Here is a 57671-nt window from a genome sequence, read left to right on the forward strand (position 1 = left end):
CGATCCCCAGCTGCGGACGATCGGGGCGAAGGCGATCAGTGGAACCGTCTGGCTGAGGATGATCCAGGGGAGAAGTCCCCATTCCGCCAGCTGCCAGCGCTGCATCACCAGGGCCAGCGCCATGCCGACGACGAGGCCTACGAGCCATCCGGCCGCCGCGATCCCCAGGGTCGTGAGGGCGGCGAGGGCGACCGCCGCCCAGAGCGGCGGCGACCCGTCCTGCCGGGTGACGGGTTCTGCCAGGCGCACCACCATGTCCCAGACGTGGGGCATCGCGAGGTCGGTGGTGCGCGGGAGGACCCGCACGTCGCCGACGAGCACGCCGTTCTCGGGTGCGAGGAGCTTGTACCCCTCCCAGAGCAGGATGACGGCGGCGACCCCGACGACGCCCCAGAGCCACGCCGCGCCCCGGCGACCGCCGCGGCGCCCGCCGGGGCGCGTGGCACGGACCGACGTCGACCGGGCGGCGGCGGTGACGACGTCGGGTGCGACATCCGTTCTCGTCATCCAGCCCTCACTTCTTCGCCGCCACGTGTGCCTGCAGAGCCGGGATCACGGTCTCGCCGTACACCCGCAGGGTCTCCTCCTTGTTGTCGTGCTGGAGGTACCCCGCGAACTGGGTGACCCCGAGGGCGCGCAGCTGCTCGAGCTTGGCGATGTGCTCCTCGGCGGTGCCGAGGATGCAGAACCGCTCGACGATCTCGTCGGGCACGAAGTCGACATGGTCGTTGTCGGCCTTGCCGTGGGTGTTGTAGTCGTACCCGGTGCGACCGGCGATGTAGTCGGTCAGGGCGTCGGGGACGGCGCCGTGCTGGCCGTATTTCGCGACGATGTCGGCGACGTGATTGCCGACCATGCCCCCGAACCACCGGCACTGCTCGCGCATGTGGGCGCGGTCGGTGCCTATGTACATGGGCGCTGCCACGCAGAACGCGATGCTGTCGGGGTCGCGACCGGCGGCCTCGGCGGCATCCCGCACGGTTTTGATCATCCACGCGGCGATGTCGACGTCGGCCAGTTGCAGGATGAAGCCGTCGCCGACCTCGCCCGTGAGCTTCAGCGCGAGGGGACCGTAGGCGGCGACCCAGACGTCGAGTTCCGACCCGCGGCTCCAGGGGAACTGCAGGGTCGCGCCGTTGTACTCCACCGGGCGCGAGTTCGCGAGCTCGCGGATGACGTGGATCGACTCCCGAAGCTCCTTCAGCGTCGTCGGCTTGCCGTTGGTGACCCGCACCGCCGAGTCGCCCCGGCCGATGCCGCAGATCGTGCGGTTGCCGTACATCTCGTTGAGGGTCGCGAACACCGAGGCGGTGACCGTCCAGTCGCGGGTCGCCGGGTTCGTCACGAACGGACCGACGATGACCCGCTTGGTCTCGGCGAGGATCGCCGAGTGGATCACGTACGGCTCCTGCCACAGCAGGTGCGAGTCGAAGGTCCACACGTGGCTGAACCCGTGGGCCTCGGCAAGTTTCGCCAGCTGCACCGTGCGGGCGGCGGGTGGATTGGTCTGCAGGACGACGCCGAAATCCATGGCCGTCACACCAGGTACTGGCTCAGGCCGCGACGGAGGTACTGCCCGTCGCCCTTGCTGCCGTGGTAGGTGCCGCCGTCGACGATGATCTTCCCCCGCGAGATGACGGTGTCGACGTGGCCATCGACCTCGAAACCCTCCCACGCCGAGTGATCCATGTTCATGTGGTGGCTCGCCGCCGAGATGGTGGTGTGCCCGTGCGGGTCGTAGATCACGACATCCCCGTCGGCGCCCGGCTGGATCACGCCCTTCTTGCCGTAGAGGCCGAACATCCGCGCCGGGGTCGTGGAGGTCAGCTCCACCCAGCGCTCGAGGGTGATCTTGCCGGTCACGACGCCCTGGTACATCAGATCCATGCGGTGCTCGACCGAGCCGATCCCGTTGGGGATCGCGCGGAAGTCATCCTTCCCCAGCTCCTTCTGGCCCTTCATGCAGAACGGGCAGTGATCGGTGGAGACCATCTGGATGTCGTTGGTGCGCAGGGCCTGCCACATGTGGTGCTGATGGCCCTCGCCGCGGCTCCGCAACGGCGTCGAGCACACCCATTTCGCGCCTTCGAACTGGCCCCACTCCTGGCTGAACGCACCGAGCTGCTCTTCGAGCGAGAGGTAGAGGTACTGCGGACAGGTTTCGCCGAAGACGTTCCAGCCCTGGTCTCGCGCCCAGGCCAGCTGATCGACGGCCTGCTTGGCGCTGACGTGCACGACGTACAGCGGCGCGCCGGTGAGGTTCGCGAGCATGATCGCGCGGTGGGTGGCCTCCTCCTCCATCTGCCAGGCGCGGGCGATGCCGTGGTAGTACGGCGCCTTCTTGCCCGCCTCGGCCAGCTGGGCGGCGAGCACGTCGATCGCGGGGCCGTTCTCGGCGTGCATCATCGTCAGCAGCCCCGTGTCGGCCGACTTCTGCATCGCCCGGAGGATCTGCGCGTCGTCGGAGTAGAACACCCCGGGGTAGGCCATGAAGAGCTTGAAGCTCGTCACCCCCTCGTCGATGAGGGAGTCCATCGCCCGCAGCGAATCGTCGTCGACCCCGCCGATGATCTGGTGGAAGCCGTAGTCGATCGCGCAGTTGCCGGCGGCCTTCTCGTGCCAGGCGGCCAGTCCGTCTTCGACGCGCTCGCCGTAGCGCTGCACGGCGAAGTCGATGATGCTCGTCGTCCCGCCCCAGGCCGCCGCGCGCGTCCCGGTCTCGAAGGTGTCCGAGGCCGCGGTGCCGCCGAAGGGCAGCTCCATATGCGTGTGGGCGTCGATGCCGCCGGGGATCACGTACTTGCCGGTCGCGTCGACGACGGTGTCGACGGTCGCCGCCAGGTCGGTGCCCAGCAGGTGCGAACCGGGGGCCAGCACCGCGACGATGGTCTCGCCGTCGATGAGCACATCGGCGTCGCCGCGGCCGGTCGCGGAGACGACGGTGCCTCCGGTGATGAGTGTGGTGGTCATGAAATGATCTCCTTGGTTGTTGCTGCGCGGCGCAGGCAGCGCCGACGTGCCATCCGGCTAGCGGCGGCCGCTGCACGATCCGGCGGTCGCCGACGCATGCCCCCGCGGCGGCCTCTGGCCACCGCTCCCGCCAGACCCGATGCCAGCGTCGGCGACCGCCGGATCGCTCCGCTCGGATGCGCTTGAGTGCGGTCCATGGCGTCGGGGATCAGGGGCGGGCGATCTTCGTGTAGGAGTCGGGACGACGGTCGCGATAGAACTGCCAGTCGTCGCGCATCTCGCGCACCATCTCCATGTCGAGGTCGCGCACGAGGATCTCCCCCTCGGTGCCCGAGCCCCGCTCGCCGACGAAGTTGCCCCGCGGGTCGATGACCTGGCTGGTGCCGTAGAAGTCCACGGCCAGCTCGCCGTACTCGTTGTCCTCGCGTCCCACGCGGTTCGGCTGGAGCACGAAGTACCCGTTCGCGACGGCGGCCGCAGGTCCCTCGACCTCCCAGAGCCGGTTCGACAGGCCGGGCTTGGTGGCATTTGGGTTGAAGACCATGTGCGCGTCGTTCAGGCCGAGCTCGCGCCATCCCTCCGGGAAGTGCCGGTCGTAGCAGATGTACATGCCGATCCGACCGACCGCGGAGTCGAACACCGGGTAACCGAGGTTGCCGGGGCGGAAGTAGAACTTCTCCCAGAACCGGTCGAGGTGGGGAAGGTGGTGCTTCCGGTACTTCCCGAGGATCGTGCCGTCGGCATCGACCAGCACCGCGGTGTTGTAGTACACCCCGGTCTCCGCCTCCTCGTAGATGGGGAGGACCATCACGGTGCCGAGCTCCTTCGCGACGGCGGCGAAGCGCTGCACGATCGGGCCGTCGGCGGCTTCGGCGAAGCGGTAGTACTTCTTGTCCTGCGTGATCCCGAAGTAGGGGCCGTAGAACAGCTCCTGGAAGCAGACCACCTGGGCGCCCTGCGCGGCGGCATCCCGGGCGAAGCCCTCGTGCTTGTCGAGCATCGACTCCTTGTCGCCGGTCCAGGTCGTCTGTGTGATCGCTGCGCGCACCGTCGTCATCTACGCATCTCCATCCGTGTCGTCCAGTACTTCTTCGTGCTGACGCCGACGGGGACCGGTGTCGGGACCGTCCGGTGCGTACTCACCCCGTGGACTGATCCTTCTTCCCGGACGTTTCCCGCCGGTTTCGGCCTGTGTCCGGACAGTAAAGCCTCGGCCGCGCGCCCACAAGAGGCGGTGTCCTCATCGCGGAGATACATCGGAGGACGGATGCCGCGCGGCATCCGCTCCTCTAACGTGAAACGGTGTTCCGCCCGCTCCGTCCCCTTCAGACCGCGACCGACATCGCGGTGGCGGGCGGCTTCTTCCTGGTCGTCGTCGTCTTCGAGCTGAACGCCGGGATGGGAACGACGGGATCGCCGAACGGACTGTCGGCGGTCCTCGGGGTCATCGGCTACGTGCTGCTTTTCAGCACGGCACTCGGATTCCGCCGCTTCGCACCCGGGGTGGCGCTGGGGTTGGCCTGGGCCGGAGCGCTCCTGCAGATGAGCCTCGCGCGCGGACCGAGTCTGGTCGACATCGCCGTGTTCGGCGTGCTCTACACCGCCGCCGCCTACGGGAGCACGCGGGTGTTCTGGTCGGGCTTCGCGTCGGCGCTGACGGGCGCGGTCGTCATCACGGTCTACCTCTCCCTCGGGCCACTGAGCTCGACTCCCCTCGATCTGTCGGTCCTTCCCGTGGCTGTCCTGATCCTGGGCGGAGCGACGTTCGCCCTGATGCTCGCCTGGACGACGGGGGCGCTCGTGCGCACCGCTCGGCGCGCGCGGGAGAACCGCCTCGCCCAGGAGCGGGCCGAGAAGGAGGCGCGGTCGGAGTTCGAGCGGGCGCGCATCGCACGCGACATGCACGACGTCGTGGCGCATTCGCTCGCGGTGGTCGTCGCCCAGGCCGATGGGGCGCGGTACGCCGCCGCCGCCGATCCGCAGGCGGCGACCGACGCTCTGCAGACCATCTCGTCTACGGCCCGCGCCGCGCTCGCCGATGTGCGGCTGCTCCTCACGCAGCTGCGCCACAGTCAGGGCGACGGGCCGCAGCCGAGCCTCGCCGACCTCGAGGAGCTGTGGGCGCAGGTGCGCGCCGCGGGCGTCGACCTGCGCGTCGACATCGACCCCGCCCCGCCGGGCGAGCCGCCGGCATCCGTCCAGATCGCTGTCTACCGCATCCTGCAGGAGGCGCTCACGAACGCGCTCCGCCACGGGCAGTCGGGCGGCCCCGTCGATGTGCGCCTGTCGTGGGGCGCGGAGCGTGTCGATCTCACCGTACGGAACCCCGTCGTCGCCGGGTCGTCGGCCCCGGCCCGCACGGGGCACGGGGTGATCGGCATGCGGGAGCGCACACAGCTCGCCGGCGGCGACTTCGCCGCGGCAGAGGAGTCCGGCGCGTTCGTGGTGCGTGCGTCGATCCCCGTGGAGGCCCTGGCATGACCCCCTCGTGGCTGCGCGCCTTTGCGCTGTGTACAACCGCGGGTCTTGCGGCCGGCACCCCGGGGGGCGTCACCACCGTGCGGCGTGTCGCCGCGGCGCCCCGCCGTTGCGCGCGCATCGAGGGAGGACGACGATGATCCGCGTGGTGCTGGTCGACGACCAGGCGCTCTTCCGCGCGGGGATTCGCATGGTGGTCGACTCTCAGCCCGACCTCGAGGTCGTCGGCGAGGCCGCCGACGGACGCGAGGCGCTGGCGGTGGTGCGGGCGGTGCGGCCCGACGTGGTGCTGATGGACATCCGGATGCCGGTGATGGACGGCCTCGCCGCCACCGCCGAGCTGCTGCGCGACCCCGAGCCGCCGCGCGTGGTCATGCTGACGACGTTCGACCTCGACGAGGCGGCGGCGCGGGCGATCCGCGGGGGCGCGAGCGGATTCCTGCTGAAGGACGCCGATCCGGAGTTCCTCCTGGCAGCGATCCGCACCGTCCACGCGGGGTCGGCGGTGATCGCGGCGTCGGCGACCCGTGATCTGTTCGCCCGATTCGCCGACGCCGCGCCGCGCCCCGTTCCCCCCGCCTACGGCGAGCTCACCGAGCGCGAGCGCGAGATCTTCGCCCTCGCCGCGCGGGGGCTCTCCAACGCCGAGATCGCGGCGCGGGAGTACCTCTCGGAGGCCACGGTCAAGACGCACATCAGCCGCATCCTGACCAAGCTCGCGCTGCGCGATCGCGTGCAACTGGTGGTCTTCGCTTTCGAGCACGGCCTGGCCTGAGGCCGCACCGCGTCGACACGTGGAGCGTCTCGTCTTCGCTCCTCGCTCAACGACCGGGGCGGGGCGTTATGCCCGGTCGTTGAGCGAGCGCAGCGAGTCGAAACGCCCCGCGCCCGGCCCGTCCGGCCGCCCCGCGTCATCCCTCCGATGTACACGGATCGGTCCCGCGGCCGACGCGCCCGCACCCCGGCGATTCCTAGCGTCGAGGCATGCACATCTCCTCCACCGACCTTGGCCTGGCGGCCCGGGTGCAGCAGCTGACCAAGACCTACGGCGCCGGCGACAGCGCCGTGCGCGCGCTCGACGGCGTGACGATCGGCATCCGCCGCGGCGAGTTCACCGCCATCATGGGCCCGTCCGGCTCGGGCAAGTCCACGCTCATGCACGTCATGGCGGGGCTCGACGCCCCCACCTCGGGTCGCGCGTGGCTCGGCGACACCGAGATCACGGGCCTCAGCGACCTCGATCTCACCATCCTGCGCCGCCGCCGCGTCGGGTTCGTGTTCCAGGCGTTCAACCTCGTGCCCACCCTCGACGCGCTCGGCAACATCCTGCTGCCCTTCGACCTCGACGGTCGGCGCCCGTCGGCGCTGGAGCGCGCGCGAATCGACCGCCTCGTCGAATCGCTCGGGCTCGCCGCGCGGCTCGGCCACCGCCCGCATCAGCTCTCGGGCGGCCAGCAGCAGCGCGTCGCGATCGCCCGCGCCCTGGCCACCGCCCCCGACGTGGTGTTCGCCGACGAGCCGACCGGCAACCTCGATTCCCGCAGCGGCCGCGAGGTGCTGCGCCTCCTCGCCGACGCCAGCCGCGAGCACGGCCAGTCGATCGCGATGGTCACCCACGACCCGGTCGCCGCCAGCCACGCCGACCGCGTCATCGTGCTCGGCGACGGCCGCATCGCCGCCGACAAGCCACGACAGAGCGCCGAGGAGATCTCAGCCTTTCTCCTCGCCAGCGAGCAGCAGGCCCCGGCATCCGTGCAGGTGACGGCATGAGCGCGGTCGCCCTGGCAGAGCGAACAGATCGGATGCCACGCACCGCAGCCCCGCGATGGCTGTTCCTGCGCGAGCGCGGCATGGGCGCGAGCATCCTCGTCGCGGCGATCTCGAGCGCGTTCGGTGTGCTCCTCGTGTCGGTCACCGGCTACCTCGCGGCGATCCTCCGCGCCGATCCCTACATCGGCGACAGCGGGACGCTGGCGTTCGTGCTGAGCTTCCTCACCGTCATCCTCGTCGGCGTCGCGGTCTACGTCGCCGGGATCGTCACCGCGAACACGTTCGCCACCGTCATCGCCGGGCGCACCGGGCAGATCGCCCTCATGCGCCTCATCGGCGCCTCGGCGCGCGCGCAGCGCCAGGAGGTCGCCCGGCAGGGGCTCATCGTCGGCGTCATCGGGGCGCTCGCCGGTCTCGTCGCCGGCACCGGCGTCGCCGCGCTCGGCGTGGTCGTCGGCACCGAGCTGCTCGGGCTCGACGGCGTCTCGTACGGTGTCGTCACCGGAGAACTTCTCGTGCCCGCGGCGATCGTCGCGCTCACGACGTGGGTTGCGGCGTGGGCCGGATCTCGACGGGTGCTGACCGTCACGCCCATGCAGGCGCTCGGGGGCGCCGTGGAGGCCACGCGCGAAGACGTCGTCCGTCGCACCGGACGCAATGTGGCCGCCGTCGTGCTCTTCTCGGTCGGCGGTGCACTCCTCGCCGCGGGCATCGCGCTCGGGCTGGTCACTCCGCTCGGTGTCGCCATCGCGTTCATCGGCGGCATCTTCTCCTTCACCGGCATCGCACTCGGCGCGACCCTTCTCATGCCCCCGGTGCTGCGGCTGATCGGTCGGCTCTTCGGAGGGTCGGCGACCGCGCGGCTGGCTGCCGAAAACGCACTCCGCTACCCCGAGCGGTCGAGTCGCATGGCGATCGGGGTGGTGATGGGCGTCACCCTCGTGACGATGTTCGCCGTCGCGATCGAGTCGACCAAGGCCGTGCTCACCGCGTCGGCCGGCGGCGAGCTTCCCGACGAGATGGCAGCGGTGATCGACACCTTCGCCGCGGTGATGATGGTGCTCGTCGCGATCTCGGCGGTGATCGCCGCCGTGGGCCTGGTCAACCTCCTCACCCTGGGCGTCGTGCAGCGCCGTCGCGAGCTCGGACTGCTCCGCGCCCTCGGACTCACCGCCCCCCAGGTGCGGCGGGTCGTGCTGCTCGAGGCGGCGCACCTCACCATCGCCGCGCTCGCGACGGGTCTGGTCCTGGGTGTGGTCTACGGGTGGGCGGGCGCGCAGTCGCTGCTCGGGTCGGTCCCGGGCGACCCGAGCCTTCCGCCAGGGCCGACGTTCGTCTGGCCCGCCGTGCCGCTCGTCCCGGTGCTCGTCGTGGTCGCCGCGACCGCGGTGCTCACTCTCATCGCGGCGGTGGTGCCGACGCGCCTTGCGACCCGGGTCGCGCCCGTGGAGGCGCTCGCCGAGTGACGCGCGCGGGCGGCGGGTGCGCGGGCGAGTGCGTGCGCGGGTGGGCCGGCGAGTGCGTGCGCGGGTGCGCCGGCGAGTGCGCTGCCGTGCTGGGCGGCTGCGCTGCCGTGCTCGGCGCCTGCGCGGGTGGGCTCACCGGCGGACCGGAGGAGATCGACACACCGGAGGACGCGCCGCGGCGCAGCCGCCTCCCTCGTGTCGATCTCCTTCCGTGTGTCGCCGAGCGGGCGGCCTCGTCCGCGTCAGTGCCGCATCCGCGTCGGCCGATGACGAACGTCAGTCCGCGGGCGCCTCGTCAGCGGGCGGCGCGTCGTGCGCCCACGTCGGTGCGAGCGCCCGGATGCGCGCTGCGCGCCACTGCCAGGCCGCCCACAGCCCCGGCCAGAGCACCGGCGCGGCCGCCCCGCCGATGACGAGGCGGTCGCGCCACAGGGTCTTCGCCGGGTCGCCCGGCGCGGGGGAGACCGCCATCTGGTGGTCCCAGACGTCGAGGGCCGCGAGCGGCCCGGAGATCGGGATGCCGCTGTCGCGGAAGATGCGGATCGGCCCGTCCGGGCCCTGCACCGTGCGATCGCTCGCGTGGATGATCTGCCGGCCGAGCGACACCCGGCCGCCGAGGCTCATCTCGACCCCGACCTCGGCTCCCGGCTCCCAGGCGGTCGGCAGCGCGTCGGGTTCGAGGGGCGCCAGCTGCACGAGCGGGCCGTACAGTTCCGCGACCGCGCGCGGGGAGTGCAGCGCCCGCCACGCGGCATCCGCATCGCAGTCGATGACGAGCTTCAGCATGATCCGCATGTGCCCACTCTGTCATTCCGCGCCGCCCGGCCCGCCCGTTTAGGCTGACGGAATGCCCTCGCCCTTCGATCAGTCCCGCTATCAGGTGCGTCTGGACTGGGGGCTCGACGCCCTCGCACGCCTCGCGCCCGCCGACATCGTGGTCGTCGTCGACGTGCTCCGCTTCTCCAGCACCGCGATCGACGTCGTCGACCGGGGCGAGGAGATGATGCTGGATGACACCGCCTTCGCCGTGTCACTGAACGGCGCCCGCGTCGCCGCTGCCGCCGCTGCCGCCGCCGCCGGCGCGGGCCCCGTCCCTTCCGGCCCTCACGCGGTCGAGGACGAACCCGCGGGTCCGATCGTCCTCCTCGCGGGACTGCGCAACGCCTCGGCCGTCGCCCAGGCGATCGCCGATGAGCAGGAGCGCCGCGGCCGCCGCACCTCGATCTCGATCATCCCCGCCGGCGAGCTCGGTCACGGCGGCGCCCCGCTGCGCTTCGCCGTCGAGGATCTCCTCGGCGCCGGCGCCGTGATCGACGCCCTCACCACCCGGGGGATCGACCACTCCTCGCCCGAAGCCGCCACGGCGGGGGAAGCGTTCCGCGGTCTTCGCGGCGCCGTCCGTCACCTGCTGACCGCGAGCGGGTCCGGTCAGGAACTCATCGAGAAAGACCTGCGGCCCGACGTCGTCCGCGCCGCCGAGGTCGACGCCTCAGACGCCGTGCCGATCGTGCGCGGGGACCGCATCACCCGGCTCTGACCGGCCCGGAGCGGCATCCGGTCGCGGTGTCATCGCGGCCAACCGCGTCGCGGCTGAGATCTCGCGCCGCGTCCAGGTGAACAGATGGCGACGGTCGAATCGCGGCGCGCAGGCGACGCACGACGTCGCCCGCGGCGGACGGCGATGCCGGTAGGCGGTGTGCCCGGCGGGGCACACCCCCACCCACGGCGCGAGTTCGACAGCCGTCTCGCCGTCGTGGGTGGTGCCCCCGACGTAGCCCAGCTCCCGCGCGATGCGCTTCCACTCGGCACCGTGTCCGGCGGCCGGCCCGGCGAGGGCGTGGGCGACCTCGTGCAGGAGCGTCTGGTGATTGGTGTCGTCGTCGTACCGCGCCGACAGGTAGCGCGAGACGCTGATGCGCCTGCGGCGGAAGTCGCACAGGCCCGCGCGCCGCTTGGCGTTGTCGAAGCCGAAGGTCCAGGAGGGGTCGAGGTGCCGGCGGATCAGAGCGTTCGCCCAGACGCGCACACGTTCAGGTTCTGTCATGCCGTGAGGTTAGAACGTACCTACGACACTCAGCTCGCGACCGACGTCCGCATGCGCCGCCGCTCGGAGGCGTCGATGGCCAGCAGCGTCGATTCGAGCTGCTCGTCGGGAGCGCCCGACTCCTGCCGGAGGAACAGTGCGCGCTTGAAGTCGGTGCGCGCGGCGTCGTAATCCTCGCCGTCGTAACGGGTCTTGCCGCGGTGCTGGTAGGCGAAGGCGGCGATGCCCGACCAGCCCTGGCCGTCGGCCTCCTCGGCGCAGGCGGTGAGCTCCTGGTCGGCGGCGGCGAGCTGTCCGCGCACCTGCAGCACGGTGGCGTGGAGGATCCGGGCACGCAGCAGATCCTTGCGCGTCCCCGCCATCCGGGCCACGCGCACCGACTGCTCCGAGAGCACCAGCGCGTCGTCGAGTCGATCGAGGACCTTCAGCAGCCACACCCGCTCGAGCAGGGCCGGCAGACTCCGCTGCTCGCCGATCTCATCCAGGCGCCCCTCGCAACGGACAGGGTCGACCTGCTCCCGCAGAGTGTCGGGGTCGTATCCCAGGATGTAGCTCATGATCGACTCCTTCCGCGCTCGAGGGTCCCGCGCCCACGCTCCACCAGTCTGCGCGACAGCGGTGCCGGCGTCGGCGTGGCACGCCGCAGGGCGGCATCCGGATCAGGATTCATCGTTCGAAGACGGATGCCGCGGGCTTGGGCGACGGCGTGGAGTCGGCGTCGGTCGCGATGCGCGCTCCGCGCGCGAACTCCACGACCTCCTCGCCCTCGGCCACCTTTGCGGGGTGGGGGCCTGCGGCCATCAGTCGCGGCAGCCACTGGGTGGGGAGGGGCGAGGGGGAGGCGGCGACGACGAGGTTGCCGAACCGGCGACCCTTCAGCGTCTGCACCTCGGCCAGCACGATGACGTGGGGGAGCACCTCGCGCACCGTCGCCACCTGACGACGGGCGAAGGCGAGCCCCGCGCCGTCGGCGACGTTGACCAGCAGCACGCCGCCGGGGGCGAGCAGGGCGGCGGCTTCGCGGTAGAACTCCACCGTGGTCAGGTGCGCCGGGGTCTGCGCTCCCGCATACACGTCGGAGACGAGCACGTCGACCGCGCCGACCAGGGCGCGCGGCAGTCGCGCCAGCCCGATCCGCGCATCGCCGATGCGCATCCGGATCGCCGCGCCGCGCGGAAGGGGCAGGTGCTCGCGCACGAGGTCGACGAGCGGCTGCTCGAGTTCGATGACCTGCTGGCGCGAGCCCGGCCGGGTCGCCTCGATGTAGCGCGGCACCGTCAGGGCGCCGGCGCCGAGGTGGACGGCGGTGAGGGGCTGGCCGGGAAGCTTCAGCCGGTCGATCACCGCGGCCATGCGCGACACGTACTCGAAGTGCAGATGCGTCGGGTCGTCGAGGTCCACGTGCGACTGCGGGGTGCCGTCGACGATGAGCTCCCAGCCGGTGTCGTACTCCGACGGCGCGATCGTCGCGAGCGTCCCGTCACCCAGCCGCGCCGACGGGCGCACCTGTTCGACCCGAGCGCGCGCCATGGCTCAACGCTAGTCCGCGGCATCCGTCCCCTGCGCCTGCGCCGCCGAAACAGAATCGCAACCTCACCGTGACCATCCGCACGACGGCGCGCGGGTACGGTCGAGGGATCACACTCCGTGGGCCGGTGCTGTCACACGCTTCGCTGCGCTCGCGACCCGAAAGGGATCTCAAAAGGAAGGTGCAGTACACGATGCTTCACTCAACGAGAAAGCGCCTGCTCGCCGGCGCTGCCGCCATCGCCGTCGGATCGCTGATCCTGACGGCCTGTGCGAGCCAGCGCGAGGAGGGCGGCGGAAGCGAGGAGCCGAGCGACGTCGACTCGACGTTCATCTTCGGAGCCTCCGGTGACGTGTCGAGCCTGGATCCGGCGTTCGCCAGCGACGGCGAGTCGTTCCGCGTCTCCCGGCAGATCTTCGAAGGCCTCGTGGGTGTCGAGCCCGGAACCGCCGACCCCGCGCCGCTCCTCGCGAGCAGCTGGGAGCAGTCCGAGGACGGCTTGAGCTACACCTTCACCCTCGTGGAGGGCGTGACCTTCCACGACGGCACCCCGTTCAACGCCGACGCGGTGTGCTTCAACTTCGACCGCCAGAACAACTTCACCGGCATCGCCCAGAGCGAGAGCCTGTCGTACTACTGGGGCAAGCTCATGCGCGGCTACGCCGACACGGGCACCTCGATCTACGGCGGCTGCGAGGCGGTCAGCGACACCGAGGTCACCGTCACCCTCACCGAGCCCTTCGCGGGCTTCATCCCCGCTCTGTCGCTCCCCGCGTTCGCGATGCAGAGCCCGACGGCGCTGGAGGAGTACGGCGCCGACGACGTCGGCGGCACCTCGGAGGCCCCGACCCTCAGCGAGTACGCCACGGGTCACCCGACCGGCACCGGTCCGTTCCAGTTCGAGTCGTGGGACCCGGGCAGCAGCACCACCCTCACCGCCTACGAGGACTACTGGGGCGAGCAGGGCGTGGTCGAGGAGATCATCTTCCAGGTGATCGGCGACACCACCGCGCGCCGGCAGGCGCTGGAGTCCGGCAGCATCGACGGCTACGACCTCGTCGCCCCCGCCGACCTCGGCGCACTGGAGGAGGCGGGCTTCACCCTCATCAACCGCGACCCGTTCAACGTGCTCTACCTCGGCATGAACCAGGCCGTTCCCGAGCTCGCCGACGAGCGCGTGCGTCAGGCGATCGCCCACGCGATCGACAAGGAGCAGCTCATCTCGCAGGTGCTCCCCGAGGGCACCGAGGTGGCCACGCAGTTCATGCCCGACAGTGTGATCGGGTGGAACCCCGACGTCACCACCTACGAGTACGACCCCGAGCAGGCTCAGGCGCTGCTGGCGGAGGCGGGCTTCGACGAGGCCAACCCCCTCACCATCACGTTCAACTACCCGGTGAACATCTCGCGGCCGTACATGCCCAACCCCGAGCAGATCTTCACCAACCTGCAGTCCCAGCTCGAGGCCGTCGGCATCGTGCTCAACCCGGTGTCCAACGAGTGGGGCGAGTACCTCGACCTCATCCAGGGCGGCAGCGAGCACGGCATCCACCTGCTCGGCTGGACCGGTGACTACAACGACCCCGACAACTTCGTGGGGACGTTCTTCGGCGCTCCCTCGAACGAGTGGGGCTTCGACAACGCCGAGATCTTCGACGCGTTGACCACCGGTCGCGGCCTCGCCACCGCCGAGGAGCAGGAGTCGGCCTACGCCGACGCGAACGCGCAGATCATGGAGTTCCTTCCCGGCATTCCGCTCGCCCACCCGGTGCCGACCCTCGTCTTCGACGAGCGCGTCACCTCGTACCCGGCGAGCCCCGTGCAGGACGAGGTCTACAACCTGGTCGAGCTTTCCGAGTAACGACGATCCGGATGTCGCGGCGCGGCCTGAGACGCCGCGCCGCGACATCCGCTCGTCTTCTCTCCTCCGCTCGTCGTCGAAGGCTGTCTTCTCGTGATACGCACCATCGGCAAGAGGATCCTCTTGCTCATCCCGACGCTGTTCGGGCTGTCCATCCTGCTGTTCCTCTGGGTCCGCGCCCTCCCCGGCGGCCCGGCCGTCGCGCTCCTCGGCGAGCGGGCGACCCCCGAGGCGGTTGCCGAGATCAACCGTCTCTACGGGTTCGACCGACCACTGTTCGAGCAGTACATCGTCTGGCTCGGACGGCTGCTGTCGGGCGACTTCGGCACGTCGATCCAGACCGGGCGCGCCGTCACCGAGGAGTTCTGGCGCCGCTTCCCCGCCACCCTCGAGCTCTCCAGCGCCGCGCTCCTCATCGCCGTGGGCGTCGGCATCCCCCTCGGATACTGGGCGGCCCGCCGGCACGGCAAGGCCACCGACCACCTCACGGTGGCCGCGAGCCTTCTCGGCATCACCATCCCGGTGTTCTTCCTGGCGTTCCTGCTGAAGTGGGTGTTCGCGGTGCAGCTGGGCTGGCTCCCCTCGGAGGGCCGCCAAGACCCGCGCATCGATGCGACGCACTACACGAACTTCTACATCCTCGACGGGATCATCACCGGAGAGTGGGATGCCGCGTGGGATGCGATCCTGCACCTGATCCTGCCCGCGGTGGCGCTGGCCACCATCCCGCTGGCGATCATCGTGCGGATCACCCGTGCCTCGGTGCTGGAGGTGCAGAACGCCGACTACGTCCGCACCGGCATGGCCAAGGGCGTGCCGCAGGGGACGATCCGCGGGCGGTTCATCCTGCGCAACGCCCTGCTCCCGGTCGTAACGACCGTGGGTCTGCAGACGGGACTGCTCATCTCGGGCGCGGTGCTCACCGAGACGGTGTTCGCCTTCCCCGGAATCGGTTCGTTCCTCGCCCGCGCCATCTTCACCCGTGACTTCCCGGTGCTGCAGGGCTTCATCATCTTCATCGCGATCGCGTACGCCCTGATCAACCTGATCGTGGATGTCTCGTACAGCTTCATCGACCCGAGAGTGAGGGTCCAATGACCTCGGCGATGCTTCCCCCCGCCCCCAGCGGCGGGCCGGTCGACGACACCGCGATCGATGATCGGGAGCTCCTGGGCGCGCAGGTGCGCGGCGGGTTCTGGCGCGACGTGTTCCGGCGGCTGCGCCGCAACCCCTCGGCATGGGTGGGCGCGGTCATCATCGCGCTGTTCATCCTCGTCGCCGCCCTCGCGCCCGTGCTCGCGCCGTACGGCCCCACCGACCTGCCGGGACAGCGGTACATCACCCCGACGTACATCCCGGGTCCGGGCGAGCTGCCGCAGTTCCCGCTCGGTCTCGACCGCTTCGGCGGCGATGTGCTGTCCAAGCTCATCTGGGGCGCGCAGGCGTCGCTGACGATCGGCGTGGTCTCGACCGCGTTCGGACTCCTCGGCGGCATGCTGCTCGGCCTCATTGCCGGCGCCTTCGGCGGGTGGGTGGATGTCGTCGTGATGCGCTTCGTCGACATCCTGCTCTCGGTGCCGTCGCTGCTGCTCGCGGTGTCGATCGCGGCGATCCTCGGTCAGACCCAGCTCTCGGTCATGATCGCGATCGGTGCCGCGCAGGTGCCGGTGTTCGCGCGGCTGCTGCGCGCGTCGATGCTCCAGCAGCGGTCGGCCGACTACGTGCTGTCGGCCCAGACGCTGGGACTCGGCCGCGGCAAGATCACGATGAGCCACGTGCTGCCCAACGCCATCGGCCCGGTCATCGTGCAGGGGACGCTGTCGCTCGCGACCGCGGTCATCGAGGCGGCGGCGCTGTCGTTCCTCGGTCTCGGCGGCGGGCTTCCGCAGACGGCGGAGTGGGGGCGCATGCTCACCTACGCGCAGCTCGAGCTCGCGATCGCGCCGTGGCTGGCGTTCCTGCCCGGTGCCTGCATCACGATCACCGCACTCGGGTTCACCCTGCTCGGCGAGGCGCTGCGCGAGGCGATGGATCCCCGCACCCGCGCGCGGTAGCGCCGCCGTCGCGGCGGCGCCCGTCGTCGCGTCGCTTCCCCCGTCACGTTCGGCCCTGTTTGACGCGCGCGGGGGCGGAACGTGACGGGGGAGCGGCCTGGGCTGCGGGCGTGCATCGCTTCCCCCGTCGCGTTCGGCCCTGTTTGACGCGCGCGGGGGGGGCGAAACGTGACGGGGGAGCGAGAACGCCGCCGTCGCGGCGGTGGCGCGACGAACCCCGGCGCGCGGACGCGACGGGAAGGGCCGACGCGCCGGGGTCAGACGGCGATGTCGAGCTCGTTGCCCGGGATCGATGCGAGGAGGCGCCGGGTGTACGGGTCGCGCGGGTTGGTGAAGATCTCCTCGCCCGACGCCGCCTCCACCAGGTGCCCGTCCTTCATCACGCAGACGTAATCGCTGATGAGTCGCACCACCGCGAGGTCGTGCGAGATGAAGAGGTAGCTCAGCCCGTACTCGCTCTGCAGATCGCGAAGGAGCCGCAGCACCTGGTCCTGCACGAGCACGTCCAGCGCCGAGACCGGCTCGTCGCAGACGATGAGCTCGGGAGACAGCGCGAGAGCCCGCGCGATCGCGACGCGCTGCCGCTGACCTCCGGACAGCTCCGACGGGTAGCGCCGCATCATGGAGGCCGGCAGCGCCACGTCATCCAGCAATCGCCGCACCCGCTTGGTGCGCTCGGCCGACGAGCCGCGCCGGTAGAACTCCAGCGGCTCCTCGATCAGTCGCTCGATGGTGAACATCGGATTCAGCGACGAGTAGGGGTCCTGGAAGATCGGCTGCACCTTCTGGCGGAAGTCCTTCAGCGCCCGGCCCTTGAGGGTCGACACATCGACGCCATCGAACGAGATCGTGCCGCTGGTCGGTTCGACGACCTTCAGCATCATCCGCGCGGTCGTGGTCTTCCCCGAGCCCGATTCGCCGACGATCGCGACGGTCTGCCCGCGCGGGATCGCGAACGAGACGTCCTTGACCGCGACGAAGTCCTCCTTCTGCCCCCGCACCGGGTAGGTCTTGGTCAGCCCCTCGACCTCGACGATGTGGTCGGGTGCCGTCTCGACGCCCTGTTCGCCCGGCGCAGCCGGTTCGCCCGGCGCAGCCGGCTCATTCACCACGACAGGAGCGGATGCCGCGGGCGCGGCCGGCCCGGCGGCATCCGTCTTCTCGGCCCGGCGGAAGGCCTCCGGACGCAACCGCACCGCCGCCACCGATGGCGCGGCCTTCACGAGCGCCTGGGTATAGGGCTGCTGCGGGTCCTCGAGGATCTGGCGGGCGGGGCCCTGCTCGACGATGCGACCGCGGTGCATCACGACCACGCGCGAAGCGCGCTCGGCGGCGAGGCCGAGGTCGTGGGTGATCAGCATCACCGAGGTGCCGGTCTCGCTGGTCATCCGGTCGAGCTGGTCGAGGATCGTCTTCTGCACCGTCACGTCGAGCGCGCTCGTGGGCTCGTCGGCGATGAGGAGCTTGGGGTTGCACGCCAGCCCGATCGCGATGAGGGCGCGCTGGCGCATGCCGCCCGAGAACTCGTGCGGGTACTGCTTCGCACGGGCGGCGGCGTCGGGGAGGCCCGCGGCCTCGAGGGTCTCGACGACCTTCCGATCGACGTCCTTGCGGGTCGCGAGGCCGTGCGCGAGGAGGGTCTCGGCGACCTGGGTGCCGATCTTCGCGACCGGGTTGAGGTTGGACATCGGGTCCTGCGGCACGAGGCCGATCGAGCGGCCGCGCACCTGGCGCATCACCGACTCGGGAGCCCCGACGAGATTCTCGCCCTCGAAGAGGATCGAGCCCTTCGTCACCCGGCCGTTGCCGGGGAGGAGGCCGATCACGGCCATCGCGGTCGTCGACTTCCCCGACCCCGACTCGCCGACGATGGCGAGGGTCTCGCCGGCGGCGAGGTCGATATCGACCCCTTCGACGGCGTGGACCGTCCCGTCGACGGTGCGGAACTCCACGGCCATGTCGCGGACCTGCAGCAGCGGCGTCCCTGCCGCGGGCCGCTCGGAAGATCGAGGCATCCCCCCATCCTGCCCCGGCGCGTGCACCGGCGCACTCGGGCCGGGCAGCCTTTACGCATCCGTAACGTTGTCGCGCGGCGTAGCGTGTGCACATGGGCGTGATCGACCTCAATGCCGACCTGGGGGAGACGGTCGACGGGATGCCGACGGCCGACGACGACGCGATGTTCGCCGTGATCTCCAGCGCCAGCATCGCCTGCGGCGGCCACGCGGGCGATGAGAGGTCGATGCGGGAGGCGGTGGCGCGCGCGGCGGTTCACGGTGTGGCGGTCGGAGCGCATCCGTCCTACCCCGACCGGGCGAATTTCGGCCGGGTGCCGATGGCGCTCGCGGCCGCGGATCTGCGGGCCGACGTCAGAGCGCAGCTGCGGGCGCTGTCGGCGGCGGGCGCCGACATCCGGTACGTCAAGCCGCACGGCGCGCTGTATCACGCGGTGTCCGCCGACGCGGGGTCGGCGCGGGCCGTGGCCGAGGCGGTGGCCGACCTCGCGGCGTCGCAGGGACGCGCGGTGCCCATCCTCGGGATGCCAGGGGAGATCGCCCGGGCCGCCGAAGCAGCCGGCCTGCCGTTCGTCGTCGAGGCGTTCCTCGACCGCGGGTATCTTCCCGCCGGGGGACTCGTGCCCCGGGGGCATCCCGGCGCGGTGCTCGACGACGCCGCGGCGGCCGCGGAGCGGGCGATCCGCCTGGCGCGGTCGGGCGAGGTCGTCGCCGCCGACGGGTCGGTGCTGACCGTCGCCGCGGCGTCGCTCTGCCTCCACGGGGACTCGCCGGCCGCGGTGGCGATGGGGGAGGCGGTGCGGCGCGCGTTGGATGCCGCCGGAGTGACCGTGCGGGCGCCGTGGTGAACGTGCTGCCGATGGGCGACCGCGCGATCCTCGTCGAGGTGGCGGGACTCGACGCTGTGCTCTCGCTGCACGCCCGCCTCGCCGCATCCGCCCCGGCCGGCGTCATCGACATCGTCCCCGCGGCGCGCACGGTGCTCGTCACCGTCGATCCCGCGATGCTGAGCCTGTCGCGCGCGCGGGCGTGGGTGACGGATGCCGCGGGCGAGGCCCCGCCGCGGGCGGCAGCGGCCGTCCCGGAGGTCGTGCTCGACATCCGCTATGACGGCCCCGACCTCGAGGAGACGGCAGAGCTGCTCGGAGTGTCGGCCTCGGAGCTCACGCGGCGCCACGCAGCCGCGACCTGGACCGTCGCGTTCACCGGCTTCGCACCCGGGTTCGGGTACTTGGTGGGCGAGGACTGGCCGTTCGACGTGCCTCGGCTCGATACCCCGCGCACCCGCGTGCCGGCCGGGGCGGTGGGGGTGGCGGGTGTGTTCTCGGGGGCGTATCCGCGCGAGACCCCCGGCGGGTGGCGCCTCCTCGGCACGACCGACGCGCCGCTTTTCGACCCCGCCGGAGAGAACCCTGCGCTCCTCGCGCCGGGCACGCGCGTGCGATTCCGCCCGGTCTCGGCCGCCACCGCGGCATCCGAATCCCCCGCGCCGACCGCCCTGCCGGCGTCCCCCGCCTCCCCGACCCCCGCCTCCCCGACCCCCGCCGCCCCGAGCCCCGCCCCCGGGTTGGGGCGCGACTCTCCGTTCGGGGCGGAATCGTCGCGCCCCGACCGGAAGAACGCGCCCCGAACGGAACGGGACGCGCCCGCCGTGGGAGACGAGCGCACCCTCGCGGGGGCGGAGGCGGAGGCGGCGGCGGTCGCGGGGGTGGGGGCGGGGCCGGCGAGGGGCGCGGCGGCGCTCCTCGTCGAGGCGCCGGGGTTGCTCGCCACGGTGCAGGATCTCGGCCGGCCGGGCTCCGCCGCCCTCGGGATCGCCCGCTCCGGCGCGATGGACCGCCGCGCGCTCGGCGCCGCGAACCGGCTCGTGGGAAACCCCGAAGAGGCGGCGGCGATCGAGGTCACGCTCGGCGGGTTCCGCGCTGTCGCCCTGGCCGACCTCTGGTTCGCCGTCACCGGCGGCGGCGGTCCGCTCCGGCTCGCCGGGCGCGACATCGACCCCTACGTCGCGCACCGCTGGCCCGCCGGCGCGGAGCTCGAGGTCGGGTGGATCGAGCGCGGCGCCCGCGCGATCCTCGCTCTCCGCGGCGGCGTCGATGCGCCGATCCTGCGCGGATCGCGCGCCGCGGACATCCTCTCGGGTCTCGGGCCCGCCCCCCTGGCCGCGGGCGACGTCGTGAGCGTCGGCCCCGCTCCCGTCACCCCTGTCCCACCCGCCCCCGACGCCCCGTGGGGCGCGCCCGACGGCGACGACCTCGAGGTCGACCTCGCGCCGGGGCCGCGCGCGGACTGGTTCACCGCCGACGCCCGCGCCGCCCTCTTCGATGCGACGTGGACCGTCTCGGGCGCCGCGGACCGCGTCGGCATCCGCCTCGACGGCCCGGCGCTCGCCCGCGCGCGCGGCGATGAGCTCCCGAGCGAAGGCATGGTTCCCGGGGCCCTTCAGGTGCCGCCCTCCGGCCGCCCCACGATCCTCGGGCCCGACGCCCCCGTCACCGGCGGCTACCCGGTGATCGCGGTCGTGACGGATGCGGCGCGCGACGCGCTCGCCCAGGCTCGGCCGGGCAGCCGCATCCGCTTCCGTCACGCGCGCCCGACCGACTGAGCCGCGTTCCCCCTCCGCTCACCAGCGGGCGATCAGCCGTGAGGCCTCCGCCTGCGCGTCGGCGGGCAACGCCAGCGCGAGCGCCTCGGCGAGGGTGAGCTCGGCGCCGCGGCGCTCGCCTGCGGCGACCGCGTCCGGATCGGCCGCTCGCATCGCGTCCAGCTGCGGCGTGTGCACCGTGAAGGCTTCGGCGTCGAACACGCCGATGCGGTGGCGGATCACGGCGGCCACCGCCGACAGTGCGCCTGCCCGTTCGCCGTCCCCGCGGGCCGCGGCGACGGCGCACAGCCCCTCGAGCCCGTAGGCGATCCCCTCCTCGAAGTGCAGGCGCAGCGACACGAGGAGCGTGCGCACGCACTGCGCCTCGGCCGTGTCGATCTCGCCGCGGACGAGCTGCAGGCGCGCGAGGTGGTTCCCGGCGACCGACGTCGTGAAGAGGTCACCGCCGGCAGCGGCGGCCGCGGTCGCGCGATCGAAGTGTCCGAGCGCGTCGTCGGTGTGGCCGCGAAGCCACGCCAGCCGCCCGCGGGCGACCTCGGTGATGGCCTCGGCCCAGGTGTTGCCGACATCGTGGAGCCTCTCGACCGCGGAGGTCAGCTCGCGATCGGCGGTGTCGAGGTCGGGGAGGTCGAGCTGGAGCCGCGCGGTCGCCCGTGCGGCGAGCGCCATCGCCGCGGCATCCTCGTCGCCGCTCTCCTCGAACAGCCGGATGCACTCCCCGAGCCCGGCGACGGCCTCTTCGCTCGGACGCTGCCACATCTCGCCCCACAGGGCGAAGAACCAGGCCACGGCGCGGGTGTGCTGGGTGATCGGCTTGTCCTTGCCGAGGAGCTCCAGCATCCATACCCGCACCTCGGCGAAGAAGCCCGCCACCCACCAGTAGATCAGGAGCGACCACGCGAAATCGCCGGCGTCGTCGAGCCGGTCGGTGTGGATCAGGTGGCGCACCGCCGCGCGGAGGTTCGGCAGGTCGAGCCCCAGCTCCGCGACCGCGTCCGCCTGCCCCGGTCCGCCGAGCCGAGGCGCGATGCGCGCGACCAGCTCGCGGTAGTGATCGGCATGCGCGGCGCGCACCGCGGCGGCATCCCCCCGCTCCTTCAGTCGTCCCACCGCGTATTCGCGCACCAGTGCGAGCAGCGAGAACACCGGGCGACCGTCGACGTCGACGGGTTTGACCAGTGAGGAGTCGACGAGCGCCGCGAGATTCTCCATCGCGTCGGCGCCCCAGACTCGGCCCCGCCCGATCGCTTCCACCGCGTCGAAGGTGAACCGGGTGGCGAAGACGCCGAGGTCCTCGAGCATGGCGCGCTGCGACGCCGGCAGCAGGCTCACGCTCCACTCGATGGTGGCCCGCATCGTGCGGTGCCGGTCGGGGAGGTCGCGCACCGCCGCGGTGAGCAGCGGCAGACTCTGCTCGAGCCGCTCGGCGATCCCCCGGGTGCCCAGGATCCGCACTTTCGCCGCCGCCAGTTCGATGCCCAGCGGCAGGCCCTCGAGCCGACGACAGATGTCGGCGACGTCCTGCGCGTTGGTGTCGGTGAGGGCGAAGTCGGGACTCACCGCGCTCGCGCGGTCGACGAACAGGCGGCATGCGGGGGTGCTGCGCACCCGCTCGCGGGTGGCGCGGGTCCACGAGTCGGGGACGAGCAGCCCCGAGACGTCGTAGACCTGCTCGCCGCGGATGTGGAGGACGATGCGACTGGTCACCAGGAAGGTCGCCATGGGGGAGGCGTGGGAGAGGCGCACCAGCAGCGGCGCGGCCTCGATCACCTGCTCGAAATTGTCGAGGACGACGAGCACGCGGCGACCCGACAGCGCCCGCGCGATGCGCTCCTCCAGCGGCGCCTCGCCGTTGTCGCGCACCCCGAGGGAGTAGGCGATCGTGGGCACGACGAGACCGGGTTCGAGGACGCCCTCCAGCAGAACGAAGTACACCCCGTCGGGGAAGAGGTCCTCGCTCGCGCGGGCGACCTCGATCGCCAGCCGGCTCTTGCCGACCCCGCCGGGCCCGATGAGGCTGACCACATGGGCGGTGCCGGTCAGCAGATCGCGGATCGCCGCGACATCCTCCTCCCGGCCGATGGTCGAGGTGTACGGGACGGGCACCTTCGGCGCGGCGGCCGGGACGACGTCCGAGATCTCGCGGTCGGCGAGGGGGCGAGAGGCATCGAAGCGCTCGGCGAGCAGGGTGGCCAGGTCGTCGCGGACGTGATCGCGGAGCTCGTCGACCGAGGAGAAGGAGAGGTAGGCCGCCGTGTCGTCGTCGCGGATGCGGTCGATGAGGGCGACCAGGCGCGGGTCGCGACGCTCGGAGGCGCGGATGTAGATGAGCTTCGGCATCTCGGGGGGCGCGAGGTTGTACTCGTCCTCCAGGCCCGAGACCTGCTCCTCCGGCGCCACCCACCCGTAGCTGTCGCCGTAGATCCCCACGAACACGTCGCTCTGCGCCAGATAGGAGCGGTAGAGCGCGCGGGGCGGATGCGGCCGGGCGCCGAGCTCGAACATCACCGGCGCAAGCCGCAGGCTCTCGATGGCGTCGCGCACCACGACGCGTTCGTCGGCGAGTTCGCGCAGGGTGGAGCTGACGAAGATGCGGAGACGCTGGTCGGGCGTGCGGATCACCCGCTCGTGCCCCGTCACGGTCGCGGACTCCACGAGACCCGCGGTGGCGGCGTCGCCCCCCGTCATGCAGACATCATGGCCTCACCAGGGGTTCTCCGCCAGATGCCGGGGAATGCAGGGGGTATTCACGGGGTTATACCCGAGGAACTTCAACTCGTCAAGGATCGCGCTGGACACGGCGCGTCATCCGGACTATGCTTGGTAGTTGCGCTCTTGGTTTCCCCCTGCCCTCATATGGTGGTCGGCTGTGACTGCACGCCCCCGCTTCACTGCGGTGTGCGACGTGCAGGCTTCGGGGATGACTGAGCACTCCACCTGACGACAAGGAAACGAAGCCCGATCCGGGCTCACGGAGGTTATCCCTTGGCTGCTGCGCCCAACGCATCCAATCCCACCACCACCCCGAAGAACGGCCGCGGCGCATCGCGGCTCTCGTTCGCGAAGATCTCCGACACGCTGACGGTCCCCGACCTTCTCGCGCTGCAGACCGAGTCCTTCGACTGGCTCGTCGGCAACGACGCGTGGCGGGAGCGCCTCGCCGAGGCGCAGGCCGCCGGCCGTACGGACATCGCCCTCAAGAGCGGTCTCGAGGAGATCTTCGAGGAGATCTCGCCGATCGAGGACCTGAGCGAGACCATGCAGCTCTCGTTCACCAACCCCTACCTCGAGCCCGAGAAGTACTCGATCGAGGAGTGCAAGGAGCGCGGCAAGACCTACGCCGCCCCGCTGTACGTCGAGGCCGAGTTCATGAACCACCAGACCGGTGAGATCAAGACCCAGACGGTCTTCATGGGCGACTTCCCGCTCCAGACCGACAAGGGCACGTTCATCATCAACGGCACCGAGCGTGTCGTGGTCTCCCAGCTCGTGCGCTCGCCCGGTGTCTACTTCGACAAGACCCCCGACAAGACCTCCGACAAGGACATCGTCTCGGCGCGCATCATCCCCAGCCGCGGTGCATGGCTGGAGTTCGAGATCGACAAGCGCGACCAGGTCGGCGTCCGCATCGACCGCAAGCGCAAGCAGTCGGTCACGGTGTTCCTGAAGGCCCTGGGCCTTTCCAGCGAAGACATCCTGAACGAGTTCGCCGGTTTCGACTCCATCGAGGAGACCCTCTCCAAGGACACGATCCTGTCCAAGGAAGACGCGCTCCGCGACATCTACCGCAAGCTCCGTCCGGGCGAGCAGGTCGCCGCCGAGGCCGCCCGCGCGCTGCTGGACAACTTCTACTTCAACCCCAAGCGCTACGACCTGGCGAAGGTGGGTCGCTACAAGATCAACCAGAAGCTGGGGCTGGATGCTCCGCTGTCGGACTCGGTGCTCACGGTCGACGACATCGTCGCCACCATCAAGTACCTCGTGCGCGTGCACCGCGGCGATGAGACCTTCGAGGGCGTGCGCGGCGGCAAGAACGTCGAGATCCGTCTCGACGTCGACGACATCGACAACTTCGGCAACCGTCGCATCCGCGCGGTCGGCGAGCTGATCCAGAACCAGGTCCGCACCGGTCTGTCCCGCATGGAGCGCGTCGTGCGCGAGCGCATGACCACGCAGGACATCGAGGCGATCACCCCGCAGACCCTGATCAACGTCCGCCCCGTGGTGGCGGCGATCAAGGAGTTCTTCGGCACCTCGCAGCTGTCGCAGTTCATGGACCAGAACAACCCGCTCGCGGGCCTGACCCACAAGCGTCGCCTTTCGGCGCTCGGCCCCGGCGGTCTGTCGCGTGAGCGCGCCGGCGTCGAGGTCCGTGACGTCCACCCCTCGCACTACGGCCGCATGTGCCCGATCGAGACCCCGGAAGGCCCGAACATCGGTCTGATCGGGTCGCTGGCCTCGTTCGCCCGCATCAACTCGTTCGGCTTCATCGAGACGCCGTACCGCAAGGTCACCGGCGGCAAGGTCACCGACCAGATCGACTACCTCACCGCCAGCGAGGAAAGCGACTTCATCATCGCCCAGGCCAACGCCCCGCTGAAGGCGGACGGCCACTTCCAGGAGGACCGGGTCCTCGCGCGGAAGATCGGCGGCGAGGTCGACCTCATCCCCGCCGACGAGATCGGCTACATGGACGTCTCGCCGCGCCAGATGGTGTCGGTCGCGACATCCCTCATCCCCTTCCTCGAGCACGACGACGCCAACCGCGCGCTCATGGGTGCGAACATGCAGCGCCAGGCTGTGCCGCTGCTGCGCAGCGAGTCGCCCGTGGTCGGAACCGGCATGGAGGGCTACGCCGCGGTCGACGCCGGTGACGTCGTCACCGCCGAGAAGAGCGGTGTGGTCATGGAGGTGTCGGCCGACGTCGTCACCATCCAGCTCGACGAGGGCGGTACGCAGGACTACTTCCTGCGCAAGTTCGACCGGTCCAACCAGGGCACGAGCTACAACCAGCGCGTGATCGTCTCGGCGGGCGACCGCATCGAGGCCGGCGAGGTCATCGCCGACGGCCCGGCGACCGAGAACGGCGAGCTCGCGCTCGGCAAGAACCTGCTCGTGGCGTTCATGACCTGGGAGGGTCACAACTTCGAGGACGCCATCATCCTCAGCCAGGACCTGGTGAAGGACGACACCCTCTCCTCGATCCACATCGAGGAGTACGAGGTCGACGCCCGCGACACCAAGCTCGGCAAGGAGGAGATCACCCGTGATCTCCCCAACGTCAGCCCCGACCTGCTGAAGGACCTCGACGAGCGCGGCATCATCCGCATCGGCGCCGAGGTCCGCCCCGGCGACATCCTCGTCGGCAAGGTCACGCCCAAGGGCGAGACCGAGCTCTCGGCCGAGGAGCGGCTGCTGCGCGCCATCTTCAACGAGAAGAGCCGCGAGGTGCGCGACACCTCGCTGAAGGTTCCTCACGGTGAGCAGGGCACGATCATCGCCGTCAAGGAGTTCAACGCCGAGGACGGCGATGACGAGCTCGGCTCGGGCGTGAACCGCCGCGTCGTGGTCTACATCGCCCAGAAGCGCAAGATCACCGAGGGCGACAAGCTCGCCGGCCGTCACGGCAACAAGGGCGTCATCGCCAAGATCCTGCCGGTCGAGGACATGCCGTTCCTCGCCGACGGGACGCCGGTCGACGTCGTGCTGAACCCCCTCGGCATCCCGGGTCGCATGAACTTCGGCCAGGTCCTGGAGACCCACCTCGGGTGGATCGCCAAGCAGGGCTGGAAGGTCGAAGGCACCCCGGAGTGGGCCGTGCGCCTGCCCGAGGAGGCTCGCGAGGCCGCGCCGGGCACCAAGGTCGCCACCCCCGTGTTCGACGGTGCCGCCGAGGAGGAGATCGCGGGTCTGCTCGACTCGACGAACCTCACCCGCGACGGTGTGCGCCTGATCGACTCGTCGGGCAAGACCCAGCTGTTCGACGGCCGGTCGGGTGAGCCGTTCCCGGCGCCGATCTCCGTCGGGTACATGTACATCCTGAAGCTGCACCACCTCGTGGACGACAAGATCCACGCCCGCTCCACCGGCCCCTACTCGATGATCACGCAGCAGCCGCTGGGTGGTAAGGCGCAGTTCGGCGGCCAGCGGTTCGGTGAGATGGAGGTGTGGGCACTCGAGGCCTACGGCGCCGCCTACGCGCTGCAGGAGCTCCTCACGATCAAGTCCGACGACATCCCCGGCCGCGTCAAGGCGTACGAGTCGATCGTCAAGGGCGAGAACCTGCAGGAGCCCGGCATCCCCGAGTCGTTCAAGGTGCTCATGAAGGAGATGCAGTCGCTGTGCCTGAACGTCGAGGTCCTCTCGGCCGACGGCACGGTGGTCAGCCTCCGCGATAGCACCGACGAGGCGTACCGCGCCGCTGAGGAGCTCGGCATCAACATCTCGAGCCGCTTCGAGTCGTCGTCGATCGACGAGATCTGATCCGTCGACGCCGACCGCAACCCACTTTTGACAACAGGAGAACTAGTGCTCGACGCAACAACGTTTGACGAGCTTCGCATCGGCCTCGCCACGGCCGACGACATCCGCCGCTGGTCGTTCGGCGAGGTCAAGAAGCCCGAGACCATCAACTACCGCACGCTCAAGCCCGAGAAGGACGGCCTCTTCGGAGAGCAGATCTTCGGGCCCAGCCGCGACTGGGAGTGCGCCTGCGGCAAGTACAAGCGCGTCCGCTTCAAGGGCATCGTCTGCGAGCGCTGCGGCGTGGAGGTCACCAAGTCCTCCGTCCGCCGCGAGCGGATGGGTCACATCGAGCTGGCCGCCCCCGTCACCCACATCTGGTACTTCAAAGGCGTGCCCTCACGCTTGGGCTACCTGCTCGACATGGCGCCGAAGGACCTCGAGAAGGTCATCTACTTCGCCGCCTACATGGTGATCTCCGTCGACGAGGAGGCGCGTCACCGCGACCTCGCCACCCAGGAGAACAACATCCGCCTGGAGATCAAGACGCTCGGCGACCGCCGTGACGCCAAGATCGCCGCGCGCCTGTCGAAGCTGGAGGAGGAGCTCGCCGCCCTGGAGGCGGAGGGCGCCAAGGCCGACCAGAAGAAGAAGGTCAAGGACGCCGCCGAGAAGGACATGGCGCAGGCCCGCAAGCAGGCCGACGACGCCATCGCCAAGCTCGAGCGCGTGTGGGAGGACTTCCGCACCCTCGAGGTCGGCTCGCTCAAGGGCGAGGACGAGATCTTCCAGGAGCTGCAGGACCGCTTCGGCCAGTACTTCGAGGCCCACATGGGCGCCGAGTCGATCAAGCGTCGCCTGGAGGCGTTCGACCTGGCCGCCGAGGCGGAGAGCCTGCACCTGCAGATCGCCGAGGGCAAGGGCCAGCGCAAGATCCGCGCCATCAAGCGCCTGAAGGTCGTCAACTCGTTCCTGCAGACCGGCATGAGCCCCGCCTCGATGGTGCTCGACGTCGTCCCGGTCATCCCGCCGGAGCTGCGCCCGATGGTGCAGCTGGACGGTGGCCGCTTCGCGACATCCGATCTGAACGATCTGTACCGTCGCGTGATCAACCGCAACAACCGTCTTCGTCGCCTGATCGATCTCGGCGCTCCCGAGATCATCGTCAACAACGAGAAGCGGATGCTGCAGGAGGCCGTCGACGCGCTGTTCGACAACGGCCGTCGTGGTCGCCCCGTCACCGGTACCGGCAACCGTGCGCTGAAGTCGCTGTCGGACATGCTGAAGGGCAAGCAGGGTCGGTTCCGCCAGAACCTGCTCGGAAAGCGTGTGGACTACTCGGGCCGTTCGGTCATCGTCGTGGGTCCGCAGCTGAAGCTGCACCAGTGCGGCCTTCCCAAGCAGATGGCGCTGGAGCTGTTCAAGCCGTTCGTGATCAAGCGTCTGATCGACCTCGGTCACTCGCAGAACATCAAGGCCGCCAAGCGCGCCGTCGAGCGCACCCGTCCCGAGGTCTGGGACGTGCTCGAGGAGATCATCCGCGAGCGTCCGGTGCTGCTGAACCGTGCGCCCACCCTGCACCGCCTCGGCATCCAGGCGTTCGAGCCGCAGCTCGTCGAGGGCAAGGCCATCCAGCTCCACCCGCTCGTGTGTGCGGCGTTCAACGCCGACTTCGACGGTGACCAGATGGCCGTGCACCTGCCGCTGTCGGTCGAGGCCCAGGCCGAGGCCCGCATCCTGATGCTCGCCTCGAACAACATCCTGAAGCCGTCGGACGGCCGCCCGGTGACCCTGCCCTCGCAGGACATGATCATCGGTCTGCACCACCTCACCACGGTGAAGGAGGGCGCAGCCGGTGAGGGCCGCGTGTTCGGCTCGGTCTCCGAGGCGATCCTGGCCAAGGACGAGGGCACCCTCGACCTGCAGGCCAAGGTCCGCATCCGCATCCCCGGTCTCGCCTTCCTCGAGGGCGAAGCTCCCGAGGGCTACGAGCGCCACGGCCTCGTCGACACCTCGCTCGGCCAGGCGATCTTCAACGACGCGCTGCCCAAGGGCTACCCGTTCGTGCGTGAGCAGGCCGACAAGGGCAAGCTCTCGCAGATCGTCAACAAGCTCGCCGAGGAGTACCCCAAGGTGGAGGTCGCAGCGACGCTCGACCGCATCAAGGACGCCGGCTTCTACTGGGCCACGCGTTCGGGTGTGACGGTCGCGCTCAGCGACATCCTCACCCCGCCCAACAAGGCGGAGATCGTGGGTCGCTACGAGAAGCAGGCCGCGAAGGTCCAGTCGCAGTTCGAGAAGGGTCTCACCACCGACGCCGAGCGTCGTCAGGAGCTCATCAAGATCTGGACCGAGGCGACCGACGAGGTCCAGAAGGCGATGCGCGACAACTTCCCCGACGACAACACCATCAACCGGATGGTCTCGTCGGGCGCGCGTGGCAACTGGCTGCAGATCCGGAACATCGCCGGTATGCGAGGCCTGGTGAACAACCCCAAGGGTGAGATCATCCCGCGTCCGATCATCTCCTCGTACCGCGAGGGTCTGTCGGTGGCGGAGTACTTCATCGCCACCCACGGTGCCCGTAAGGGTCTGGCCGACACGGCCCTGCGTACCGCCGACTCGGGGTACCTCACCCGGCGCCTCGTGGACGTCTCGCAGGACGTCATCATCCGCGAGGAGGACTGCGGCACGTCCAAGGGTCTGGAGCTGCCGATCGCCGCTCCCGGCTTCGACGGCACGCTCGTCAAGGACGCCAACGTGGAGAACTCCGTGTTCGCGCGGACCCTGGCGGCCGATGTCGTCAGCGCCTCCGGCGAGGTGCTCGCCGCGGCAGGGTCCGATGTCGGTGACGTGGTCATCAACGCGCTCGTCGAGGCGGGTGTCGAGACCATCAAGGTGCGCTCGGTGCTCACCTGCGACTCCGCCGTCGGTGTCTGCGCCCGCTGCTACGGCCGCTCGCTTGCCACCGGCAAGATGGTCGACATCGGCGAGGCCGTGGGCATCATCGCGGCCCAGTCGATCGGTGAGCCGGGTACCCAGCTGACGATGCGTACCTTCCACACCGGTGGGTCGGCGTCGGCGGATGACATCACGCAGGGTCTTCCCCGCGTGCAGGAGCTCTTCGAGGCACGCACCCCCAAGGGCGCGTCCCCGATCGCGGAGGCCGACGGCCGCATCACGATCGAGGAGACCGACAAGAGCAAGAAGATCATCCTCACGCCCGACTCCGGCGACGAGCCGGTGGTCTACCCGGTGCTCAAGCGCGCGACGCTGCTCGTCGAGGACGGCCAGCACGTCACGGTGGGCCAGCCCCTGCAGGTCGGCACGCTCGACCCCAAGGAGGTCATGCGCGTCATGGGAGCCCGCGAGGTGCAGAAGTACCTCGTGAACGGCGTCCAGGGCGTGTACCGCTCGCAGGGTGTGCCGATCCACGACAAGCACATCGAGGTCATCGTGCGCCAGATGCTGCGGAAGGTCACCGTGGTCGACCACGGCGACACGACGCTGCTCCCCGGCGAGCTGGTCGACCTCAAGCGCTACCAGGGCATCAACCGCGAAGCGGTCGGCTCGGGCAAGCGTCCGGCGTCGGGTCGTCCCGAGCTCATGGGTATCACCAAGGCGTCGCTCGCGACCGAGTCGTGGCTGTCGGCCGCGTCGTTCCAGGAGACCACGCGTGTTCTCACGCAGGCCGCCATGGAGGGCAAGAGCGACCCGCTGGTGGGCCTCAAGGAGAACGTCATCATCGGAAAGCTCATCCCCGCCGGCACCGGCCTTGCGAAGTACCGCAACGTCGTGGTCGAGGCGACGGAGGAGGCCAAGAGCGAGCGGTACCCCAACCGCATCTTCGCCTCGGACGGCGCCTACAGCGACGCCGACCTGAGCTACGTCGACTTCGACAGCTTCTCCACGGACGACTTCGGCACCTACAACTGAAGTCGCCTCTCTGCAGTGACGCGACGGGCCCCGGCATCGCCGGGGCCCGTCGTGTTGCCGGCGGGGGTGCTCGCTGAGACCTGGCTTCGCGTCTGACTGGGCGTGCCGCCGTGGGTGCTCGCCGAGACTACCTCCGGCGTCGACACCGAGCGTGCCGCCGTGGGTCTCGACGGGGGAGTGCGGTTTCGGATGGGCGCAGGGGGCGGATGCGGCGGCGGCGACGCCCCTGGGACGCCGCGAGCCGCCGGGTCACGCGCGGTAGGTCGTCGCGATTGCGGCGGCGCGCGGGCGGGTGCGCGCCGCGCGGCGAGCCGTCACCGGCGGCGCCGCCGTGCCGCCGTACCGTGGATCCGGAGGTGGAAGAACGTGGCGCGCATCCCGGGTCGGAGCCTGTGGCTCTCCGCCCCGGTCGGACTTCTCTGCGCGGCGGTCGTCGCAGCACTGGTGTGGCTGGCCGCCCCGATGGTCCCGACCGTGGTGACGTGGGCCGGCGACACCCTGCGGGCTGCGACCGCCCGCGCCGAGGCGGCTCCTCCCGACGACCCCCTCGCGGCGGCGCTCGCCGGTGAGGCGCCGCTGGACTGCCGCGACATCTACCCCGACGACCTCTGGCGACAACTGGCCTGGTTTCCCGGGGCGCTCCTCGCTCAGTCGGCGGTGATCCCCGAGACCGCGACGCCGCCGCTCGTCGAGGCGCTGACGCCCGACATCCGGATCTCGTGCCGGTGGCACACCCGAGACGGTGCGACCCTGCAGACCGCGCTCGCGACTGTCTCTCCCGAGGCCGTCGCCGCGGGCGAGGCGGCCCTGCGCGCCGCGGGTTACGTCTGCAGCGCGCCCGCGCCCACCCTCAGCTGCACCCTCGCGACCGACGACGCGACCGAGACCCACACATTCCGCGACGGGTGGTGGCTCGTCAGCGTCGAGCGCGGCTGGCACCCCGAGGACTACGCCGGCCGCATCGCCGCGCGCCTGTGGAGCTGACGGGCGCCGGGGTCCACCATCTCGCCTACGACTCCGGCCAGATCGTCGAGACGATCGACGAGGTGTAGCCGCTCGGCGCGAGGTTGGAGTACCAGGTGTCGATCAGCAGATCGTCGCGCCAGAACAGCGTCCGCCCGTCCATGACGGGATACTGCTCGTTCTCCCACGTCTTCTCGCACCGCGTGCCGGCGTCGGGCGTGTAGCAGGTGAACCCCTCGTCGGCGGCGAGCCGGTTGAGCAGGTCGAGCGCGGGACCGCGGTTCATCGGGACGTACGAGGTTTCCAGGAACGTGGTGTCGGCCTGCGGATAGCGCCAGAGGCACACGAGCGACCCGTCGGGCTGCGGCCCGAGCTCACCGCCGTTCGCGGGGTCGTTCAGGGGAATGCCCTCGAGCTGCGCGAGCACCCCGTCCGACAGCGGCGCCTCGCAGTCCTCGGGCACGGCAGCAGCCCCGACGACCGCGGTCGGCGTGGAGGTGGGCGATGGCGAAGGGGAATCGGATGCCACGGGTGACGGAGTCGTCCCGGCGTCGGCCGTGGGGGTGGTCACCGACCTGTCGTACCCCTCCGGCGCGCAGCCGCCGAGGGCTGTGGTCAGAAGGAGGACGGATGCCGCGGCTGCCGCGACGACCACACGGTGCGCCATGGCCCCCACTGTACGAAGGCGTCGCGCGGGCCGTCGGCAGACGCGCGGAAGGGCGGGCTCATCGGCATATTCCGATCGGGGAATGGCGCGCAGGCGCCCCGGGTCGGGCCGGATCGGCGAATCGGCACGCCGCCGCGCGGCACGCCTGCGCGGTTCCGGGCCCCGGTGCCGCTAGTTTCGCTCTGCGGGACGCCAGTCCTGCGTGAGGAGTGCGAACGATGAGTGATTCGAAGTCGTCGTACGGCGACCCCGTCGAGGAGCCCCGTCCGGCGAACGACGACGTCGTCACGCGCGCGAACCAGGGTCTCGCCGACGCCGAAGCCGCACGTGCGGCCGCCGTGCGCGAGGATGCCGACCGCGCGGCCGATCCGGCCGACCACCGTGTCGACGGTTCGCACCAGGACAGCACCGCCGACCGCGCCGTCGACGACGGCGACCACCGTGTCACCGAGGCGGCCACCCCCGCGGACGACCGGGCCTCTGCCGCCGCGAGCGAGCCGGCCCGGTGGAACGCCCCCGAGGACCGGGACAGCGCCGCCTTCCAGGACAGTGCCGACTTCCGCGACGACGCCGAGCGCGACCGTTTCGCCGCCTACGCGGCCTCCGCCGACAGCCCGGCCGACACCTCCACCGACCGCTCTGCGGCACCGGCCGCCGGAGCAGCCGCGGCGGGCGCCGCCGCGGGAGCGGGCGCCGCCGCATCCGCACGCCCCCCGGTGACCGCGAGCGAACCCGCCGCAGACCGCGGATATGACGCCCCCACCGTCGTCTCCGCCCCCCTTCCGCCGCAGCAGACCGCGGCGCCGCAGCCGATCTTCGTGCAGGCGCCCGAGGCCCCGCGGCCCCGGGGCAACCGCGCCGCCGCGGGCGCCATCGGCCTCCTCGCCGCCCTGCTGTTCGGGCTGCTCTACCTCGCGGCGTGGCTGGGCCTGGGTGCGCTCGCGGGCGACGTCACGGTCGACACCCTCGCCTCCACGACGCTGGCGGCGCTGGCCAGCTGGTCGCTGTGGATCCCCGTCATCGTCTTCTTCCTGGCGTTCTGGCTGCTCGGTGCGATCATCAACCGCGGCCGCTGGGGCGCGTGGGTGATCTTCGGGCTGCTCGTGGGGCTCGCGGCGTGGGCGGGTCACATCCTGGGCCAGCTCTTCCAGGCGCCGTTCTGGACCCTCACCGCCCGCGAGGGCGCGGAGATCACGGGCGAGCAGGTGCTGGCACCGCTGGCGATCGTGGCCTTCATCCTCGGACGCGAGCTCACGATCTGGTTCGGCGCGTGGGTGGCCTCCCGCGGAAAGCGGGTCACCGAGCTGAACGACGAGGCGCAGCGCGAGTACGAGCGCACGCTCGAGGCAGGGCCGCAGCTCGTCCGGCAGTGAGCCGGGCGCGCTGAGGCGACGTGGGCGGAACACGGCCGGCAGCCGGCAGTGACGGGGTGACGTGATCGAGCCTGTCGACGACCGCCCCCGGGTGCCCGTGCCCCCGCTCATCGCGGTGACCTTCGCGACGGTCGGGTACGTCGCTCTGATGATCTTCGGGCTCGGGATGACGAGCCTCGTCCTCGACCGCAGCGTCATCGAGGTGCAGGGTCTCGGGCCGCTCCCGGGGGTTTCGGCTGCGGCCGCGTCGACGCTCGCCGTCGCCGGCGTTCTGCTGAGCGTCATGCCGCGACCCTTCCTTCCGCAGCCCGACGCGCCGCCCCCCGCGAACGCGCCCGCCCCGCCGCGCTACTCCGTCGCGCTCTGGACCGCGGTCGGCGCATACCTCGGTTACGTCATCGTGGTGTGGATCGCCGTCGTCGCCTCGGGCGAGGAGCTGAGCACCGCCTCCACGGTGGCCGGCGGCGTCGCGGCATCCTGGTTCGGACTGGTCCTCGCCGCCGCCGGGGCCATCGCCGGGATCAGCGGCGTGGTGATGGTGCGCACCCGCGGCGACCGCCCGCAGTGGCCCTGGGAGGGGGAGGAGCGGGATGACGCATGACGCCGCCGACCCGCAGGGATACCGTGTAGGAGTGGAGCGGTCGCTCGAGACCCAGGTCAGCCAGGCGGTGGACGCCTGGCTGCGGTGGTTGCCGCGCTGGGAGCCGGCGACCCATCGGGGACGGGTGGCCCCGTGCCGACGCTGCTTCGGCTCACCCGTTCTGTCGGCGGCGGGGCTCGGCGCCGACGTCCCCCACGGGGTCCAGCACGGTCTCTCCACCCGCATCAAGACGATCGTCGACCACGCCGTCGCGGAGTACACCGCCGTGAACCTGCCGATGCTGCAGGCCGAGCTCGACCAGCAGGCCGCTCGCAACCGCGCGCGCAGCTACCGGCCCGCAGAGGGACTCGAGCCCGAGTTCGAGGGGCTCCCGCTCGACCCGGAACCGACGCCCGGCGCGCCGTTCCTGTTCACCCTGTCGGGGCTGGCCGCCCAGGCCGACTCCGATGTGCCCGAACTCCCCCCGCTGACCGAGGAGGCAAAGGCGGCGCTCCGCCAGGAGGTGGGGCTCGCCGACGACTACGCCAACATGGTCGGGCGCGAGGTCTGCACCATCCTGCTGCACCACCGCCTGCGCATTCAGGCCGGCGTCACCGAATTCGTCGAGCCCCAGATCGAGGCGATGCTCGATGAGCTCACCCGGTCGCTCGACGCCCCGTTCGACCCGAACGATCCGAATCCGCTCGGCTGACCCGCCCGCGGATCCGTGACGATCCGGGCGCTGTTCCGGAGGCTCTCCGCAGCCCTGGACGGCGGTCCAGGTGGGCTTTGTTAGCATTGCCGGGTTTCCAGCGTCGTAGCGCTGTGATCCCGCCGTCGGGCGGGTGGGATTCCGGGGAGGGGATGCGGTGACGACTCGCCTGCCCTCCGCGCCCCCGATCCTGCCGGGGCTGTCCTACATCCGCCCCCTCGGTTCCGGCGGTTTCGCCGACGTCTTCCTCTACGGGCAGGACATGCCGAGGCGCGATGTCGCGGTGAAGGTCCTCCCGAGCGACGTGGGCGACCCGGAGCTGCGGCGGATGTTCAACGCCGAAGCCGACGTCCTGGCCCACCTCTCGGCGCATCCCTCCATCGTGACCGTCTACCAGGCAGGGATTTCCGCCGACGGCCGCCCGTACATCGTGATGGAGTACTGCCCCGGGTCACTGGCCCAGCGCTACCGGATCGAGCGGATGCCGGTGGACGAGGTCCTCACGATCGGTGTGAAGATGGCCAGCGCCCTGGAGTCCGCCCACCGGGCGGGGCTCGTGCACCGTGACGTCAAGCCCAGCAACATCCTCGTCACCACCTTCGGTGCCCCCGTGCTCGCCGACTTCGGCATCTCCTCCTCCCTCGCCCGCGTGAGCGCCGGCGAGGTGCTGGCGATGTCGATCCCGTGGAGCGCGCCCGAGGTGGTGGCCGAGGAGACGGCGGGAACGATCGCCAGCGAGGTGTGGAGTCTCGGCGCGACGATCTACTCGCTGCTGGCCGGCCACAGCCCGTTCGAACGGCGCGAGAAGGGCCAGAACACCAAGGAGCTCCTGCGGCGCCGCATCGCCAAGGCCAGCTACACCCCGATCAACCGCGCCGATGTGCCCGACGCCCTCCAGGACGTGCTGGCCCGTGCGATGAGCCGGGACCCGCGCGAGAGATACGCCACCTCGCGCGAGGTCGCCGACGCGCTCCGGGAGGTGCAGGCGGGGCTCGGCCTGTCGCCGACGCCGCTGGAGGTGCCGGTGGCCGACTGGGCCGCGAGCGGCGGCATCGATCTGTCCGACGACGCCCTGCGGGGTCCCGCCCGCAGCCGCCTCGAGCGGGAGGTCACGCGCAAGCGCGCCGCGACGACGGGGGTCGCCTCGCTCCTGCGCGACGAGGACACCTCGCTGTCGTCGCCGGCCCCCGCCCCCGCGCCCCACCGCGCGCTGCCGTGGATCCTCGGCGGAGCCGGTGCCGCCGCCCTCGTGGCTGTCGTCCTCGCCGCCCTCCGCGCGGCAGGGGTGCTGTGATGGCGGCGCGGCTGGCCCGGCCCGCGCACGCCGTGCGCCCCCGTGCGGCGCGGATCCCCCGCCGCGGGCCCCTCCTCGCCCTCGTCGCCGGCGGGGTGGCCGTCGCGACCGTCGTGGTGGCGAGCATCGTCTGGCCCGGGCTCGACGCGCAGGAGACGCCGCCCGTGGACACGACGGTCTGGGCGCTGCAGACCGGCGAGGGCACCCGCTACGCGCGGGTGAACACCTCGATCCTCGAGCTCGACACCGTCCGCACCGTCTCCGATCCCAGCCAGGTGGCGCAGTCCTCCGCGGGCACGTTCCTCTTCACCGGCAGCAACAGCCGGGTGACCCGCGTCGACGAGGCCCTCCCCGTCGACCTCGACGATGAGGCGCTGCGCGAGTCGCCGGCCACCCCCGACGGAACCGTCGAGGTCGTCACGGCCGGCGAGTTCGTCGTCTACCGCACCGAGTCGGGCGTGCTCTACACCGGCACCCTCTCCGAGGGACGCACCCCGACGCGACTGGAGCCGTTCCCCTCCGACGACGAGGACGCGCCCTCCTACGCCGCCGACGCCGTCGCCCTCGACGACCGCGGCATCCTCCTCAGCTTCTCCGAGGGCGACGGGTCGGTCCTCACCTACGACATCCCGGCCTCGTCCGTGCGCTCCCGCGACGTCGTGTCGATCGACGATCCCGCCGATCCCGCGATCACCGGCGCGAGCGACACCTGGGTGCTGGTCGATCGCGAGGACGGGTCGTACCTGGTGGAGGGGACGGATGCCGCGCGGCCGGCGCCGGTCACCGGAGCCGTGGTCGCGAGTTCCCCCGACCCCGACGGCGACGCGGTCTACCTCGCCTCCGACACCGGTCTCGCCCGGATCCCGGTCGACGGCGGCGAGCCCGAGCCCGTGGTCGGCGACACCACGCTCCTCGGCACGCCGGCCCAGCCGCTCGTGCAGGACGGCGTGGTCCATGCCGCATGGCTGGCCGAGGGCGGACTCGGCGGACAGCTGTGGACCTCCGAGCGCGGCACCCTCAGTCCCCTCGACTACGCCGGACAGGAGATCTCCGACCAGCGGCGTCCCGTCTTCACCTCCAACGGCGACACCGTCATCCTGAACGAGACGCGCACCGGATGGGTGTGGACCGTCCCCGACGGGCGCCTGGTCCCCTCCAGTCAGCGATGGAGCCTCGATGACGAGGTCGTCTCGGATGCGCAGCCGAGCGAGGAGCAGCTGAGCGTCGTCATCGACCCGAAGGCCCCGATCGCCGAACCCGACGCGTTCGGGGTGCGACCGGGAGCACTTGTGAGTCTGCCGGTGCTGCTGAACGACCACGACCCGAACGAGGACGTCCTGAGCGTCGACCCCGCCTCGGTGACCGGGCTCGACCCCGGCTTCGGCACGGTCTCGATCACCGACGACGGCCAGCGCCTCGCCGTCCGCGTCGCTCCGGGAGCCAGCGGTGCCGCGAGCTTCTCGTACGCCGTGACCGACGGCACCGCCCCCGGCGGTCTGGCCTCGAGTCCCACGACGGTGACCCTCCTCGTCGCCGGGGACGACCAGAACGGCGCCCCGGTGTGGTGCGGCGTCGAGCGCTGCCTCGCCGAGTGGCCGACTCCCGAGGTCGCCCGCGGCGGCACGGTGACCGTTCCGGTGATGACCGGCTGGGTCGACCCCGACGGCGACCCGATGCTGCTGCTGTCGGCCGAGAACACCTCCGGCGTCGGCAAGGTGGCCGCCACCCCCGCGGGTGACATCGTCTACCAGCACGCCGACGACGGCAGCGGCGCCGAGCAGCTCATCGAGATCGTGGTGTCGGTTGCCGATACCCGCGGAGCGGTGGCGACGAAGTCGCTGGTCATCCGGGTCTCGCCCCAGCCGACGCTGTCGATGCAGTCGTTCGCCGTCGTCGACACCGTCGGGGCCACCACGACCGTCGACGTCGGGCCGCATGTCACCGGCACCGCCGGGACCGTGCGCCTGGACGCGGTCCGCGTGCTCGACGACGCGCGTGCGAGCGCCACGATCGTGGGCGGTTCGACCTCGTTCGACTTCCGCGCCGAGGAGCCGGGCACCTACCGCGTGGACGTGACCGTCACCGACGGAATGACCCAGGAGAACGGCACCGTGCGCGTCACGGCGCTGGCCGCCGACGCGCCGACCGAGCTCGCCACCGCGCCGGTGGTCGCCTTCGTCCGCCCGCAGCAGGACGCAACCCTCGACATCCTCGCCGCGGTGTCGAACCCCACCCGGCGCGTGCTGCTGCTCAGCGACGTGCAGGCTCAGCCCGACGCGGGGGCGTCGCTGTCGTTCGACACGCTGTCGCAGAACTACCTCCGAGTCTCGGGGTCGACCGCCGACGGCGCGCCGGGGCGGCTCGGCACCATCACCTACACCGTCACCGACGGCACCGAGAACCAGGGGTCGTCGGTGGAGGGTCAGGCCACGGTCTACCTCCTGCCCCCGGCCCCCGAGCTCGCCCCCATCGCGGTCGACGACACCGTCGTGGTGCGCGCCGGCACGCAGATCGACATCCCCGTCCTCGAGAACGACGTCGCCCCCGCCGGCGGTCGCCCGACCCTCAATCCGGCGACGGTGACCTCGCCCTCACCCGCCGCCCTGGCGTTCGGCGCGGGCGAGGTGCTGCGCTACCTCGCCCCGGATGAGCCCGGCGAGTACGCCGTGGATTACGACGTCTACACCACCGGCGCGCCGTCGCTGTCGGATCAGGCGCGGGTGACGGTGCAGGTGCTTCCCGACGACGAGAACCGCGCGCCCGCCCCCGATACCGTCGAGGGGCGCGTGCTGAGCGGTCAGTCGACGCGGATCGAATTCGACGGCTACGGCGTCGACCCCGACGGCGACACGGTGTCGCTGGACCGCATCATCGCCCAGCCCGAGTCGGGGGTCGCCACCATCTCGGCCGAGGGCGACGCCATCGTCTACACCAGCGTCTCGGGGTTCAGCGGCCAGGTCACCTTTCCGTACCGCGTGGTCGACGAGTTCGGTCAGACGGGGGAGGGCATCGCCCGCGTGGGCGTGCTCGACAGCGATGCCAACCCGAGCCCGGTGACCTTCACCGACTACGTGCAGGTGCAGGCGGGGGCGGACAGCACCATCCGCGTCAATCCCCTCTCCAACGACAGCGACCCGACCATGGGCGAGCTGACGGTCGAAGAGGTGCGTCCCGACGTGCCCGAGACGCTCGAGGACGGTTCGGACAATCCCGAGTTCGCCCGCCTCGACGAGCGGATCCGCTCCGTCGGCGAGCGTCAGGTGGTCATCGCCGCGGGCACCGAGCCCGGCACGATGTCGTTCCTGTACGACGTCTCGTCGAGTTCGGGGAACACCGGGCGAGGACTCATCGTCGTCACGGTGGTGCGAGAGAGCGTGCCGGACTACCCGGTCGTGGAGGACACCGTCCTCACCGCCGAGACCCGTGAGGACTTCGTCGACGGGGTCGACGTGCTCTCGGGCAACGTCTCGTGGTCCGGCGGCGACATCGACGATCTCGAGCTCGCCCTCTGGGGCGACCCCGGCGACGTCGCCGTGCGCGGATCGGAGATCTCGGGCCCGCTCCCCGACACCACCCGCGTGATCCCGTTCTCCGTCACCGGCGAGGGCGCCTCCGGCGAGGTGACCAGCTACGGCTTCCTCCGCGTGCCCGGCGACGCCGACCTGTCGCTGGCCCTGCGCTCCTCGGCGCGTCCCGTCGAGGTGCCCGAGCTCGAATCCGTCACCTTCGACATGGCCGACCTCGTCGCGATCCCCCGCAATGCCGACCTCGAGGTCGGCGACGACGTGCGGGCCTCCGGCGCACGGGGCGAGGCGGTCTGCACGGCCGTGGGCGATGGGCAGATCCGCTACGACGCGGGCGCCGGTGCCCCCTGGACCGACGCCTGCCAGGTGCCGGTGCGTGTGGCCGGCACCGAGGACTTCACCTACCTCGCCGTCCCGATCCTCGTCGAGGCGACCGACCCGCAGCCGGAGCTGCGGCCCGGCGCGCTGACCGTCGGTCCGGGCGAGACCGCGACATTCGACCTGCGGAACATGACCACGTGGCAGCTGCGGGAGGACTGGGACGGCATCGCCTACGCCCTGTCCTATCCCGGCGGAGCCTTCGAGGTGGCGCTGGAGGGCTCGATCGTCACCGTGACCGGTGCGGACACGGCCGTCCCGGGGCGCGAGGAGGTCGTCACGGTGTCGGCGCCGAGCCACCCGAACACTCCGCCCTCGCGGCTCATCCTCCGTGTCGGGCAGGCGCCGTCGACCCTCCCGCAGGGCGGGTCGGTGACCCAGCAGTGCACGCAGGCGGGCGGGTCGTCGTGCACCATCACGGTCATCGGCGGCCCCGGCGAGATCAACCCGCTTCCGCGGACGCCCCTCGAGGTCGTCGACGTCCGCCCGACGGGCGCGTGCGCCGGGGTGAGCTTCCAGGTGTCGTCACCGCGCACGGTGACGGCGTCGTGGGCGCCGGATGCTCCGGGGGCGACGTGTTCGGCCACGTTCTCCGTCGTCGATGCGCAGGGGCGCCGCACCGCGGGCGAGCGCGACGGCCGTCTGCTGCTCGATCTCCAGGGCTTCCCGCGTCCGCCGGCGGCGCTCGTGCAGACGGCGTTCGGCAACGAGTCGGTCACCCTTCGCGTTGACCCGGGTGACGCGCGCCTCGCCTACCCCGGACTGAGCGGCTTCCGCATCCGCTACGCCGGGCAGGTCGTCGCCGAATGCGGGCCGGGGGGCACCTGCCCGCCGATCTCGGCGCCCAACGGCGAGCGGCGGACCTATGAGGCCGTCGCGATCAACGCCGTCGGCGAGTCGCGGGGCGCGGTGCGCACCGAAGCGTGGGCGTACGACGCCCCGCCGGCGCCGAGCAACGTGCAGTGGATTCCGCTCGAGACGCGCGGCGAGGGCGGCTACATCGCCCTCCGGATCGAGGGAATCGACCCCTCGCGCACCGGGTCGCTCGAGATCACCAGCTCCACCGGCGACCGCTCGGTGGTGAATGTCGGCAGCCGCGACACCACGATCGACGTCCGCTCCTACCGGGTCGGGTCCAACGCCCCGACGCCCGTCACGGTCACCCCCTATTCGCGCTTCGACCGGCCGCCCGGGCTCGGCGGTGGCGGGGTGAACGCCGGCGCCTCGGTCACCATCAACGCCAACGGCGTGGGCGCGCCCCTCAGCCCCGCGCTCGACCTCGAGTCCGTCTCCGACGGCGACGGCAGCTCGACGATCACGGCGCGCGCGAGTGCGGGGCCGAACGGCGCAGGCTCCACCCTGCGGTTCGGGATCGTCGAGGAGGGCGACCGCTGCGTGACGAGCGACAACGGGGCCACCGCGACCTTCCCCGGCTTCGAGGACGGCGAGGAGTACGAGTTCGAGATGTGCGTCGACTCGGTCTTCCAGGGCGAGGTGTACGGCACCGCGACCGCGACCGCGACGGTCCGCGCCGCGCAGTCCGCCGCCGCTCCGACCGGGTACACCTTCGTCGTCGACGGGCGGCCCAACGTCGGGCAGAACCGCGCGGATTGGATCATCCGGGACCAGCCGACCTCGAACGCGGAGGTCCCGAACCGTAATCAGGTGCGCTTCTCGGGCCTTCCCTCGACGGTCTTCGGGCAGGACCCGCGCGTGCGCGTCTGGTACGAGCACCAGTTCTGGGGTACGCGCTCGGCCGAGGCGACCGTCACCCCGCGGGAGGGGAGCGCCCCGTGGCAGATGACCGCGTCATGGCGGGCGACCTCCTGCGTCGGCGGCAGCACACTGACCCTCGTCGGCGACTCGTCCACCGGACCGGGGGGCAACGGAGCGGCCATCACGTTCAGCCCGGCGAACCTGCGGTACTTCGGCGCTGACGGGGCAGTCATCCCTCACCCCGAGGGTTCCTTCACCGTGCCGCAAGGGGCCGTGCGGGTCTCCGGGATCACGGTGACCGTGGACTGGTCGGCCCGTGGCTGGGGCCTGCAGAACGTCACGGAGCAGTTCGATGCCCAATGCCAGCCCGGCGACGGCGGTGCCCCGCCCACCAATCCCTGATCCCACGCTCCACCGACCACCGAGGAACGACACGATGACCATCACGCAGGAGCAGGCGACCTGGTTCGCGCAGACCTTCAGCCAGCTCGCCGACAACGTCGAGCGGGCGGTGCTGGGCAAGCGCCACGTCGTCGAGCTGGTGCTGACGGCGATGCTCAGCGACGGTCACGTGCTCCTCGAAGACGTCCCCGGCACGGGGAAGACCTCGCTCGCCCGCGCGATGGCGCAGTCGGTGCAGGGCACCAACACCCGCATCCAGTTCACCCCCGACCTGCTGCCGGGAGACATCACCGGCATCTCGGTCTACGACCAGAAGAGCGGCACCTTCGAGTTCCACGCCGGGCCGATCTTCGCCAACATCGTCCTGGCCGACGAGATCAACCGCGCGAGCCCCAAGACCCAGGCCGCGCTCCTGGAGGTCATGGAGGAGGGCCGGGTCACCGTCGACGGCGTGAGCCGCCAGGTGGGCGTTCCCTTCCTCGTGCTCGCCACGCAGAACCCGGTCGAGCAGGCCGGTACCTACCGGCTTCCCGAGGCGCAGCTCGACCGCTTCCTCATGCGGACCTCGCTCGGCTACCCCGACCATGCCGCGACCGTGCGGATCCTCGACGGCGCCGCGGTCGCCACCTCCGATCTGCCGGCGGTCATCACCCCGCAGGCCCTCGTCGGGATGGCCGATCTCGCGGCGAACGTCTACGTCGATGCGCTCGTGCTCGACTACATCGCGCGCCTCGTCGACGGCACCCGCTCGGCCGACGAGGTCCGGCTCGGCGTGAGCATCCGCGGCGCCCTCGCCCTCACCCGCGCGACCCGGACCCGCGCCGCCTCGCAGGGGCGCACCTACGCCACCCCCGACGACGTCAAAGCCCTCGCCGTCGCGGTGCTCTCGCACCGCCTCATCCTCCAGCCCGAGGCGGAGTTCGACGGCGTGACGCCCGAGGCCGTCGTCGGCCAGGTGCTGCTGGACGTCGCGCCCCCGACCCGTCGCGAAGCGACCGTCTGAGGCGCCCCCTCGAACCCATGAGCGCCACCGAGTCCCGCGTGACCCGCACCTCCCGCACCGGGGGGCGGACCGGCGCGGGCGGGCACACCCTGCACAGCACGGTGCAGGGGACGGGGCTGCAGAGCACCACGCAGCTGGCGCCGGGAGGGCGCTCGGGTCGCCTCGTGCGGGCGGCGGTTGCCGTGACCGCTGCGGCGCGGGCCGTCGGCGACGCGGCGCGGGTCACCGCCTCGTGGGCGGCGCGCACGATCCGTCCCGCGGGAGCGCTCGTCGTGCTCGCCGCCACGGTGGGCCTGGTGATCGGCATCGTGTTCGGCTGGACGGAGTGGGTGGTCGCCGGCGGCATCTCGCTGGTGCTCGTCGTCCTCAGCATCCCGTTCCTCTTCGGCGCCCGTGCCTACGACGTCGACCTCGCCCTCACCCACGAGCGCGTCGTGGCGGGCCAGGGCATCTCTGGTGAGATCACCGTCCGCAACGACAGCCGGCGGATCGCCCTCCCCGGGCGCCTCGACATCCCCGTCGGCCGCGGGCTCGTCGAATTCGGCGTGCCGCTCCTGCGCCCCGGCCACACCGTCGCCCAGCCTCTGGAGATCCCCTCGCTCCGCCGCGGGATCGTGCCCGTGGGCCCGGCGACCACGGTGCGGTCCGACCCCCTCGGGCTCCTCCGGCGCGAGCACAGCTTCGACGACGTGCACGAGGTGTTCGTCCACCCCCGCACCGTCGCCCTGCCCTCCACGAGCGCAGGTCTCGTCCGCGACCTCGAGGGAAGCCCCACCCGGCGTCTCGTCGACGCGGACATGTCGTTCCACGCCATCCGCGAGTACGCCGCGGGCGACTCGCGCCGACACGTCCACTGGAAGTCCACCGCCAAGACCGGCCGGCTCATGGTGCGCCAGTACGAGGAGACGAGGCGCTCGCGGATGGCGGTGGTGCTCGGCGTCGCCGAGAACGAGTACCTCGACGACGACGAGTTCGAGCTCGCCGTCAGCACCGCCGCCTCGCTCGGCCTTCGCGCCGTCCGCGACGCCCGCGACCTCGACATCGTCGTGGGATCGGAGATCCCGCGCGTCGTGCGGGGGCGCCTGCGCGCCATCCGTCACCTGCCGACCATCTCGCCGCGCGCGATGCTCGACGGCTTCAGCGGGGTCGAGCGCCTCGAGAGCACCATGCCGCTCGTCGACGTCTGCCGGCTGACGGCCGAGGCCAACGAGCGGCTGTCGGTGGCCTTCCTCGTCGTCGGGTCGACCGTGACTCTGCCGCGCCTGCAGCAGGCGGCCCTGACCTTCCCCGCCGACACCGCGGTGGCCGCGGTGATCTGCGACGAGCGGGCCCACCCGCGCATGCGGGTGCTCACGGGACTGAGCGTCCTCACGGTCGGCACCCTCGACGATCTCTCCGGGCTCCTCGTGCGCGGAGCGGCCTCGTGAGCCGGGTCGCCGAGGCGCCCGAGCGCGCCCGCGACACCCCGACCGAGCGGACGAGCGACCTTCCGCGCCTGATCGCGGGAGGCGTGTTCACACTGCTCATCGTGCTGATCGCCGCCGTGGCGGCGTGGCCGGTCTACCGGTCGGCGTCGTTCGTGATCCTCGTCGCGGTCGCCGCATCGCTCGCCGCGTCGATCGTCGTCGTCGCGCACCTCCGGCGATGGAGCGGATGGCTCGTGGCCGCCCTCCTCCTGGGCGTCCTCGTCGTCGCGGGCGTCCCGCTCGCCGTCCCGTCGCGCCTGACGGGGCCGGCCGAGTTCCTGCGGGGGCTCGCCGAGCTCGGCGCCGGGGCGGTCGTCGGCTGGAAGGACCTCGTCACCGTCGAGCTGCCGGTCGGGTCGTACCGGAACCTCCTCGTCCCCGCGCTCGTGGTCTTCCTCGCCGGCACGGCGGCGGCTCTCCGCCTGTCGTGGCGCGAGGACCGCCTCGCCTTCGCCGCGGTTCCCGTGGGCCTGGCGATGACCGCGTTCGGTCTGCTCTTCGGGCAGGCGGTCGTCAGCCCCCCGCTCGTCGTCGGGCCGTTCACCCTGTCCGCCCCCGTCGAGACGGCGGTCGGAGCGATGGCGGTGCTCACCGGCATCCTGTGGATGGCCTGGCGGAGCCACGACGAACGCACCCGTGCCCTGCAGCGTGCCGCGCTCTCCAGCGGCGTCCGCATCACCCGGCGCCCTTCGCGGACCGAGCGCCGGCGTGCGCTTCTCGGCGCCGGCATGGTCGTCGCCGCCCTGGTGATCGGCGCCGGGGTCGTACCGCTTGTCGCCCCGGGCGGGTCGCGGGACGTGTTGCGCTCGGCGACCGGACCCGACCTCGATCTCTCGAGCGAGGTCAGCCCCCTCGCCGAGTACCGCGCCCTGTTCGTCGACGACCGGGCCGGCGACGTGCTCTTCACCGTGACCGCCGACGGCGAGCGGGCGCCCCACCGCGTGAGGTTGGCGACCCTCGACACCTACGACGGCGAGGTCTTCCGAAGCGGCGCCGACGCGGCATCCCGGTTCGTGCGCCTGCCCTCCGCGCTCGACCCCGGAACCGGCGCCCCGTCTACGGCGGAAATCGAGATCGGCGAGTGGGAGGGGATCTGGATGCCGACCCTCGGCCGGGTCGCCTCAGTGCGCTTCGACGGCGACCGGGCCGACGCCCTCACCGACCGGTTCTACTACAACGCCGATCTCGCCGCGGCGGTGCAGACCGCCGACGGCGGGCTCGCGCCGGGCGACCGATACACGGTCGAGGGTGTGGAACCCGCCCTCCCCGCCCTTTCGAGCCTTGACGCGCCGGGCGCTCCGAACGACGGCGCCCCGGCCGCACCCGAGAACCTCTCGCGCTGGGTCGAGCGGCACGCCGCCGGTGAGGGCGGCGCAGCCCTTGAGGGCCTGGTGTCGCTGCTGCGCGAGCGCGGCTACCTCAGCCACGCCCTCGAGATCGGCGACGTGCCCCCGGCGTGGATGAGCGCGCTGCCCGACTACCGGTTCCAGCCGAGCGCCGCCGGGCACTCGCTCGCCCGCATCGACGACATGTTCGACGCCCTGCTCGAGCGGGAGAGCGATCCGCGGGCTGCCGAGACGGGCAACTACGTCGCGGCGATCGGCGACGACGAGCAGTTCGCCGTCGCCGGCGCCCTCATCGCGCGGGAGGTCGGCTTCCCCTCGCGGGTGGTCATCGGTGCGCGGCTGTCGTCGGCCGATACGGGCGTGTCGGTGTGCGAGGCCGGCGCCTGCCAGGCGCAGGACATCTCGGCGTGGACGGAGGTGCAGACGAGCGACGGACGCTGGGTGCCCCTCGACGTCACCCCGCAGTACGCGCAGTCGCCGAGCCTCGAGGTCACCGAGCAGCGCGACCCCGAGAACGTCACCGAGGTGCTCCCCGACCCGGTCGAGGAGGTCGTGCCGCCCGATCCCACCCAGGAGGACTCGGCGCGCGACGACGCCGACGACGAGCAGCAGGGACTCGATCTCGCGTGGCTCTGGCCGATCCTGCGCATCACCGGGCTCGTGCTGCTCGTCCTGCTGCTGGTGGTCGGGCCCTTCCTCGCGATCATCCTCGCCAAGTCGCTCCGCCGCCGCGGCCGGCGTCGCCGGGGCGACGCGGCCACACGGGTCGCCTCGGGCTGGGATGAGTACGTCGATGCGGCCGTCGATGCCGGCCGGGACGCCCCCGCGTCGCTGACCCGGACAGAGTTCGCGGCCGCGCTGGACGCGCCGGCGGGACGGACCCTCGCCTCCGCCGCCGACCGAGCGGTCTTCTCGCGGTCCGACCTCTCCGAGGCCGAGGCCCGCGAGTTCTGGCGCGGCGTGGACGCCGAGCGGCGGCGGCTCCGCCGTGAGCGTGGCTTCTGGCGAGGACTTGCCGCGACCGTATCGTTGAGATCGTTCATCCGACATCTGTCGCCTGGGGGCGACAGCCCGCGCACCGTCGAGAGGGGGAAGCGCCGGGGACTCCTCCCTGCGCGCGCAACGACATGAGCGCAACCGACGCACCGCTGGTCGTGACTCTGGGGGTCTCCAGCGCCCTGGTCGCGATCGTCGTCTACGTGTGGACCGCCCTGGCTCTCGGCGCGGTCTTCCGCAAGTCCGGCGAGCAGAGCTGGAAGGCGTGGGTGCCGATCTTGAACGTCGCGGTGCTGCTGCAGCTCGGCGGCTTCTCGGGATGGCTCGTCCTGCTGCTGCTCCTGCCGCTGCTCGGCCCCCTGCTGGTGTGGGTGGCGATGATCGTCTCTTGCCACCGGATCGGGCGGGAGTTCGGCTACGGCGCCGGGATGACGGTGCTGGCGGCGCTTCTCCTTCCGGTCTGGGCCTCGGTGATCGGCTTCGGATCGGCCCGGTGGGTGGGAACCGAGGCCGCCGGCCCGCGCCGGAGCGTCAACCCCGACCTCGGCGGCTCGGTCCCCGACTCCGACGGCTCGAGCGAGGACGCGTTCGATGATCGCGTCTACGGGGTCCCGACGGCGCGCGGTGCGGTGTACACCCCGCTCCTTCCGGCCCCCGACTACACAGGCTCGCACGAGACGACCCGGAGCGAGGCGTCGTGGGAGGACACGGTGCGGGGCGCCGGCGCGGGGGACGACGGCGCCGCCGATCTCGGCGATCCGCACCTGGACGAGGATTCCTCGACCGACGAGGCCCGCCGGTCGGCCCCGCCGGCCGCGACGCCGACGAGCGGACCCCGCGACACGGCGCCGATCGCGAACGCGTCGGCGAGAGCGGGTCGCCAGTCCGCCGACGACGACCTGCTGAGCGGGCTGTTCGCTGCGCCGGAACCGCCGCGTTTCACTCCTCCCGACGCGGAGGACGTGGCTCCGGCGGAGCCGGCGGCAGAGCCCGAACCCGCGACCCAGGCCGCGCCCGCGGCATCCGATCCCTTCTCGATTCCGTCGTGGCCATCGGCGGCGCCCGCATCCCGACCCGAGACCTCGGTGCCCGCAGGGCCCGTGTGGCCGTCGGTCGAGCCTTTCCGCCCGGTGCGCTCGTGGGACCCCGATCCGGCGGAAGAGCCGTCAGCGGGCGCGGATGGCGACGATGCACCCGCCGCTGCGCGGGCCGAGGGTGCCTCCGGGCCCGAGGTCATCGCCGAGGCCGTGATCGGTGCATCAGCCAACGAGCGCGAGAGCGACAGCGCGCGCGCCGACGCGCCGGAACCGGGCGGCGCAGCCGCCTCACGCGCTGAGATCCGCCGCTCCGAGTCGGTGTGGAACGGGTTCGTGCTCGACCAGGACGTCACGGGGGAGGTCACCGGAGCCGTCACCGGGGCGCCCGCCCCGATCGCCGCCGTCCCCGGCGCCACGCCCTCCACCGAGTCCGCGCCCTCCGCCGACGGCGAGGATGTCCCCGGTATCCGTCGGCGCAGCACCGCCGCGGAGGGAGCTCCGGCCGGGGAGGACGCCGACCCCGCGTCATCCGCCCCGCTCTTCCAGGCGCCCCTCACCCGGGTTCCGCCCGCCGGCCCGACGCCCGAGGCCGACCCCGTGCCGCAGGTTCCCGCCGACGACGAGCCGTGGCGGCCCGCGCACTCGCCGATGCCCGAGTCCGAACCCTTCCCCGAGACCTCCGGCCCGGTGTCCGCGATCGCCGGCGCACCGGTGGCCGGCGCCCCCCGGGCGGCGGGCGGAGCGGTCTCGGCGCAGTACGCCCGACCCGGTGTGCCCGACCTCGACGACGGACTCGACCAGACCATCGTCGCGCGCCGCCGCCGGACCAACTGGGCCGTCGTCACGCCGGCGGGGGAGTCGATCGCGATCACCTCCGACGTGGCGATCCTCGGCCGCAAGCCCACGCCCGACCCCGAGCACCCGCGCGCCCAGCTGATCCGGATCGACGACTCCACGGTCTCGAGCACGCACGCGCGCCTGGAGCTGCGGAAGGACACCTGGTACATCCTCGATCTCGGCTCCACCAACGGCGTCGTGTTCGCCACCCTCATGGGCACCGAGGTCGAGGCGCCCTCGGGGGTCGAGGTCGAGGCGGGGGATCGCTTCTTCCTCGGCGACGCCGAGATCCGCCTGGTGCGCAGCAACAGCTGACGATGACCGACCTCCCCGACGAACGGACGGCGCCCTCGAAGCGTCAGGCGCCCGGCGCGGCGGAGCCGGTGGAGCAGACGGAGCTGTCTCGCCGCCAGTCCCCGGTCGAGACCACCGCCCCCTCCATCCGGCAGGCCCCCGCGGAGGAGACGGTGGTCTCCGGCCGCGCGCGGAGCCGCGGCGACGGTGTAGACGAATGGACGGTGCGCACCGCGGATGCGCGGACGACAGGCGTCATCCGTCCCGTCCCCGGCGGGAGCGGGGCGAGGGATGCCGACGGGTCGTCGCGCACGGCCAGGCGCCCCGGTCCTGAGACCGACGTGTACGCCCCGCGCGCCGACACGGCCGCCCGAGTGCCGCGGACGACCCCCGCGGCCCAGCCGGCGCAACCCGTCGTGGATGCCGCTCGCGCCGCGGCCGAGCGTCGGCGGCGGTCTCGGTGGCGGGCCGCGGTGGCGGTGATCGTCGGCGTCGTGGCCCTCGCGGCGGTGGTCGTGGGGATCGTCGCGCTTCTGGCACTCCCGTCCTGAATTGCCCGGTCCCCGAAAGGGGCGTATCATTGAGCGGGTGTGCGCTCACGCGCGCCGTCCGCTGTGCCTCACGACAATCGAGTCCGGCGAGCGGCCGTCCCGGCGCCGCACAGGGATTGGTTCTGCGAACAGGCCACCCCCACGGCATATCCACCCTCGAAATCGCGTCAGGCCATTCTGCTGCGCCGGTGGATCTGTGGTGAAACCACGACGCTGTCACCGTGCAGCATTGACAAGGAGAGAACGTGCCAACCATTCAGCAGTTGGTTCGCAAGGGTCGCTCGCCCAAGGTCTCGAAGACCAAGGCGCCCGCCCTGAAGGCGAACCCGCAGCAGGCGGGCGTGTGCACCCGCGTGTACACCACCACCCCCAAGAAGCCGAACTCGGCGATGCGCAAGGTCGCCCGTGTGAAGCTGCGCAACGGGACCGAGGTCACCGCCTACATCCCCGGCGAGGGCCACAACCTGCAGGAGCACTCGCTCGTGCTCGTGCGCGGCGGTCGTGTGAAGGACCTCCCCGGTGTCCGCTACAAGATCGTCCGCGGCGCCCTGGACACCCAGGCCGTCAAGAACCGCAAGCAGGCCCGTAGCCGCTACGGCGCGAAGAAGGGTTGAGTTAGATGCCTCGTAAAGGACCCGCTCCTCGCCGCGTCGTCGTCAACGACCCGGTCTACGGTGCGCCGATCGTCACCCAGCTCGTCAACAAGATCCTCGTCGACGGCAAGAAGTCCATCGCCGAGTCGATCGTCTACAACGCCCTGCGCGGCGTCGAGGCCAAGAACGGCCAGGACGCGGTCGCGACCCTGAAGAAGGCGCTCGACAACGTCCGCCCCACCCTCGAGGTCAAGAGCCGCCGCGTCGGTGGTTCGACCTACCAGGTGCCGGTCGAGGTCAAGCCGCACCGCGCCAACACGCTCGCCCTCCGCTGGCTCGTCAGCTACGCCAAGGGCCGTCGCGAGAAGACCATGACCGAGCGCCTCCAGAACGAGATCCTGGATGCCTCGAACGGCCTGGGTGCCGCGGTGAAGCGCCGCGAAGACACCCACAAGATGGCCGAGTCGAACCGCGCCTTCGCGCACTACCGCTGGTAATCAGCCTTCGCGTCGCCGCGTTTCGACTCGCGGCTTCGCCGCTCGCTCGACGATCGGCCGGATGACCGGTCGTTGAGCGAGCGAAGCGAGACGAAACGCTCCACCGCAACCACAAGTTAGGAAGACACCCCGTGGCACAAGAAGTGCTCACCGACCTCAAGAAGGTCCGCAACATCGGCATCATGGCGCACATCGATGCCGGCAAGACGACGACGACCGAGCGCATCCTCTTCTACACGGGCGTCAACCACAAGATCGGCGAGACCCACGACGGCGCCGCCACCACCGACTGGATGGAGCAGGAGCAGGAGCGTGGCATCACGATCACCTCCGCCGCGGTGACGTGCTTCTGGGAGAAGAACCAGATCAACATCATCGACACGCCCGGTCACGTCGACTTCACCGTCGAGGTGGAGCGCTCGCTCCGCGTGCTCGACGGCGCCGTCGCCGTCTTCGACGGCAAGGAGGGCGTCGAGCCCCAGTCCGAGACGGTGTGGCGTCAGGCCGACAAGTACGACGTCCCCCGTATCTGCTTCGTCAACAAGATGGACAAGCTGGGCGCCGACTTCTACTTCACGGTCGACACGATCGTGAACCGCCTGAAGGCCAAGCCCCTCGTGCTGCAGATCCCGATCGGCGCCGAGAACGACTTCGTCGGCGTCGTCGACCTCGTCTACATGCGTGCCCTGGTGTGGCCCGGCGATGCCAAGGGTGACGTGACCATGGGTGCCAAGTACGAGATCCAGGAGATCCCGGCCGACCTCGTGGACAAGGCCAACGAGTACCGCGAGAAGCTCATGGAGACCGTCGCTGAGAGCGACGAGGTCCTTCTCGAGAAGTACTTCGGCGGCGAGGAGCTCACCCACGAGGAGATCAAGGGCGCGATCCGCAAGATGACGATCGCCAGCGAGGTCTACCCCGTGCTGTGCGGCTCGGCGTTCAAGAACCGCGGTGTGCAGCCGATGCTCGACGCGGTCGTGGACTACCTCCCTTCGCCCCTGGACGTCCCCGCCATCGAGGCGAAGGACCCCAAGAACGAAGAGATCATCATCGAGCGTCACCCCGACCGCGATGAGCCGTTCACGGCGCTGGCGTTCAAGATCGTCACGCACCCGTTCTTCGGTCGCCTCACCTACATCCGCGTGTACTCGGGTCACCTCGACTCCGGTGCCCAGGTCGTCAACGCGACCAAGGGCAAGAAGGAGCGCATCGGGAAGATCTTCCAGATGCACGCCAACAAGGAGATGCCGGTCGACTCCGTCACCGCGGGTCACATCTACGCCGTCATCGGCCTGAAGGACACCACCACCGGTGACACGCTGTCCGACAGCAGCAACCAGGTGGTCCTGGAGTCGATGACCTTCCCTGAGCCGGTCATCGAGGTCGCCATCGAGCCCAAGACCAAGGCCGACCAGGAGAAGCTGGGTCTGGCGATCCAGAAGCTCGCCGAAGAGGACCCGACGTTCCGCGTGGAGCAGAACGCCGAGACCGGCCAGACCGTCATCCGCGGCATGGGCGAGCTGCACCTCGACATCCTCGTGGATCGCATGAAGCGCGAGTTCAAGGTCGAGGCGAACGTCGGAAAGCCCCAGGTGGCCTACCGCGAGACGATCCGCAAGACCGTCGAGCGTCACGACTACACCCACAAGAAGCAGACCGGTGGTTCGGGTCAGTTCGCGAAGATCCAGTTCGCGATCGAGCCGCTCGAGGTCACGGCCGACAAGACGTACGAGTTCGAGAACAAGGTCACCGGTGGCCGCATCCCGCGCGAGTACATCCCCTCGGTCGACGCCGGTTTCCAGGACGCGATGAACGTCGGCGTCCTGGCGGGCTACCCGATGGTCGGCGTGAAGGCGATCCTCCTCGACGGTGCGGCGCACGACGTCGACTCGTCGGAGATGGCGTTCAAGATCGCGGGCTCCATGGGCTTCAAGGAGGCCATCCGCAAGGCGAACCCCGTCATCCTCGAGCCCATCATGGCCGTCGAGGTGCGTACTCCCGAGGAGTACATGGGCGACGTCATCGGCGACCTGAACTCGCGCCGTGGGCAGATCCAGTCGATGGAGGATGCCGCCGGCGTGAAGGTGGTGCGTGCCAACGTGCCGCTGTCGGAGATGTTCGGCTACATCGGCGACCTGCGCTCGAAGACCTCGGGCCGTGCTGTGTACTCCATGGAGTTCGACAGCTACGCCGAGGTTCCGCGCAACGTCATGGACGAGATCGTCCAGAAGACCAAGGGCGAGTAACCCTCCGGGGCTGCGCGCACACCAACCACCAGAAACCCTCTCTACTACACTGAGAGCCATCCCCGTAGACGACCGGTCGCAAACCAGTGCCCGGAACTTCTACACGACCGTCCTGAGGAGGACCCAGTGGCTAAGGCCAAGTTCGAGCGGACCAAGCCGCACGTGAACATCGGAACGATCGGTCACGTCGACCACGGCAAGACCACGCTCACCGCCGCGATCTCGAAGGTGCTCGCCGACAAGTACCCGTCGGCCACCAACGTGCAGCGCGACTTCGCGTCGATCGACTCGGCTCCCGAGGAGCGTCAGCGCGGTATCACCATCAACATCTCGCACGTCGAGTACGAGACGCCCAAGCGTCACTACGCTCACGTCGACGCCCCGGGTCACGCTGACTACATCAAGAACATGATCACCGGTGCCGCTCAGATGGACGGCGCGATCCTCGTGGTCGCCGCCACCGACGGCCCGATGGCTCAGACCCGCGAGCACGTTCTGCTCGCCAAGCAGGTCGGCGTGCCCTACCTGATGGTCGCGCTGAACAAGGCCGACATGGTCGACGACGAGGAGATCCTGGAGCTCGTCGAGCTCGAGGTCCGCGAGCTGCTGTCCAGCCAGGGCTTCCCCGGCGACGACGCTCCGGTCGTCCGCGTCTCGGGCCTGAAGGCTCTCGAGGGCGACGACAAGTGGGTCGAGTCGATCATCGAGCTGATGGACGCCGCCGACGAGTCCATCCCCGACCCGGTGCGTGATAAGGACAAGCCGTTCCTCATGCCCATCGAGGATGTCTTCACCATCACCGGTCGTGGCACCGTCGTCACGGGACGCGCCGAGCGCGGCACCCTCGCCATCAACTCCGAGGTCGAGATCGTCGGCATCCGCCCGACGCAGAAGACCACGGTCACCGGTATCGAGATGTTCCACAAGCAGCTCGACGAGGCGTGGGCCGGCGAGAACTGTGGTCTGCTCCTTCGTGGTCTCAAGCGTGACGACGTCGAGCGCGGCCAGGTCGTCGTGAAGCCCGGTTCGGTCACCCCGCACACCAACTTCGAGGGCACGGCGTACATCCTGTCCAAGGAGGAGGGCGGCCGTCACAACCCGTTCTTCACGAACTACCGTCCGCAGTTCTACTTCCGCACCACCGACGTCACCGGCGTCATCTCGCTGCCCGAGGGCACCGAGATGGTCATGCCCGGCGACACCACCGACATGACGGTCGAGCTGATCCAGCCGATCGCCATGGAGGAGGGCCTCGGCTTCGCGATCCGTGAGGGTGGCCGCACCGTCGGCGCCGGCACGGTGACCAAGATCCTCAAGTGATCTCCGCGCCCTAGGCGCACCCACGAAAGCCCCCCGGGTCTCCCGGGGGGCTTTCCCTTTCCCCACCCGCCTTCCCCCCGCCCTCCCCACCCCCCGGGCCCCACCCCCACCCCCACCCCCGGCCCCGGGCCGCTCGCCGGCACACGGGAGGAGATCCGCACAGGGGAGGGCGATTGCCGTGTGCTGCGCCTCCCGTGCGTCGATCTCCTCCCGTGTGCCGCCGGGCCGCGGCTGATCGACCGGGAACGTCGCTCGTCACGCGCGGTGCAGCCCCTGCGCGACGGCGCGCATGATGCGCTCCTGCACCTCGGGCCAGCGGTGCACCACCTGCTCGTACCCGACGCGGATCACGTGGTAGCCGAGCAGCATCAGCTCGGCGTCATGGGTGATGTCGCTCGTGCGCTGCGAACCGGTGTGCGTCGACCCGTCGATCTGCAGCACCAGGCGATCGCCGATGAGGAGGTCGACCCGGTGGCCGCTGATCCACACCTGGCGGCGGAGCGCCAGCCCGAGCCAGCGCAGCCGTGGCACGACGAGTGTCTCCAGGCCCGAGTCGGAGAACATGTCGGCCGCGTCGAGGATCTCGCGCGCCGCGGGTGGGAGTGGCAGACGCGCGAGCGCCTCGCGCGTCGTCATCTCGCGGCGGAGCGCGGACTCCCAGACGACCAGCGCGTCCTCGAAGGGCAGGCAGGATGCGACCGAGACGAGCACGTTCTCGATGACGTCGACGAGGCTGTGGGGACGACGCGGTACCACCGGCGTCGCCCAGTGGACCGTCACGGCCAGACGGCCGGCGCGGCCGGAATGCGGAGGGGCGGCGACGTGCGGCGCGCTGGGGGAGTGCAGCACGAACAGTCCGAGCCGCTCGGCCTGGGTGACGCAGGTGAGGACGACCCCATGCCGCGCGGCCGCCATCAGCTGAGCATCAGCGGTCGGGAGCGCCACCCATCCCTTGCGGAGCCGGAGCAGCACACCGTCGGCGCAGAGCGCGTCGATGACGTGCCGGCTGTGGCCGCCCTGCGTCAGGCCCGCGACCGACGCGATGCCGTCGGTCCTGCCGACGGCGGCGAGCACCTCCTCGCGGCGACGCCGCACCGCGGCATCCCTCATCGACTCCGGCCTGCTCACCCTCCGAGGGTCGCGTCATCGCTGCGGCGCCGGCGTGATGCCGGTGCGATCTGTGGACGGATGGCGCGGCGGCCGGGGTGTGCAGGAGACTACGCCGTGCAGACGGGAGGAGATCGGCACACGGGAGGGTGGATGCGACATGGGCGGCCTCCCACGCGTCGATCTCCTCCGATGTGCCGCCGACCCTCCCCATCCGGCGCGGGGAGGAGCATGATGGAGGCCACACCCTCGCGAAGGAGCAGGCAATGGGCATCGACGACCTGGTGAATCAGGGCAAGCAGTTCCTCGACCAGAACAAGGACAAGATCGGCGAGACGCTGAAGTCCGAGCAGGCGGAGGGCGTCAGCGACAAGGCCCTCGATGCCGCCGCCGAGTTCGTGAAGAAGATCGCTCCGGACAGCGTCGACCAGCACGTCGACGGGGTGCGCGACAACATCGACAAGCACATCGGCAACCAGTAGCCGAGGGACGCCGCCCGACACGCGGGCGCGACACGCCCGAGTTTGCGACACGCCCGGGCGACACGTAGACTGTTCCAGTTCCACATTCCGGCGCGCTTCGGCGTGCGACGGATCACTGTCAGGGCAGTGCATAGGCGGTGCGCAAGCGCCAGACGCCTAGGCCGCGGGCAGCAGAACAACACAATCCTTCCCCACTTCGGCTCGAGAGCCGCGTGCTCGCGTGTCGAGGGGCGACGGATGCCGGGTGCCGCGTGTGCCCGGATTGACAGAAGAACAGCGGTGCAGCACGCACTGCGCAAGCGGTGCGAAAGTGCCACGGCGCGTCAGCGCCACCGTGCGTCCAATGCCCCCGGGCCCTCCGGGACGGTAAGACGCGGAAAGAGAGTGAGCAGACACATGGCGGGACAGAAGATCCGCATCCGACTGAAGTCGTACGACCACGCCGGTCTCGACTCGTCGGCGCGCAAGATCGTCGACACCGTGACCCGTGCCGGCGCGACGGTCGTGGGCCCCGTGCCCCTCCCCACGGAGAAGAACGTCGTCGTCGTCATCCGGTCGCCCCACAAGTACAAGGACAGCCGCGAGCACTTCGAGATGCGCACCCACAAGCGTCTGATCGACATCATCGATCCCACGCCCAAGGCCGTCGACTCGCTGATGCGCCTTGACCTGCCGGCCGACGTCAACATCGAGATCAAGCTCTGAGGTCGTCGACATGGCACACATCAACGAAAAGATTTCCAAGGCTCTGCTGGGCACCAAGCTCGGCATGACGCAGGTCTGGGATGAGAACGGCAAGCTCGTTCCCGTCACCGTGATCGAAGTGACCCCCAACGTGGTCACCCAGATCCGCACCGCGGAGAAGGACGGCTACTCGGCCGTCCAGATCGCCGCCGGCGCCATCGACCCCCGCAAGGTGAACAAGCCCCTGTCGGCCCACTTCGAGGCCGCGGGCGTCACCCCCCGCCGTCACCTCACCGAGGTGCGCACCGCTGACGCTGCTGACTACTCACTCGGTCAGGAGCTCACGGTGGACGGCGTCTTCGAGGCCGGCCAGCTGGTCGACGTCGTCGGGACCAGCAAGGGCAAGGGCACCGC

42 protein-coding genes (2 of these 42 only partly in view) are annotated in these 57671 nt (G+C 71.0%); 30 read left to right on the forward strand and 12 right to left on the reverse strand.

The features are described 5' to 3' along the window. From HDC37_RS00580 to HDC37_RS00595, 4 genes are all read right to left on the reverse strand, one after another. A protein-coding gene (locus HDC37_RS00580; RefSeq protein ID WP_179558483.1) for an ABC transporter permease crosses the window boundary here: on the reverse strand, positions 1-507 show its 5' portion. The gene continues 453 nt to the left of window position 1, outside the view; the window shows 507 of its 960 coding nt (coding positions 1-507); its start codon is at positions 505-507; the stop codon falls past the left edge of the window. Between the two features lie 7 nt (positions 508-514). Then, on the reverse strand, positions 515-1531 hold the full coding sequence (locus HDC37_RS00585) for a TIGR03842 family LLM class F420-dependent oxidoreductase (RefSeq protein WP_179559050.1): 1017 nt from the start codon (positions 1529-1531) through the stop codon (positions 515-517). A 5-nt stretch (positions 1532-1536) separates the two neighbouring features. Then, positions 1537-2970, reverse strand: coding sequence for a dihydropyrimidinase (hydA, locus tag HDC37_RS00590; protein WP_179558484.1), 1434 nt, complete (start codon positions 2968-2970; stop codon positions 1537-1539). A 208-nt stretch (positions 2971-3178) separates the two neighbouring features. Then, on the reverse strand, positions 3179-4027 hold the full coding sequence (locus HDC37_RS00595; RefSeq protein WP_179558485.1) for a nitrilase-related carbon-nitrogen hydrolase: 849 nt from the start codon (positions 4025-4027) through the stop codon (positions 3179-3181). A gap of 245 nt (positions 4028-4272) precedes the next feature. Between HDC37_RS00595 and HDC37_RS17465 the strand changes: the two genes are divergently transcribed. From HDC37_RS17465 to HDC37_RS00615, 4 genes are all read left to right on the forward strand, one after another. Beyond that, the gene (locus HDC37_RS17465; RefSeq protein ID WP_179558486.1) at positions 4273-5451 is read left to right on the forward strand and encodes a histidine kinase; all 1179 of its coding nucleotides are present in this window, start codon (positions 4273-4275) and stop codon (positions 5449-5451) included. A 133-nt stretch (positions 5452-5584) separates the two neighbouring features. Continuing rightward, entirely contained in the window at positions 5585-6223 is a 639-nt protein-coding gene (locus tag HDC37_RS00605; protein WP_179558487.1) for a response regulator transcription factor, read from the forward strand. A 209-nt stretch (positions 6224-6432) separates the two neighbouring features. Further along, complete coding sequence (locus HDC37_RS00610) at positions 6433-7218, forward strand: ABC transporter ATP-binding protein (RefSeq protein ID WP_179558488.1); 786 nt, start codon at positions 6433-6435, stop codon at positions 7216-7218. Positions 7219-7250: 32 nt separating this feature from the next. After that, positions 7251-8684, forward strand: coding sequence for an ABC transporter permease (locus HDC37_RS00615; protein ID WP_257021226.1), 1434 nt, complete (start codon positions 7251-7253; stop codon positions 8682-8684). Positions 8685-8960: 276 nt separating this feature from the next. Here HDC37_RS00615 and HDC37_RS00620 read toward each other — a convergent pair whose 3' ends face one another. Further along, positions 8961-9479 carry a hypothetical protein gene (locus tag HDC37_RS00620; protein WP_179558490.1) on the reverse strand — a complete coding sequence of 173 codons (519 nt, stop codon included), beginning with the start codon at positions 9477-9479 and terminating at the stop codon, positions 8961-8963. Positions 9480-9531: 52 nt separating this feature from the next. Between HDC37_RS00620 and HDC37_RS00625 the strand changes: the two genes are divergently transcribed. Further along, positions 9532-10221, forward strand: a complete 690-nt coding sequence (locus HDC37_RS00625) for a 2-phosphosulfolactate phosphatase (RefSeq protein WP_179558491.1) — start codon at positions 9532-9534, stop codon at positions 10219-10221. Here HDC37_RS00625 and HDC37_RS00630 read toward each other — a convergent pair. The 3 genes from HDC37_RS00630 to HDC37_RS00640 all read right to left on the reverse strand — a co-directional run bounded on the left by HDC37_RS00630 (position 10174) and on the right by HDC37_RS00640 (position 12258). After that, positions 10174-10728: a SprT-like domain-containing protein gene (locus HDC37_RS00630; protein WP_179558492.1), complete on the reverse strand. Its 555-nt coding sequence runs from the start codon at positions 10726-10728 to the stop codon at positions 10174-10176. The two genes, HDC37_RS00625 and HDC37_RS00630, sit on opposite strands and share 48 nt — an antisense overlap. Before the next feature lie 29 nt (positions 10729-10757). Beyond that, complete coding sequence (locus tag HDC37_RS00635; protein ID WP_179558493.1) at positions 10758-11285, reverse strand: hypothetical protein; 528 nt, start codon at positions 11283-11285, stop codon at positions 10758-10760. Positions 11286-11394: 109 nt separating this feature from the next. Then, positions 11395-12258, reverse strand: coding sequence for a spermidine synthase (locus HDC37_RS00640; RefSeq protein WP_179558494.1), 864 nt, complete (start codon positions 12256-12258; stop codon positions 11395-11397). Between the two features lie 191 nt (positions 12259-12449). Between HDC37_RS00640 and HDC37_RS00645 the strand changes: the two genes are divergently transcribed. The 3 genes from HDC37_RS00645 (at position 12450) to HDC37_RS00655 (ending at position 16171) form a co-directional block, all read left to right on the forward strand. Then, entirely contained in the window at positions 12450-14117 is a 1668-nt protein-coding gene (locus tag HDC37_RS00645) for an ABC transporter substrate-binding protein (protein WP_179558495.1), read from the forward strand. A 93-nt stretch (positions 14118-14210) separates the two neighbouring features. Further along, positions 14211-15215, forward strand: a complete 1005-nt coding sequence (locus HDC37_RS00650) for an ABC transporter permease (protein WP_179558496.1) — start codon at positions 14211-14213, stop codon at positions 15213-15215. After that, complete coding sequence (locus HDC37_RS00655; protein WP_179558497.1) at positions 15212-16171, forward strand: ABC transporter permease; 960 nt, start codon at positions 15212-15214, stop codon at positions 16169-16171. The genes HDC37_RS00650 and HDC37_RS00655 overlap by 4 nt, the downstream gene beginning before the upstream one ends. Before the next feature lie 257 nt (positions 16172-16428). Here HDC37_RS00655 and HDC37_RS00660 read toward each other — a convergent pair whose 3' ends face one another. Continuing rightward, the gene (locus tag HDC37_RS00660; RefSeq protein WP_179558498.1) at positions 16429-18186 is read right to left on the reverse strand and encodes an ABC transporter ATP-binding protein; all 1758 of its coding nucleotides are present in this window, start codon (positions 18184-18186) and stop codon (positions 16429-16431) included. A 92-nt stretch (positions 18187-18278) separates the two neighbouring features. Here HDC37_RS00660 and pxpA point away from each other — a divergent pair, with 92 nt between their 5' ends. Then, positions 18279-19034, forward strand: a complete 756-nt coding sequence (pxpA, locus tag HDC37_RS00665) for a 5-oxoprolinase subunit PxpA (protein WP_179558499.1) — start codon at positions 18279-18281, stop codon at positions 19032-19034. Positions 19035-19045: 11 nt separating this feature from the next. Beyond that, positions 19046-20791 (forward strand): urea amidolyase family protein, encoded by a 1746-nt coding sequence (locus tag HDC37_RS00670; RefSeq protein ID WP_218869290.1) that lies wholly within the window; start codon positions 19046-19048, stop codon positions 20789-20791. Positions 20792-20809: 18 nt separating this feature from the next. Here HDC37_RS00670 and HDC37_RS00675 read toward each other — a convergent pair whose 3' ends face one another. Next, positions 20810-23479 carry a DUF4062 domain-containing protein gene (locus tag HDC37_RS00675; RefSeq protein ID WP_179558500.1) on the reverse strand — a complete coding sequence of 890 codons (2670 nt, stop codon included), beginning with the start codon at positions 23477-23479 and terminating at the stop codon, positions 20810-20812. Between the two features lie 297 nt (positions 23480-23776). Between HDC37_RS00675 and rpoB the strand changes: the two genes are divergently transcribed. The 3 genes from rpoB (at position 23777) to HDC37_RS00690 (ending at position 32173) form a co-directional block, all read left to right on the forward strand. Beyond that, positions 23777-27274 (forward strand): DNA-directed RNA polymerase subunit beta, encoded by a 3498-nt coding sequence (gene rpoB / locus HDC37_RS00680; RefSeq protein WP_179558501.1) that lies wholly within the window; start codon positions 23777-23779, stop codon positions 27272-27274. A 45-nt stretch (positions 27275-27319) separates the two neighbouring features. Continuing rightward, on the forward strand, positions 27320-31189 hold the full coding sequence (gene rpoC / locus HDC37_RS00685) for a DNA-directed RNA polymerase subunit beta' (RefSeq protein WP_141936779.1): 3870 nt from the start codon (positions 27320-27322) through the stop codon (positions 31187-31189). Positions 31190-31555: 366 nt separating this feature from the next. After that, positions 31556-32173 (forward strand): hypothetical protein, encoded by a 618-nt coding sequence (locus HDC37_RS00690; RefSeq protein ID WP_179558502.1) that lies wholly within the window; start codon positions 31556-31558, stop codon positions 32171-32173. Positions 32174-32198: 25 nt separating this feature from the next. On the opposite strand, the gene HDC37_RS00695 is transcribed toward HDC37_RS00690, so the two are convergent. Continuing rightward, a complete protein-coding gene (locus tag HDC37_RS00695) occupies positions 32199-32819 on the reverse strand; it encodes a hypothetical protein (RefSeq protein WP_179558503.1) in 621 nt (206 codons plus the stop codon). Positions 32820-33037: 218 nt separating this feature from the next. Between HDC37_RS00695 and HDC37_RS16980 the strand changes: the two genes are divergently transcribed. The 14 genes from HDC37_RS16980 (at position 33038) to tuf (ending at position 54984) form a co-directional block, all read left to right on the forward strand. Next, positions 33038-34192: an ABC transporter gene (locus tag HDC37_RS16980; protein ID WP_257021227.1), complete on the forward strand. Its 1155-nt coding sequence runs from the start codon at positions 33038-33040 to the stop codon at positions 34190-34192. A 61-nt stretch (positions 34193-34253) separates the two neighbouring features. Next, positions 34254-34793 (forward strand): hypothetical protein, encoded by a 540-nt coding sequence (locus HDC37_RS00705; RefSeq protein WP_179558504.1) that lies wholly within the window; start codon positions 34254-34256, stop codon positions 34791-34793. Between the two features lie 31 nt (positions 34794-34824). After that, complete coding sequence (locus HDC37_RS00710) at positions 34825-35484, forward strand: spermidine/putrescine ABC transporter substrate-binding protein (protein WP_179559052.1); 660 nt, start codon at positions 34825-34827, stop codon at positions 35482-35484. 157 nt (positions 35485-35641) lie between these two features. Further along, a complete protein-coding gene (locus tag HDC37_RS00715; RefSeq protein WP_179558505.1) occupies positions 35642-36778 on the forward strand; it encodes a serine/threonine-protein kinase in 1137 nt (378 codons plus the stop codon). Continuing rightward, on the forward strand, positions 36778-42798 hold the full coding sequence (locus HDC37_RS00720) for an Ig-like domain-containing protein (protein ID WP_179558506.1): 6021 nt from the start codon (positions 36778-36780) through the stop codon (positions 42796-42798). The genes HDC37_RS00715 and HDC37_RS00720 overlap by 1 nt, the downstream gene beginning before the upstream one ends. A gap of 34 nt (positions 42799-42832) precedes the next feature. Then, entirely contained in the window at positions 42833-43801 is a 969-nt protein-coding gene (locus HDC37_RS00725) for a MoxR family ATPase (protein ID WP_124291721.1), read from the forward strand. 17 nt (positions 43802-43818) lie between these two features. Further along, the gene (locus HDC37_RS00730; protein ID WP_179558507.1) at positions 43819-45228 is read left to right on the forward strand and encodes a DUF58 domain-containing protein; all 1410 of its coding nucleotides are present in this window, start codon (positions 43819-43821) and stop codon (positions 45226-45228) included. After that, a complete protein-coding gene (locus tag HDC37_RS00735; RefSeq protein ID WP_179558508.1) occupies positions 45225-47744 on the forward strand; it encodes a transglutaminase domain-containing protein in 2520 nt (839 codons plus the stop codon). The genes HDC37_RS00730 and HDC37_RS00735 overlap by 4 nt, the downstream gene beginning before the upstream one ends. Next, the gene (locus HDC37_RS00740) at positions 47741-49798 is read left to right on the forward strand and encodes a DUF5684 domain-containing protein (RefSeq protein ID WP_179558509.1); all 2058 of its coding nucleotides are present in this window, start codon (positions 47741-47743) and stop codon (positions 49796-49798) included. Before HDC37_RS00735 ends, HDC37_RS00740 begins: the two co-directional genes overlap by 4 nt. A 2-nt stretch (positions 49799-49800) precedes the next feature. After that, positions 49801-50328 (forward strand): hypothetical protein, encoded by a 528-nt coding sequence (locus tag HDC37_RS00745; protein WP_179558510.1) that lies wholly within the window; start codon positions 49801-49803, stop codon positions 50326-50328. Positions 50329-50573: 245 nt separating this feature from the next. Then, the gene (gene rpsL, locus HDC37_RS00750; protein ID WP_018171438.1) at positions 50574-50942 is read left to right on the forward strand and encodes a 30S ribosomal protein S12; all 369 of its coding nucleotides are present in this window, start codon (positions 50574-50576) and stop codon (positions 50940-50942) included. 5 nt (positions 50943-50947) lie between these two features. Further along, positions 50948-51418, forward strand: a complete 471-nt coding sequence (rpsG, locus tag HDC37_RS00755; RefSeq protein ID WP_124291717.1) for a 30S ribosomal protein S7 — start codon at positions 50948-50950, stop codon at positions 51416-51418. Between the two features lie 131 nt (positions 51419-51549). Beyond that, on the forward strand, positions 51550-53664 hold the full coding sequence (gene fusA / locus HDC37_RS00760) for an elongation factor G (protein WP_124291716.1): 2115 nt from the start codon (positions 51550-51552) through the stop codon (positions 53662-53664). Positions 53665-53790: 126 nt separating this feature from the next. Further along, on the forward strand, positions 53791-54984 hold the full coding sequence (gene tuf, locus HDC37_RS00765) for an elongation factor Tu (RefSeq protein ID WP_179558511.1): 1194 nt from the start codon (positions 53791-53793) through the stop codon (positions 54982-54984). A gap of 255 nt (positions 54985-55239) precedes the next feature. Here tuf and HDC37_RS00770 read toward each other — a convergent pair whose 3' ends face one another. Next, positions 55240-56112 carry a DUF559 domain-containing protein gene (locus HDC37_RS00770; RefSeq protein WP_308472038.1) on the reverse strand — a complete coding sequence of 291 codons (873 nt, stop codon included), beginning with the start codon at positions 56110-56112 and terminating at the stop codon, positions 55240-55242. A gap of 245 nt (positions 56113-56357) precedes the next feature. Between HDC37_RS00770 and HDC37_RS00775 the strand changes: the two genes are divergently transcribed. From HDC37_RS00775 to rplC, 3 genes are all read left to right on the forward strand, one after another. After that, on the forward strand, positions 56358-56573 hold the full coding sequence (locus HDC37_RS00775) for an Rv0909 family putative TA system antitoxin (protein ID WP_179558512.1): 216 nt from the start codon (positions 56358-56360) through the stop codon (positions 56571-56573). 396 nt (positions 56574-56969) lie between these two features. Then, positions 56970-57278, forward strand: a complete 309-nt coding sequence (gene rpsJ, locus HDC37_RS00780; protein ID WP_045246810.1) for a 30S ribosomal protein S10 — start codon at positions 56970-56972, stop codon at positions 57276-57278. 10 nt (positions 57279-57288) lie between these two features. After that, positions 57289-57671, forward strand: partial view of a 50S ribosomal protein L3 gene (gene rplC, locus HDC37_RS00785; protein WP_179558513.1) — the 5' portion only. The gene runs 277 nt beyond the window's last position; the window shows 383 of its 660 coding nt (coding positions 1-383); the start codon lies at positions 57289-57291; the stop codon falls past the right edge of the window.

The sequence above is a fragment of the Microbacterium sp. AK009 genome (assembly GCF_013410955.1).
Lineage (GTDB): Bacteria > Actinomycetota > Actinomycetes > Actinomycetales > Microbacteriaceae > Microbacterium.

What these genes read in the sequence shown, in the direction of transcription:
- HDC37_RS00620 (WP_179558490.1), bottom strand. Translation starts at nt 9,479, where the DNA reads ATGCGGATCATGCTGAAGCTCGTCATCGACTGCGATGCGGATGCCGCG.
- rpsG (WP_124291717.1), top strand. Translation starts at nt 50,948, where the DNA reads ATGCCTCGTAAAGGACCCGCTCCTCGCCGCGTCGTCGTCAACGACCCG.
- HDC37_RS16980 (WP_257021227.1), top strand. Translation starts at nt 33,038, where the DNA reads ATGAGTGATTCGAAGTCGTCGTACGGCGACCCCGTCGAGGAGCCCCGT.
- hydA (WP_179558484.1), bottom strand. Translation starts at nt 2,970, where the DNA reads ATGACCACCACACTCATCACCGGAGGCACCGTCGTCTCCGCGACCGGC.
- pxpA (WP_179558499.1), top strand. Translation starts at nt 18,279, where the DNA reads ATGGGCGTGATCGACCTCAATGCCGACCTGGGGGAGACGGTCGACGGG.
- HDC37_RS00635 (WP_179558493.1), bottom strand. Translation starts at nt 11,285, where the DNA reads ATGAGCTACATCCTGGGATACGACCCCGACACTCTGCGGGAGCAGGTC.
- HDC37_RS00605 (WP_179558487.1), top strand. Translation starts at nt 5,585, where the DNA reads ATGATCCGCGTGGTGCTGGTCGACGACCAGGCGCTCTTCCGCGCGGGG.
- HDC37_RS00775 (WP_179558512.1), top strand. Translation starts at nt 56,358, where the DNA reads ATGGGCATCGACGACCTGGTGAATCAGGGCAAGCAGTTCCTCGACCAG.
- HDC37_RS00610 (WP_179558488.1), top strand. Translation starts at nt 6,433, where the DNA reads ATGCACATCTCCTCCACCGACCTTGGCCTGGCGGCCCGGGTGCAGCAG.
- HDC37_RS00640 (WP_179558494.1), bottom strand. Translation starts at nt 12,258, where the DNA reads ATGGCGCGCGCTCGGGTCGAACAGGTGCGCCCGTCGGCGCGGCTGGGT.
- HDC37_RS00615 (WP_257021226.1), top strand. Translation starts at nt 7,251, where the DNA reads ATGCCACGCACCGCAGCCCCGCGATGGCTGTTCCTGCGCGAGCGCGGC.
- HDC37_RS00675 (WP_179558500.1), bottom strand. Translation starts at nt 23,479, where the DNA reads ATGACGGGGGGCGACGCCGCCACCGCGGGTCTCGTGGAGTCCGCGACC.
- HDC37_RS00585 (WP_179559050.1), bottom strand. Translation starts at nt 1,531, where the DNA reads ATGGATTTCGGCGTCGTCCTGCAGACCAATCCACCCGCCGCCCGCACG.
- HDC37_RS00645 (WP_179558495.1), top strand. Translation starts at nt 12,450, where the DNA reads ATGCTTCACTCAACGAGAAAGCGCCTGCTCGCCGGCGCTGCCGCCATC.
- HDC37_RS00670 (WP_218869290.1), top strand. Translation starts at nt 19,046, where the DNA reads ATGGGCGACCGCGCGATCCTCGTCGAGGTGGCGGGACTCGACGCTGTG.
- HDC37_RS00730 (WP_179558507.1), top strand. Translation starts at nt 43,819, where the DNA reads ATGAGCGCCACCGAGTCCCGCGTGACCCGCACCTCCCGCACCGGGGGG.
- HDC37_RS00745 (WP_179558510.1), top strand. Translation starts at nt 49,801, where the DNA reads ATGACCGACCTCCCCGACGAACGGACGGCGCCCTCGAAGCGTCAGGCG.
- HDC37_RS00625 (WP_179558491.1), top strand. Translation starts at nt 9,532, where the DNA reads ATGCCCTCGCCCTTCGATCAGTCCCGCTATCAGGTGCGTCTGGACTGG.
- rpsJ (WP_045246810.1), top strand. Translation starts at nt 56,970, where the DNA reads ATGGCGGGACAGAAGATCCGCATCCGACTGAAGTCGTACGACCACGCC.
- HDC37_RS00720 (WP_179558506.1), top strand. Translation starts at nt 36,778, where the DNA reads ATGGCGGCGCGGCTGGCCCGGCCCGCGCACGCCGTGCGCCCCCGTGCG.
- HDC37_RS00725 (WP_124291721.1), top strand. Translation starts at nt 42,833, where the DNA reads ATGACCATCACGCAGGAGCAGGCGACCTGGTTCGCGCAGACCTTCAGC.
- HDC37_RS00740 (WP_179558509.1), top strand. Translation starts at nt 47,741, where the DNA reads ATGAGCGCAACCGACGCACCGCTGGTCGTGACTCTGGGGGTCTCCAGC.
- HDC37_RS00630 (WP_179558492.1), bottom strand. Translation starts at nt 10,728, where the DNA reads ATGACAGAACCTGAACGTGTGCGCGTCTGGGCGAACGCTCTGATCCGC.
- HDC37_RS00655 (WP_179558497.1), top strand. Translation starts at nt 15,212, where the DNA reads ATGACCTCGGCGATGCTTCCCCCCGCCCCCAGCGGCGGGCCGGTCGAC.
- HDC37_RS00695 (WP_179558503.1), bottom strand. Translation starts at nt 32,819, where the DNA reads ATGGCGCACCGTGTGGTCGTCGCGGCAGCCGCGGCATCCGTCCTCCTT.
- HDC37_RS00595 (WP_179558485.1), bottom strand. Translation starts at nt 4,027, where the DNA reads ATGACGACGGTGCGCGCAGCGATCACACAGACGACCTGGACCGGCGAC.
- HDC37_RS00660 (WP_179558498.1), bottom strand. Translation starts at nt 18,186, where the DNA reads ATGCCTCGATCTTCCGAGCGGCCCGCGGCAGGGACGCCGCTGCTGCAG.